The sequence below is a fragment of the Wenyingzhuangia sp. IMCC45533 genome (assembly GCF_054111225.1).
This window is the reverse complement of record NZ_CM134197.1, coordinates 1,961,715-2,019,385: the sequence shown is the minus strand read 5'-3', so window position 1 is coordinate 2,019,385 and position 57,671 is coordinate 1,961,715. Positions and strand designations below refer to the sequence as shown.

General features: G+C 33.8%; 50 protein-coding genes, 1 pseudogene and 1 riboswitch (2 of these 52 cut by a window edge). Of the genes and pseudogenes, 22 read left to right on the top strand and 29 right to left on the bottom strand.

Features of this window, described 5'->3' with window-relative positions; translation table 11 throughout:
- The 3 genes from ACXGQW_RS08985 to alaS all read right to left on the bottom strand — a co-directional run.
- Positions 1 to 867 carry the 5' portion of an AMP-binding protein gene (locus tag ACXGQW_RS08985; RefSeq protein WP_457822112.1) on the bottom strand. 231 nt of this gene lie to the left of the window's left edge, so the window shows 867 of its 1,098 coding nt (coding positions 1-867); its start codon is at positions 865 to 867; the stop codon falls past the left edge of the window.
- Positions 860 to 1,810, bottom strand: a complete 951-nt coding sequence (locus tag ACXGQW_RS08980) for a GSCFA domain-containing protein (RefSeq protein WP_457822110.1) — start codon at positions 1,808 to 1,810, stop codon at positions 860 to 862. The genes ACXGQW_RS08985 and ACXGQW_RS08980 overlap by 8 nt, the downstream gene beginning before the upstream one ends.
- A gap of 100 nt (positions 1,811 to 1,910) precedes the next feature.
- Entirely contained in the window at positions 1,911 to 4,520 is a 2,610-nt protein-coding gene (alaS, locus tag ACXGQW_RS08975; protein ID WP_457822108.1) for an alanine--tRNA ligase, read from the bottom strand.
- A gap of 124 nt (positions 4,521 to 4,644) precedes the next feature.
- Between alaS and ACXGQW_RS08970 the strand changes: the two genes are divergently transcribed.
- The 6 genes from ACXGQW_RS08970 (at position 4,645) to ACXGQW_RS08945 (ending at position 8,571) form a co-directional block, all read left to right on the top strand.
- Complete coding sequence (locus ACXGQW_RS08970) at positions 4,645 to 5,616, top strand: M23 family metallopeptidase (protein ID WP_457822106.1); 972 nt, start codon at positions 4,645 to 4,647, stop codon at positions 5,614 to 5,616.
- Complete coding sequence (locus ACXGQW_RS08965; protein WP_457822104.1) at positions 5,616 to 5,945, top strand: MerR family transcriptional regulator; 330 nt, start codon at positions 5,616 to 5,618, stop codon at positions 5,943 to 5,945. The genes ACXGQW_RS08970 and ACXGQW_RS08965 overlap by 1 nt, the downstream gene beginning before the upstream one ends.
- 75 nt (positions 5,946 to 6,020) lie before the next feature.
- Positions 6,021 to 6,599: a LemA family protein gene (locus ACXGQW_RS08960; protein ID WP_457822102.1), complete on the top strand. Its 579-nt coding sequence runs from the start codon at positions 6,021 to 6,023 to the stop codon at positions 6,597 to 6,599.
- 2 nt (positions 6,600 to 6,601) lie between these two features.
- A complete protein-coding gene (locus ACXGQW_RS08955; protein ID WP_457822100.1) occupies positions 6,602 to 7,039 on the top strand; it encodes a TPM domain-containing protein in 438 nt (145 codons plus the stop codon).
- Positions 7,040 to 7,051: 12 nt separating this feature from the next.
- Positions 7,052 to 7,768 carry a Bax inhibitor-1/YccA family protein gene (locus tag ACXGQW_RS08950; protein WP_457822098.1) on the top strand — a complete coding sequence of 239 codons (717 nt, stop codon included), beginning with the start codon at positions 7,052 to 7,054 and terminating at the stop codon, positions 7,766 to 7,768.
- Between the two features lie 5 nt (positions 7,769 to 7,773).
- Complete coding sequence (locus ACXGQW_RS08945; protein ID WP_457822096.1) at positions 7,774 to 8,571, top strand: TPM domain-containing protein; 798 nt, start codon at positions 7,774 to 7,776, stop codon at positions 8,569 to 8,571.
- A 67-nt stretch (positions 8,572 to 8,638) separates the two neighbouring features.
- Here ACXGQW_RS08945 and ACXGQW_RS08940 read toward each other — a convergent pair whose 3' ends face one another.
- Positions 8,639 to 8,926: a rhodanese-like domain-containing protein gene (locus ACXGQW_RS08940; RefSeq protein WP_457822094.1), complete on the bottom strand. Its 288-nt coding sequence runs from the start codon at positions 8,924 to 8,926 to the stop codon at positions 8,639 to 8,641.
- A 412-nt stretch (positions 8,927 to 9,338) separates the two neighbouring features.
- On the opposite strand from ACXGQW_RS08940, the gene ACXGQW_RS08935 reads away from it, so the two are divergent.
- Positions 9,339 to 10,016 (top strand): type 1 glutamine amidotransferase domain-containing protein, encoded by a 678-nt coding sequence (locus tag ACXGQW_RS08935; protein WP_457822092.1) that lies wholly within the window; start codon positions 9,339 to 9,341, stop codon positions 10,014 to 10,016.
- Positions 10,017 to 10,141: 125 nt separating this feature from the next.
- The gene (era, locus tag ACXGQW_RS08930; protein ID WP_457822090.1) at positions 10,142 to 11,023 is read left to right on the top strand and encodes a GTPase Era; all 882 of its coding nucleotides are present in this window, start codon (positions 10,142 to 10,144) and stop codon (positions 11,021 to 11,023) included.
- Between the two features lie 481 nt (positions 11,024 to 11,504).
- Here era and ACXGQW_RS08925 read toward each other — a convergent pair whose 3' ends face one another.
- The 10 genes from ACXGQW_RS08925 to ACXGQW_RS08880 form a co-directional block, all read right to left on the bottom strand.
- Complete coding sequence (locus tag ACXGQW_RS08925) at positions 11,505 to 13,217, bottom strand: gliding motility protein RemB (protein WP_457822088.1); 1,713 nt, start codon at positions 13,215 to 13,217, stop codon at positions 11,505 to 11,507.
- Positions 13,217 to 13,795 carry a DapH/DapD/GlmU-related protein gene (locus ACXGQW_RS08920; protein WP_457822086.1) on the bottom strand — a complete coding sequence of 193 codons (579 nt, stop codon included), beginning with the start codon at positions 13,793 to 13,795 and terminating at the stop codon, positions 13,217 to 13,219. The genes ACXGQW_RS08925 and ACXGQW_RS08920 overlap by 1 nt, the downstream gene beginning before the upstream one ends.
- A gap of 19 nt (positions 13,796 to 13,814) precedes the next feature.
- Positions 13,815 to 14,729 carry a CPBP family intramembrane glutamic endopeptidase gene (locus tag ACXGQW_RS08915; RefSeq protein ID WP_457822084.1) on the bottom strand — a complete coding sequence of 305 codons (915 nt, stop codon included), beginning with the start codon at positions 14,727 to 14,729 and terminating at the stop codon, positions 13,815 to 13,817.
- Positions 14,711 to 15,745: an o-succinylbenzoate synthase gene (locus ACXGQW_RS08910; protein WP_457822082.1), complete on the bottom strand. Its 1,035-nt coding sequence runs from the start codon at positions 15,743 to 15,745 to the stop codon at positions 14,711 to 14,713. The genes ACXGQW_RS08915 and ACXGQW_RS08910 overlap by 19 nt, the downstream gene beginning before the upstream one ends.
- Before the next feature lie 52 nt (positions 15,746 to 15,797).
- Positions 15,798 to 16,331 carry an SRPBCC family protein gene (locus tag ACXGQW_RS08905; RefSeq protein ID WP_457822080.1) on the bottom strand — a complete coding sequence of 178 codons (534 nt, stop codon included), beginning with the start codon at positions 16,329 to 16,331 and terminating at the stop codon, positions 15,798 to 15,800.
- Between the two features lie 77 nt (positions 16,332 to 16,408).
- The gene (gene menA / locus ACXGQW_RS08900; protein WP_457822078.1) at positions 16,409 to 17,314 is read right to left on the bottom strand and encodes a 1,4-dihydroxy-2-naphthoate octaprenyltransferase; all 906 of its coding nucleotides are present in this window, start codon (positions 17,312 to 17,314) and stop codon (positions 16,409 to 16,411) included.
- 66 nt (positions 17,315 to 17,380) lie between these two features.
- Positions 17,381 to 18,166: a (Fe-S)-binding protein gene (locus tag ACXGQW_RS08895; protein WP_457822076.1), complete on the bottom strand. Its 786-nt coding sequence runs from the start codon at positions 18,164 to 18,166 to the stop codon at positions 17,381 to 17,383.
- Positions 18,167 to 18,229: 63 nt separating this feature from the next.
- Positions 18,230 to 19,543 carry a 4Fe-4S dicluster domain-containing protein gene (locus ACXGQW_RS08890; RefSeq protein WP_457822074.1) on the bottom strand — a complete coding sequence of 438 codons (1,314 nt, stop codon included), beginning with the start codon at positions 19,541 to 19,543 and terminating at the stop codon, positions 18,230 to 18,232.
- Between the two features lie 3 nt (positions 19,544 to 19,546).
- Positions 19,547 to 20,494 carry an MlaD family protein gene (locus tag ACXGQW_RS08885; protein ID WP_457822072.1) on the bottom strand — a complete coding sequence of 316 codons (948 nt, stop codon included), beginning with the start codon at positions 20,492 to 20,494 and terminating at the stop codon, positions 19,547 to 19,549.
- A gap of 20 nt (positions 20,495 to 20,514) precedes the next feature.
- Entirely contained in the window at positions 20,515 to 21,954 is a 1,440-nt protein-coding gene (locus ACXGQW_RS08880; protein WP_457822070.1) for an N-acetylmuramoyl-L-alanine amidase family protein, read from the bottom strand.
- Between the two features lie 127 nt (positions 21,955 to 22,081).
- Between ACXGQW_RS08880 and ACXGQW_RS08875 the strand changes: the two genes are divergently transcribed.
- A complete protein-coding gene (locus ACXGQW_RS08875) occupies positions 22,082 to 24,682 on the top strand; it encodes a putative LPS assembly protein LptD (RefSeq protein WP_457822068.1) in 2,601 nt (866 codons plus the stop codon).
- On the opposite strand, the gene cdaA is transcribed toward ACXGQW_RS08875, so the two are convergent.
- Positions 24,683 to 25,456 carry a diadenylate cyclase CdaA gene (cdaA, locus tag ACXGQW_RS08870; RefSeq protein WP_457822066.1) on the bottom strand — a complete coding sequence of 258 codons (774 nt, stop codon included), beginning with the start codon at positions 25,454 to 25,456 and terminating at the stop codon, positions 24,683 to 24,685.
- A 105-nt stretch (positions 25,457 to 25,561) separates the two neighbouring features.
- On the opposite strand from cdaA, the gene ACXGQW_RS08865 reads away from it, so the two are divergent.
- Positions 25,562 to 26,077 (top strand): DUF7935 family protein, encoded by a 516-nt coding sequence (locus ACXGQW_RS08865; protein WP_457822064.1) that lies wholly within the window; start codon positions 25,562 to 25,564, stop codon positions 26,075 to 26,077.
- 82 nt (positions 26,078 to 26,159) lie between these two features.
- On the opposite strand, the gene ACXGQW_RS08860 is transcribed toward ACXGQW_RS08865, so the two are convergent.
- The 3 genes from ACXGQW_RS08860 to ACXGQW_RS08850 all read right to left on the bottom strand — a co-directional run bounded on the left by ACXGQW_RS08860 (position 26,160) and on the right by ACXGQW_RS08850 (position 30,548).
- Positions 26,160 to 27,284, bottom strand: coding sequence for a YncE family protein (locus tag ACXGQW_RS08860; protein ID WP_457822062.1), 1,125 nt, complete (start codon positions 27,282 to 27,284; stop codon positions 26,160 to 26,162).
- 5 nt (positions 27,285 to 27,289) lie between these two features.
- Complete coding sequence (locus ACXGQW_RS08855) at positions 27,290 to 29,131, bottom strand: TonB-dependent receptor plug domain-containing protein (RefSeq protein WP_457822060.1); 1,842 nt, start codon at positions 29,129 to 29,131, stop codon at positions 27,290 to 27,292.
- 99 nt (positions 29,132 to 29,230) lie between these two features.
- Positions 29,231 to 29,445: riboswitch (cobalamin riboswitch) on the bottom strand.
- Between the two features lie 185 nt (positions 29,446 to 29,630).
- Entirely contained in the window at positions 29,631 to 30,548 is a 918-nt protein-coding gene (locus ACXGQW_RS08850) for an ABC transporter substrate-binding protein (protein ID WP_457822058.1), read from the bottom strand.
- Between the two features lie 90 nt (positions 30,549 to 30,638).
- On the opposite strand from ACXGQW_RS08850, the gene ACXGQW_RS08845 reads away from it, so the two are divergent.
- The 5 genes from ACXGQW_RS08845 (at position 30,639) to ACXGQW_RS08825 (ending at position 34,734) form a co-directional block, all read left to right on the top strand.
- Positions 30,639 to 31,142, top strand: coding sequence for a bifunctional adenosylcobinamide kinase/adenosylcobinamide-phosphate guanylyltransferase (locus ACXGQW_RS08845; RefSeq protein ID WP_457822056.1), 504 nt, complete (start codon positions 30,639 to 30,641; stop codon positions 31,140 to 31,142).
- Positions 31,143 to 31,182: 40 nt separating this feature from the next.
- Positions 31,183 to 32,190, top strand: coding sequence for a nicotinate-nucleotide--dimethylbenzimidazole phosphoribosyltransferase (gene cobT, locus ACXGQW_RS08840; protein ID WP_457822054.1), 1,008 nt, complete (start codon positions 31,183 to 31,185; stop codon positions 32,188 to 32,190).
- A gap of 122 nt (positions 32,191 to 32,312) precedes the next feature.
- Positions 32,313 to 33,071 carry an adenosylcobinamide-GDP ribazoletransferase gene (locus ACXGQW_RS08835; RefSeq protein WP_457822052.1) on the top strand — a complete coding sequence of 253 codons (759 nt, stop codon included), beginning with the start codon at positions 32,313 to 32,315 and terminating at the stop codon, positions 33,069 to 33,071.
- A complete protein-coding gene (gene cobC, locus ACXGQW_RS08830; RefSeq protein WP_457822051.1) occupies positions 33,068 to 33,607 on the top strand; it encodes an alpha-ribazole phosphatase family protein in 540 nt (179 codons plus the stop codon). Before ACXGQW_RS08835 ends, cobC begins: the two co-directional genes overlap by 4 nt.
- A 2-nt stretch (positions 33,608 to 33,609) precedes the next feature.
- Entirely contained in the window at positions 33,610 to 34,734 is a 1,125-nt protein-coding gene (locus ACXGQW_RS08825) for an ABC transporter substrate-binding protein (protein ID WP_457822049.1), read from the top strand.
- Positions 34,735 to 34,929: 195 nt separating this feature from the next.
- Here the strand turns inward: ACXGQW_RS08825 and ACXGQW_RS08820 are convergent, their stop codons facing one another.
- The 6 genes from ACXGQW_RS08820 to ychF all read right to left on the bottom strand — a co-directional run bounded on the left by ACXGQW_RS08820 (position 34,930) and on the right by ychF (position 42,786).
- The gene (locus tag ACXGQW_RS08820; RefSeq protein WP_457822047.1) at positions 34,930 to 35,430 is read right to left on the bottom strand and encodes a hypothetical protein; all 501 of its coding nucleotides are present in this window, start codon (positions 35,428 to 35,430) and stop codon (positions 34,930 to 34,932) included.
- An 80-nt stretch (positions 35,431 to 35,510) separates the two neighbouring features.
- Positions 35,511 to 38,084 (bottom strand): DNA gyrase/topoisomerase IV subunit A, encoded by a 2,574-nt coding sequence (locus ACXGQW_RS08815; RefSeq protein WP_457822045.1) that lies wholly within the window; start codon positions 38,082 to 38,084, stop codon positions 35,511 to 35,513.
- Between the two features lie 41 nt (positions 38,085 to 38,125).
- A complete protein-coding gene (locus ACXGQW_RS08810) occupies positions 38,126 to 39,979 on the bottom strand; it encodes a DNA topoisomerase IV subunit B (RefSeq protein ID WP_457822043.1) in 1,854 nt (617 codons plus the stop codon).
- Positions 39,980 to 40,146: 167 nt separating this feature from the next.
- Positions 40,147 to 41,052 (bottom strand): DMT family transporter, encoded by a 906-nt coding sequence (locus ACXGQW_RS08805; protein WP_457822041.1) that lies wholly within the window; start codon positions 41,050 to 41,052, stop codon positions 40,147 to 40,149.
- 81 nt (positions 41,053 to 41,133) lie between these two features.
- On the bottom strand, positions 41,134 to 41,586 hold the full coding sequence (locus ACXGQW_RS08800) for a DUF1569 domain-containing protein (protein ID WP_457822039.1): 453 nt from the start codon (positions 41,584 to 41,586) through the stop codon (positions 41,134 to 41,136).
- A gap of 108 nt (positions 41,587 to 41,694) precedes the next feature.
- On the bottom strand, positions 41,695 to 42,786 hold the full coding sequence (gene ychF / locus ACXGQW_RS08795) for a redox-regulated ATPase YchF (RefSeq protein ID WP_457822038.1): 1,092 nt from the start codon (positions 42,784 to 42,786) through the stop codon (positions 41,695 to 41,697).
- Positions 42,787 to 42,880: 94 nt separating this feature from the next.
- On the opposite strand from ychF, the gene ACXGQW_RS08790 reads away from it, so the two are divergent.
- Positions 42,881 to 43,267, top strand: coding sequence for a DUF2721 domain-containing protein (locus ACXGQW_RS08790; RefSeq protein ID WP_457822036.1), 387 nt, complete (start codon positions 42,881 to 42,883; stop codon positions 43,265 to 43,267).
- A gap of 96 nt (positions 43,268 to 43,363) precedes the next feature.
- Here the strand turns inward: ACXGQW_RS08790 and ACXGQW_RS08785 are convergent, their stop codons facing one another.
- Both ACXGQW_RS08785 and ACXGQW_RS08780 read right to left on the bottom strand, forming a co-directional pair.
- A complete protein-coding gene (locus ACXGQW_RS08785) occupies positions 43,364 to 45,835 on the bottom strand; it encodes a GH116 family glycosyl-hydrolase (protein WP_457822034.1) in 2,472 nt (823 codons plus the stop codon).
- A gap of 41 nt (positions 45,836 to 45,876) precedes the next feature.
- Positions 45,877 to 48,063 (bottom strand): glycoside hydrolase family 2 TIM barrel-domain containing protein, encoded by a 2,187-nt coding sequence (locus ACXGQW_RS08780; RefSeq protein WP_457822032.1) that lies wholly within the window; start codon positions 48,061 to 48,063, stop codon positions 45,877 to 45,879.
- A 207-nt stretch (positions 48,064 to 48,270) separates the two neighbouring features.
- On the opposite strand from ACXGQW_RS08780, the gene ACXGQW_RS08775 reads away from it, so the two are divergent.
- The 6 genes from ACXGQW_RS08775 to ACXGQW_RS08750 all read left to right on the top strand — a co-directional run bounded on the left by ACXGQW_RS08775 (position 48,271) and on the right by ACXGQW_RS08750 (position 54,169).
- Positions 48,271 to 49,314: a substrate-binding domain-containing protein gene (locus ACXGQW_RS08775; protein WP_457822030.1), complete on the top strand. Its 1,044-nt coding sequence runs from the start codon at positions 48,271 to 48,273 to the stop codon at positions 49,312 to 49,314.
- Positions 49,315 to 49,388: 74 nt separating this feature from the next.
- A complete protein-coding gene (locus tag ACXGQW_RS08770) occupies positions 49,389 to 50,555 on the top strand; it encodes a tetrahydrodipicolinate N-succinyltransferase N-terminal domain-containing protein (protein ID WP_457822028.1) in 1,167 nt (388 codons plus the stop codon).
- A gap of 6 nt (positions 50,556 to 50,561) precedes the next feature.
- Entirely contained in the window at positions 50,562 to 50,879 is a 318-nt protein-coding gene (locus ACXGQW_RS08765; RefSeq protein ID WP_457822026.1) for a hypothetical protein, read from the top strand.
- A gap of 87 nt (positions 50,880 to 50,966) precedes the next feature.
- Positions 50,967 to 51,914, top strand: a complete 948-nt coding sequence (locus ACXGQW_RS08760; protein WP_457822024.1) for a tRNA dihydrouridine synthase — start codon at positions 50,967 to 50,969, stop codon at positions 51,912 to 51,914.
- 184 nt (positions 51,915 to 52,098) lie between these two features.
- Positions 52,099 to 52,545, top strand: coding sequence for a KTSC domain-containing protein (locus tag ACXGQW_RS08755; RefSeq protein ID WP_457822023.1), 447 nt, complete (start codon positions 52,099 to 52,101; stop codon positions 52,543 to 52,545).
- Between the two features lie 61 nt (positions 52,546 to 52,606).
- A complete protein-coding gene (locus ACXGQW_RS08750; RefSeq protein WP_457822021.1) occupies positions 52,607 to 54,169 on the top strand; it encodes an NAD(P)/FAD-dependent oxidoreductase in 1,563 nt (520 codons plus the stop codon).
- 204 nt (positions 54,170 to 54,373) lie between these two features.
- Here ACXGQW_RS08750 and ACXGQW_RS08745 read toward each other — a convergent pair.
- From ACXGQW_RS08745 to ACXGQW_RS08735, 3 genes and pseudogenes are all read right to left on the bottom strand, one after another.
- Positions 54,374 to 54,493: pseudogene (locus ACXGQW_RS08745) on the bottom strand (transposase); the annotation flags it as partial.
- Positions 54,494 to 55,239: 746 nt separating this feature from the next.
- Positions 55,240 to 56,208, bottom strand: coding sequence for a hypothetical protein (locus ACXGQW_RS08740; RefSeq protein ID WP_457822019.1), 969 nt, complete (start codon positions 56,206 to 56,208; stop codon positions 55,240 to 55,242).
- 12 nt (positions 56,209 to 56,220) lie between these two features.
- Positions 56,221 to 57,671 carry the end of an RHS repeat-associated core domain-containing protein gene (locus tag ACXGQW_RS08735; RefSeq protein ID WP_457822017.1) on the bottom strand. Its footprint extends 4,069 nt past the window's final position, so only the last 1,451 of its 5,520 coding nucleotides appear in the window; the start codon falls outside the window, past its right edge; it ends in the stop codon at positions 56,221 to 56,223.

The following is a 57,671-nucleotide window of genomic DNA, read 5'->3' as shown; positions in this document are numbered from 1 at the left end:
TTTAGAAATTTCTTTTTCTATTTGTTCTGGATGTAATTTAACACCTCCTGAATTGATAACGTTATCATATCTTCCCAACCACTCAAACTCGGAAGCCGAGTGCTGTTTTATCATATCATTCGTAATAACTTGTTTATCTGATAATAATGGAGCATTAACCACTAAACAACCCCTATCGTCTTGGGAAATAGAAATATTGGGTAGTACTTGGTAGTATTCTTCTGTTCTCGACTCCGCACGAACTCCACCTGACTTCTCGATACGATTTTCCCTTTTGTCTAAATCACTCGAAGTGACTTTATTCAACCTTTTAACGGCAATATGCGTTACGGTTTCAGTCATCCCGTAAGAAGCGAAACACTCAGTCTTTATATTCTGTAAAGCTGCTTGTAACCCCTGTGATACAACACCTCCACCAATCAACAACTTTTTAACCAAATGTAAATCCCACAAACTGGCTTTTACTTGCATGGGCACCATTGCACAAAAATCGTAAGTTTTAAAAGCATATTCCAAAGGGTTCGATACAGGTGCTGTAAAATCTAAATGCCATCCTAATTCTAAGGCTCTTACCACCATCATTTTACCAGCAATATAATTTACAGACAAACAACATAATGCCTTAGTTTCAGCTCCCAAATCAAAAAAAGCACCCGTGGCTTTTGCAGAGTTTTTCATAAACTCTTTTTTAATTTTTATAGGTTTGGGCTTACCTGTAGAACCCGATGTTTGAACAGTTAATGTTAAATTATCATCAAACCATTGCGATAAAAACGCACTTAATTCTTTAGAGATCGTTCCTGAAAAATCAATCAACTCTTCGACTGTTTCAAAATCCTGTCCATTGAGTTTAAAACTACTATGCATCAAATTTTATATTTAACTCGTTTTCTAACTCAATCTGTTTCACAGCTAAATTGCTTAAAAATAATTGGTGACTTTCAGAATCTTGATTAAATGGCCTATGTAGCTTACCTTGTTCTATGGAAGCGATTCTTTTAAAATAAACCTGTGCTTTTTCATCTACCCAAACTTTTACAAATTGCTTCCAAATATAGTCGATGGCTATTTGATTTGGATGAATCATATCTGCCTCATAAAATCTATAATCTCGTAAATCATCCATCATCATCTCATAACTTCCATAGTACGCACAATTTTGATTCTTGATAACTGCTCCAACGGCTGAAAGCAAATGTGCTTTACTTATCGAATTCTCTATCATTCCATCCTTGACATGTCTTACAGGACTAATGGTAAAAATTATTTGTACTGATGGGTTTACTTGTTGAATTAAGGTAATCATACGATTTAGTGATGCTACCACCTCATCAACCTCTAATATTTTTTTATCAAAGTTAGCTTGGGGAATTTTATGACAATTGGCAACAAATTCATTAGCCTTTTTATACTGATATACCCAACTAGTTCCTAAGGTAACGATAACATGAGTGGAATTTTTTAAAAATTCTAAACAACTTTTCTGCGCTTTGTGAATATTGTTGAGTACTTCGTTCGTAGACAAAGCCGACAAGGCTGAATGGTGATGTAACGAATGATAGACATCTGCCTGCTTAACAATATCGTTGGCATTATATTGCTTTTGATGAACGGTGTCAGTAATCACTTTTTCGATGGCTGTAGGACTAAACAAAGTTCCAAACGGATTGATACAAGTATCAAATTTAAAATAAGATAATTTCTGACCTATGTTGTCAGAAAAACAAGATCCCAACAAAAGAATCTTAGACGTATAATCTATTAGATTCTCTTGTTGGGATGGTAACTTTATTTCCGTTCTTAGTTTCAATGTTTAGCTTTTGGTTGATATCTTATGACTTCTAGAGCAAATTTAAAATATTTTTATACACTTGCCCTTCCAACAACCAGCAACTAACAACCGAAATTCACTATAAATACGTTTTTACCTTTTTAATGGCTTCAGAAATTCCTTCTGGGTTTTTACCTCCTGCAGTGGCGAAGAATTTTTGACCTCCTCCACCTCCTTGAATCAAACGACCCAATTCGCGAACAATTTTACCAGCATCGTATCCTTTTTCTTCTACTAAGTTTTTAGCGATGTAAGATGTTAAAGTAGCTTTACCTTCATTTTCTGCTCCTGCAAAAAAGAATAGATTTTCCACTTCTCCCCCTAATTCATGTGCTATATCTTTAATAGCCCCTGCATTCATATCAATTCTAGTCGCTAAAAAGTTAATTCCGTCAATATTTTGAATACTAGACTTTAAATTTCCTTTTACATTTTTAGCTTTCTCTTTTAATAAAGTCTCTATTTGCTTTTTTAAAGCTGCATTTTCATCTTGCAAACTTGCAATTGCTTTTACAGGTTCTTTAGCATTTTTTAAAGTGCTTTTAACAGCTGCTAACTCCTTATCTTGTTGCATAAAGAAATCTTTAGCTACATTCCCTGTAATAGCCTCAATACGTCTTACTCCTGCAGCAACTGCACTTTCTGACTTGATTTTAAAATGCCAAATATTTCCCGTATTTTCTACGTGCGTACCTCCACATAATTCTTTTGAATTACCAAACTGAATCATACGTACTGTATCTCCATACTTTTCCCCAAACAATGCCATAGCACCTTTTTCTATCGCATGTTCCATCGGAATATTTCTAAACTCTTGTAATGCTAATTTTTCACGAATACGAGCATTTACAAAATCTTCTATTTCTTGAATTTCTTCTGATGTTACTTTAGAGAAATGAGAAAAATCAAAACGTAGGTTTTTTGCATTTACCAGAGAACCTTTTTGTTCTACATGGATTCCTAAAACCGTTCTTAATGCCAAGTGTAATAAGTGCGTTGCAGAGTGGTTGTTGTTAGACAAATCTCTGTTTTTGGCATCTACTACTGCTTTGAAACTATCAGTAGGATTTGTTGGTAAATCTTTAGCGATATGAATAATTAAATTATTCTCTTTCTTAGTATCAATAATATGTAAAACATCACCGTTACTTGCTTCTAAAAAACCTCTATCTCCAACCTGTCCACCACCTTCTGGATAAAAAGGGGTTAAGTTAAAAACCAACTGATATAACTTTCCGTCTTTTTTAGATGTGACTTTACGATATCTTGTAATTTTAACATTCGTTTCTAAATAATCGTATCCTACAAACTCTTCTTCTGCATCTTCTTTTAACACCACCCAGTCGTCCATATCCATTTCTGCAGCAGCTCTAGATCTGTTTTTCTGTTTCTGCAAAGCAGCTTCAAATTCAGCCTCGTTTAAAGAATATCCTTTTTCACTCAATATTAGAGCTGTCAAATCAATTGGAAATCCAAAAGTATCGTATAATTCAAATGCTTTATCTCCAGAAACTTCTTTTCCTTTGGTTTCTGCAATTACGTTATCTAACAATCCTAATCCTTGTCCTAGCGTTCTTAAAAACGAAGCTTCTTCTTCTTTAATTACATTTTTAACCAACTGCTTTTGATTGACAATTTCTGGAAAATAATCTCCCATCTGATTGCTTAACACATCAACTAACTGATAAATAAATGGTTCTTTTTGATTTAGAAACGTGAATCCGTAACGAATGGCACGTCTTAAAATTCTTCTAATTACATACCCTGCTCCTGTGCTAGAAGGCAACTGCCCATCAGCAATAGCAAAAGCAACTGCTCTAACGTGATCTGAAATAACACGCAAAGCGATATCTATTTCTTCTGATTTTCCATAGATTACTCCAGCTTTAGACTCTAACTCTCCAATTAATGGTGTAAAAACATCCGTATCGTAATTAGATGTTACCCCTTGTAATGCCATACACAAACGCTCAAATCCCATTCCGGTATCAATGTGCGTATTAGGCAAGTTTTCTAAAGAACCATCAGCTTTTCTGTTGAATTGAATAAATACTAAGTTCCATATCTCCACTACTTGCGGATGATCCATATTAACCAATTCTTTACCATCTTGTTTGGCTTTTTCCTCCGCTGGGCGAATATCAACATGGATTTCTGAACAAGGTCCGCAGGGTCCTTGCGCTCCCATTTCCCAAAAGTTATCTTTTTTGTTTCCTAATAAAATTCTGTCTTCAGCAATGTGTTCCTTCCATAAATCATAGGCTTCTGTATCTCTTTCTAAGCCTTCGGAATCATCACCCTCAAAGATAGTAACATACAAATTATCTTTGTCCAGCTTGTACACCTCTGTCAGTAGTTCCCAAGCCCATGAAATTGCTTCTTTTTTAAAATAATCTCCAAAAGACCAATTTCCCAACATTTCAAATAACGTATGATGATAAGTATCAATCCCTACTTCTTCTAAATCATTGTGCTTTCCAGAAACTCTTAAACATTTTTGAGAATCGGCAACTCTAGAATTCACCACTTTACGCTGTCCTAAGAAGTATTCTTTAAAAGGGACCATCCCTGCGTTTACAAACATCAAAGTTGGATCGTCTTTTAATATCATAGAGGCAGAAGGCACTACCTTGTGTTGCTTGGATTCGAAAAACGCTAAAAACTTCTTTCTAATATCTTGAGATTTCATATACTGTGTTGGGTTAAGTAATTTACCAAAGCTAGTTTAACAAAACATTTTGTAGTTTTGTTAAACTAGAAATCCGTTAAATCACTTCTATTTAATTGGTCACAAAAATAGTTAAATTAGTTTCATGGCGAAAGCAAAATTTTATTACGATTCAGACACCTTATCTTATCAGCAAATTGAAAGAAACCGTAAGCGAATTTTAAGAAATAGCTTATTGTATTTTGTGGCTGTTATACTGATTGGATTATTGGGCTTTGTGGTATTTAGTATCTTTTTAAAATCACCCTCAGAAATTGAAACTGTAAGAGAACTAAACAATTTAAAGTTTAATTACGACCTACTGAACAAAAGGATGGAGGAGTCTAATGCCATTTTAGAAGAACTACAACAGCGTGACGATGGAGTTTATAGGGTGATTTTTGAAGCCAAGCCTATATCTAAAGAAGAAAGAAACGCAGGATTTGGAGGAGTAAACAGATATAAAGATTTAGAAGGTTACAAAAACAGTGAGTTGATTAAAGAAACCACCAAGAAAATGGATATTCTAGCCAAACGATTGGTAGTGCAATCCAAATCGTTGGATGAAATTGTAAAACTTGCAAAAAACAAATCGGAAATGTTAGCTTCTATTCCAGCTATACAGCCTGTGGCAAATAACGATTTAAAGAGGATGGCTTCTGGTTATGGAATGAGAATTCATCCTATATACAAAACACGTAGAATGCATTGGGGAATGGATTTTTCTGCTCCGCAAGGTTCTAATATTTATGCTACAGGGAATGGAGTTGTGAAAAGTGCAAAAAAATCTAGAAAAGGTTTTGGGAACCATATTGTGATTGACCACGGATTTGGTTATGAAACTCTGTATGCGCACATGAATAAATTCTTTGTGAGAAGAGGACAAAAAGTAAAACGTGGCGATTTAATTGGTTTGGTAGGTTCTACAGGTTCTTCTACCGCACCTCACTTGCATTACGAAGTAAAAAAAGGGAACAAGAAATTGAATCCCGTTTACTTTTATCATAATGACTTAACTCCTGAGGAGTATGAAACTATGTTGATTCTTTCTTCTCAAGAAAACCAATCTCTTGACTAATGCACATAGACTTACCTAAAAAACGATACTACAAAATTGGAGAGGTGGCCAATGCTTTTGGGGTACCTAGAAGTATGATTCGTTATTGGGAGCAAGAGTTTGAAATGATTAAACCTAAAAAAAACAGCAAGGGAGACAGAATGTTTACCTCTGTGGATATTGAAAAACTAAAATTGGTTTATCATTTGGCTAAAGAGCAAGGCTATTCTTTGGAAGGAGTAAGGAAAAAATTAAGAGAGCAACCTAAAAAAACAGCTCATAAAATGGCAACCATTAATAGATTGGAAGCTATTAAAGTAGAATTGATTAAAATCAAGAATCAATTGTAGAAAAAAGTCATTCTGTCATACATTCACATTGGTATACTTTATGTAATTTAGTCTCTGTAATTATTAAATTATATCATGAAAAAAATTGTAAAAATCTTAGTTATTCTTGTCGCATCTATTTCATTGTCATCTTGTGGATACAATGGTTTGGTAACTGCTCAAGAGGCAGCTACGGGTCAGTGGGCCAATGTAGAAAGTTCTTATCAACGAAGAGCTGACTTAATTCCAAATTTAGTAGCTACTGTAAAAGGATATGCGAGTCACGAACAAGAAACTTTAACAGGAGTAATAGAAGCTCGTGCCAAAGCAACTTCTGTAAATATTGATGCCAGCAAATTGGATGCGCAAAGCATCGCTAAATTCCAGCAAGCGCAACAAGGCTTAACTGGAGCTTTAAATAAATTGATGGTGGTAGCAGAAAGATATCCTGATTTGAAAGCAAGCCAGCAGTTTACTGGATTACAATCTCAATTAGAGGGCACAGAAAATAGAATTAATGTAGAACGTAATAGGTTTAACAACTTGGTAAAAAACTACAATACGATGATTAGAAAATTTCCTAAAAACATTACTGCTAGTTTATTTTCTTTTGAAAAGCTAGATTATTTTAAAGCGGATCCTTCTAGTAGTAAAGCCCCTGAAGTAAAATTTTAATCATGAACAAAACCGATGATTTTTTTACCAAAGAACAAGAGGCTTTAATTGTTAAGGCAATACAAGAGGCTGAAAAAAACACTTCCGGTGAAATTAGAGTTCACGTAGAAGCTAGTTTTGAAGGAGACCCTATGGACAGAGCTATCGATGTTTTTAACAACTTAGAAATGTTTAAAACTCAGGCTAGAAATGGAGTGCTATTTTATATTGCTACAGCATCTAAACAATTTGTAATTTTAGGAGACGATGGTATTAATAACGTAGTACCCAAAGACTTTTGGGAAAGTACCAAAGACAAAGTCATCAATCAGTTTAAATTAGGAGAATACAGCAAGGGTATTATCGAGGGTATTCAAGAAGCAGGTAACCAACTTAAAACCTATTTTGAGTATCAAAGTGATGATACCAACGAATTATCCGATGAAATATCTAAAGGTTAAAAATTAAAGAATATGAATCCATTTTCAGTTGAATCAAGTTCAGTCAAAGAGGCTGCATTTATGAACAAAGTTTACGCTTGGATGAGCGGGGCTTTATTAATTACAGGTTTTGTTGCGTGGTGGGCAGCATCTACTCCTGCATTTTTAAATTTATTATATCACACAGATGCCTATGGTAATGTAGTAGGAATCAATAAAATTGTTTTTTACGGAAGTTTGTTTGCCGAGTTTGGATTGGTCATGTGGATTTCTGCAAGAATCCAACAAATGACCTCTGAAAGAGCTAGTTTGCTTTTTGTTATTTATTCCATCTTAAACGGAATTACACTATCTACGATATTTATTATTTATACTTCTGCATCTATATATACTACCTTTTTTATCACAGCAGGTACCTTTGGTGCTATGAGTTTTTATGGTTACACTACCAAAAAAGATTTAACTAGCTGGGGAAACATTTTGTTTATGGCATTGATTGGAGTGGTAATTGCTTCTTTGGTAAATCTATTCCTACAATCTGCCATGTTATATTGGATTGTTAGTTATATTGGGGTAGCAGTATTTGTAGGTTTAACAGCTTACGACACACAAAAATTAAAGAGGATGGCTTCTCAGCTAAACTCTGAGGAAGATGCTAAAAAAGGAGCTGTTTTAGGAGCTTTAACCTTATATTTAGATTTTATCAATCTATTCTTATTATTACTTCGTTTATTTGGAGACAGAAAATAAAATTTATGAATAAATTTATATCAAAGCTGGTCATAGGACTGGCTTTTTTTTCAGCTTTAGTATTAAAAGCTCAAGATCCGCTTGCTAAAAAAGAAACTCAGTTTAAAGGAGTATACGACTACGCTAATATGTTGAGTGATGGCGAGCAAAACGCTTTGTCTCAAAAACTAATCCGCTATGCAGACACTACTTCTACACAAGTAGCCATTGCAACCATTACTAGTTTAAACGGCAATGATATTGCCATGTTGGCTACCGAAAAGGCACATGAGTGGGGAATTGGTCAAAAAGGCAAAGACAATGGTGTTTTTATTCTAGTGTCTAAAACCGACAGAAAAATACACATTGCTACAGGTTATGGTGTAGAGCATCTTTTAACTGATTATTTGAGTAAGCAGATTATTGATAACATCATCACTCCTAGCTTTAAAAAGCAGCAGTACTATGATGGTCTCAACAATGCTACTAGTACTATTTTTAAAGTATTGGCTGGGGAATATAAAGCAGACAAAAAAAAGGGTAAAACCAAGAAAAAAGGAAATATCCTAGTCATCATTTTGATTGTGGCGATTGTTATTTTTATCATGAGTAGAGGCAACAGTTCCGGCAAAGGTGGCAGAGGATCAGGTGGTAGAAAAAAAGGGCTGGACTCTTCTGATATTTTAACTGCTATGATACTTGGTAGCCTAGGAAGCGGACGTGGATACAGAGGCTCTTCTGGAGGTTTTGGTGGCGGAAGCTTTGGCGGTGGTAGTTTTGGTGGCGGTGGCTTTGGTGGTGGAGGTGCCAGCGGTGGTTGGTAGTTTTGCTAAAAAATAAAAAGTGCGCATTTCAAACTCTTAAAATGCGCACTTTTTTTATAACAATATCTTACATATACTGATCAACGTTCTCCCACGGCCCTCCGTTAATAACGTCTAACCCTTGTTGCTTTAAAAAATCTGTAGCTTGTTGGCTTCTTGCTCCACTTCTACAAACAGCAATTACAGGTTTTCCATAGTCTTTAACTTCATTCACTTTACCAGGCAAAGTCTGTAAAACAATATGTTTAGAACCTGCCACATGTCCCTCCGCATATTCTTCATTAGTTCTTACATCTAACACAACAGCTCCGCTCTTTAAATACTCTTGTATTTTTTTATTGTCAAATTCGCTCATAATTTATTTTTATTTCTAACAAATTTAATAATTGTTTTAGGATTAGAGCCTCTCAACTCTCAATATTCTTCTTTGGCAAAATATTAAGAGTTAATCATATCTAATATAAATTCAATTTAAAAAAACCATCAATTTGAGCTAAATAACGTAGTAATCTTCGTGCCGACAGTGTCGAACTCACGTTATTCAACTAGGATGCTTAACTTTTAAAATAAACTATTAAGACATGTAACTTTTACCTGAAAAAGAAGACAATTAGAAACTACATCACTATTGTTTTAGTGATATTTGATATACGTAAAGAGCGTTGGCAGAAAGATGATAAACAATTTAAATGTTGTCGTTCATCAATTTTATAAAAGAACAAGCAGCCTAACTTTACTGCTAGTTTAATTACAAAAATAAATCACAGATGAAAAAAGTATTATTTGTTTTAACAAGTCACGATACACTAGGAGATACAGGAGAAAAGACAGGGTTTTGGATAGAAGAATTTGCTAGTCCATATTATTTATTAAAGGATAATGGCATAGCGATTACCATTGCTTCTCCAAAAGGTGGTCAGCCACCAATTGATCCTAAAAGTGCTACCGAAGAATTTGAAACAGAAGCTACCGTTAGATTTAATAAAGATAAAGAGACTCAAGAAATTTTAGCTCAGACCTTAAAACTTGAAGAGGTAGATCATCGAGATTATGATGCTATCTTTTTTCCTGGAGGACACGGTCCTTTGTGGGATTTAGCAAACAACCAACACGCTATTAAATTGATAGAGAATTTTTATAGTCACCAAAAATATGTGAGTGCAGTTTGCCATGCTCCTGCCGTTTTTAAGTATCCTAAAAATTATGAGGGTATTCCATTAATAAAAGGTAAAATGGCTAGTGGCTTTACCAACGGTGAAGAGGAAGGAGTAGGATTAACTGATGTTGTACCTTTTTTAGTAGAAGACATGCTAAAAGAAAATGGGGCAAACTATCAAAAAGGTAAGGATTGGGAACCTTTTGCAGTTGAAGACGGACTGATAATTACAGGTCAAAATCCAGCATCATCTGAGCTAGTCGCAAAAAAACTATTAGCAAAGTTATAAACATACAAGCCTCTAACTTTTTAAAATGGTTGACTGACAAACGTCAACCATTTTTATTTAAAACAAATTTGCTAGTTGGCTATGTTAATATTGGTTTGCGTAACTTTGCGTTTTAATCTACACGCATGACACATAAAGCAGGTTTTGTTAATATTATAGGAAATCCTAATGTTGGTAAATCAACATTGATGAATGCCTTCGTTGGTGAAAAACTTTCAATCATCACCTCTAAAGCGCAAACGACTAGACATCGAATTTTGGGAATTGTAAACGGAGACGATTATCAGATTATGTTTTCTGACACTCCAGGAATCATCAAACCTGCTTACGAAATGCAAACTTCTATGATGGACTTTGTAAAGTCTGCCTTTGAGGATGCTGATGTATTAATCTACATGGTTGAAATTGGAGAAAAAGAACTTAAAGATGAGTCGTTCTTTAATAAAATCACCAATTCTAAAGTTCCTGTAATGCTGTTAATCAACAAAATTGACACCTCTAATCAGGAACAAATTGAGGAGAAATTAGCTTACTGGGAGGCTAAAGTTCCCAATGCTAATGTTTATTTAATTTCTGCTCTAGAAAACTTTAATATAGAACCTGTGTTCGAAAAAATTAAAGAACTCTTGCCTGCTTCTCCTGCATTTTATCCAAAAGATCAATTAACAGATAAGCCTGAACGCTTTTTTGTAAACGAAGCTATTAGAGAAAAAATACTCTTAAACTACAAAAAAGAAATCCCTTATGCTGTAGAAATTGAGACCGAAGAGTTTTTTGAAGAAGAAAATATCATTAAAATTCGTTCTATTATCATGGTAGAAAGAGAAACTCAAAAAGGAATTATTATTGGACACAAAGGTGCTGCTTTAAAAAAAGTAGGAATGCAAGCCAGAAAAGATTTGGAAGTTTTTTTTGATAAAAAGGTATTTTTAGACCTATATGTAAAAGTCAATAAAAACTGGCGTTCTAACGACAAACAGTTAAAGCGATTTGGTTATAAAGATTAAAGAAAGGTCTTATCAAAAGTTCTGAATGACTATTCCGTGCCATGCACGGAATCTACCGCTAGTATCATCAATAATTACGTAATTCAAAAAATAAGTTCAGGATAACCATAGTGTGATGGTTGAGTCCGCTTTTTTTATACGAATGTTCTTTTGGAAAAGCTCTTACTTACTTTGGGGGGCTTAGAGTTTTAACGTAATAATGGTTGCTCTTTTTATATTTACAGGCTCAGTATTATTTCTCTTGTACAGCAAATATTTTTATCCATTGCTGGCAGTAGTTTTATTTTTTCTAAGGTTTAGAAGAGATGAAAACACCATTTTTAAATGCGTATCATGGTATAAGACCTTTGTGCAAACCAATAGTTTAAACTCTTTCTCAATCCTTCGTTAAATATTGATTTAGAATAAATCTCTTAGGATAATTGTTTCGACATTTGTTGATTTGATTAATTTATTTTAGATTTTTTCTCTAATCTATCATTTAATAATCTTTGTAAAAATTAAATAAATCAGCTTTTACTCCCATCACAAACCACTGCGTGTTTTCCGTATTAAAGGTTGTATTTAAAGACTCTTGTTTCAATCTTGGAACAATTCCTACTCTGGTGATATCTGCTTCTGCATCAAAATTTCTGAGATAAGCACCCGCATATATTTTAAAATTATTTGATGGATTAATCAAGTAGCTTACCTCAAGATCTATATTCGTTATACTTGCCAAATTTCCTTGTTGATCTTCATTTCCAAAATCGCTAGCTCTCTTTCCTGAATTGATAAAAATGTTTCCTCCATTAGATATATCATCACCAAAAAAATCGAATCCTTTTTTACCAAAAGAGAATTTTGTATTGATTCCCCATCTGTTTCTATTGTATCTAGCTATAAAAATAGCTTCCCAAAAATTGGCTCCCCACAAATGTGCTAAAGGTTGTCCAAAGTGTGCATAATTGTGTTGCTCCTCGTGCGAGTAAGTAAATGGTTTGGCTTTGTTAAATTCTGCTTGCAACAATAAGCCTTTAACGTTAAATAAATCAAAAGACTTAACCCCTAACTGAAAAGCATATTTATTTGCCCAATACCCATTGGACTTAAAAAATTTATCCGCCGAAAATTCGTCTAGAAGAAACTGAGCATAAAGGTAGTTTTGCTTCCAAACTCTGTATTTAATATCCAACCCAACGGCTCCGCTTCCTCCGTCTTCTCCGTTGGCAAATTCTACATTTTTATAGAAAATAACAGGATTAAAATATTCTGCTTGCAAAGATCCAGAAGTTCCAGAGTTGTCAGAAATAATCCCTTCAAAAAAACCTAAATTCAATCTACGATTTACATTCCAACTTAAGTGATGAAAAATTCCATACTTTCTTTTGTGAGTTGCGTTATTCTCAAAATCAACATTTTCATCGGTGTCAATTGTAAAGTTAAAATCTCTTAGCCATGTCCATATGTTTGTGTACTCTAACTTACCTATTTTGGTGGTTAACTTGGCATAAGTTCGAGGTGCAGCTACGTCTGATAACAGTAAAGACCTATATCCATCTCCAATAAAATTTTGTCCATGTCCAAACTGAATATTAAAAAATTTGTTAGGTGTATAAGAAACATACCCTGTAGAAATTCCATAATCAAAACCTGTTTCTCCAAAACTTTTTGCTTTTCCTCTTCCAGGTATCAATCCTCCAGCATCCTCCGGTTGATTAATCAGAATATACTCTCGTATGAACTGAGGAAATTTAGCTTGGGTTTCCGTTCCTGTAAAAGAAAAGGATATTTTATTCCCTAATTGACCCTCCAATTTTAAAATTCTAGTGTTTTCTATAGTAGTCCCAGCATCGCCATTTTCCCTACCTACATTACCATCTAATAAAAAATCGAGATTCAGCCAATAATCTTTACCTCTTACCTCTAGCAAATGTTCGTTCCAAAGTTTTCTCCCCCCCCACGTACTTTTATTCTTCAATAACGATGACTTTATTTGAGTCAAGTTAGCAGACTCACTCACAACGTTATATACGTAGGGTTTTACGGACGTGTGTATATCATCAGCATTATAAATTCCCTTTTCAAAAACACTATAACTAGCATGATTGAAAGGAATTCTCAATTGACTTTGGTGCTCAGGGAACAAGTCTTTATTTCTTTGAGCATGAACCAAATTTATACTCAACAATAGGATAGATAATATTCTTTTCATCAACTAATTCTTGTAACGTTATTGTTCTCTAATTTATATTGCTGGTTGGTTTCTGGGCAAACAGCTATCCCATTTTTATCAAAGTTTAATTTATGACCGTACTCACTAACCCACCCTATTTGCTGAGAAGGATTACCTACGACTAAAGCATAATTTAGCACTTTTTTGGTAACCACAGCTCCGGCTCCAACTAACGCAAAATTACCAATAGTATTGCCACAAACAATGGTAGCATTGGCACCTATACTCGCTCCTTTTTTTACCAATGTTTTTTGATAAGCGTTTTTACGCACTACCGCACTTCTCGGATTTAAAATATTGGTAAACACCATGGAGGGTCCTAAAAAAACATCATCCTCACATTCTACTCCTGTGTATACAGAAACGTTATTTTGAATTTTTACGTTTCTACCCAATTTTACATTTGGAGAAATGACTACATTTTGTCCAATATTACACCCCTCACCTATTACAGCATTAGGCATGATATGGCTAAAATGCCAAATTTTGGTTCCTTGGGCAATCTCACAACCTTCATCAATTACAGCTGTTTCGTGTGCAAAATACTTTTGATTCATAAAGAACAATTTTTCATCATTATAACAATTTTTCTCCCCAATTTTTCCATTGATATTTTTTAGCAAAAATCCAAAGTAATGATGGGTACAAAATGGCGATCAACACCAATTCCAATACTAAGTTCGGTGTACCAAAATCTTTAAAAACAGCATAGGTCTGAAAAGCAGTCCAATCAGTAGTAACCAAAAGCGCTGTAATTAAATTATTAGCTGCATGAAATCCTAACGACAATTCTAAACCTTCATCCATTATTGTTATAACTCCTAACAACAACCCCGTTCCAATATAAAAAATCATAATTCCATACCCTAATTTTTCTATCTCGGGATTTGCCAAATGCATTAAACCAAAGCTTATAGAAGTTACTACTAAAGGAAACCATTGGGTTTTAGAGAGCAAACCCAATCCTTGCATTAAATACCCTCTAAACACATATTCTTCAAAACTGGTTTGAATGGGTATCATACTCACGGCAATCACAAGCAATATTAAGAATTTTGAGGAATCAAAGTTGAGAACAACTTCTTGAGGATTTAACAGGACTCCACTTAAAATGATAACAGCACTAATACCCCCCCACAAAGAAAAAGAAAACCCTACTCTTTTAAAATCTATTTTTTGTCTACTCGTGTTAAAATTGATCCAAGATAGTTTGTGTAGCTTGGTAATTACAAAATAGACAGCCAATAGCCCCCCCACAAAAGACAACATCATATAAAATAATGTGGTGTTAGCATCCATTAAGGTCATCAAGTAATTTAAGTCACTAATTCTATCTCCATCAGCATTACCCGACATTACTAAAGAATTGATTTTTGCACTATAAGGATAAGAGAACAGACCACTAATAAGTATAATAATGACAATCCCCACCATATATCTCCAGACATCAGTATTACCTTTTGCAGCTTGATTTATATATTGATTGCCCATGTTAACTGCTGATTGTAATAGATTTTTCCGTTTTCTACTTGCAAAGGAGAGGTTATGTTATTACTGAACAAACTTCCAGTACCCAAGCCTTGTGGCATAGTAACTCCTAAATTATAAGTGTATTGAGCAATAGCATTTAGACCAATATTACTCTCCAAAGCAGAGGTAATCCAATAAGGGATATTTTGTTGGTTGGCCAAAGAAATCCATTCATCGCTACCTTTAATCCCTCCTACTAAACTAGGTTTTAAAATAATAAATTGCGGTTGTATAGTCTCTAACAAGGCTCGTTTGTCTTCATAATTAAAAACACCTATCAGTTCTTCATCCAACGCAATTGGCACAGGTGTTTTTTCGCACAACTTTTTCATTGCTAAAACTTGTCCTTGTTTAATAGGTTGCTCTATAGAATGTATCTCTAATTCTTTTAATCTCTCTAGTTTTTCTAGAGCATTTTGTGGCGTAAAAGCCCCGTTAGCATCTACTCTTAAGGTAATTTCATTAGATGAGTATTTTTTTCTGATGGAAGTCAGTAGTTTGATTTCTGTATCAAAATCAATAGCACCAATTTTCATTTTAATGGTATCAAAACCCGATGCTAGCTTGGTGTTTATTTGATCTTGCATAAAAGCTTCATCTCCCATCCACACCAAACCGTTGATAGGAATTCCTTGATAGCTTTGAGTGAATTCCGATGGAAACAAATGAAAACCATCTGTGCTTTGCAAGGATAAAAAAGCTTGCTCTAAGCCAAATTGAATAGATGGAAACTCAATTAACTCATTCAACAATGTGTTCAATCCTAACTGAATATGATTACAAACCCATTGTAATTTTTCTTCGTAATCGGGTTTATCGTCTGCACTCAATCCCCTAAATAAACCTGTTTCTCCATAACCCAACTTACCGTTTTTATTTATTATGATAAAAAAAGTTTCTTTAGTTTTTAAAACACCTCTAGAGGTTCCAGAAGCTTGTTTAAAATTTAAAATATATTTTTTATAAGTTGCTTTCATACACTAAAAAACCTTTTGGTATAAGCCAAAAGGTTGGTGTTTTTTTATCCTATTATAATTTCTCCAAAATTGTTTTAGCCTTATCTAAGCCTTGTTTAAAATCATCTCCTATCTCTCTTTCCATATCCATGAACAGCATGACAATACTCTCTATAAAACTAAAACTTCCATAGTAGCCCCACGTTACTTTAGTTCCACTCTCAACCTCATCAAATTTAAAATAGCCTTCTGATGTAGATTCAAACGGCTCTTCAAATCTCAGTTCTGAGACAATTTTTTTATTAAGTGAAATAGACTTAATTTCTTGTTCACCAACTCCAACGTCTTTATGACTTGATTCCCATCGATGGATAGAACCAACAGTATTTCCTACTCCAATATATTTGTGAATCGCATTGGGATCTTTTGCTTGCCAAGGTGAGTAAAGGTTCATGTTTTGTAAAAAAGAGAAAAAACGAAAAACGTCTCCTATCGGTTTTTCTATGACAACCGAACGCTCTACAGTTGCGCTTTTAGGAGCTATAAAACCCAAAGCTACAACGGCTAGTATAATTACCAAAGTTCCATAAAGAAAAAACTTTTTCATTGTTTACAATTTGTTTGAAACTTAAATATACTAAAGTTATCTGTTTTTACCCACACGAATTGATATGCTCCACGCTATTATAGCACATTAGATAGCAACAAACCTAAACCGAATAAAACGGAAAATACAAAAGTACTCAACGCTACTTTTTTAAGTTCAGCATCTAGTTTGGCCAACTCTTTATTCTTGTAAACTGTCATCATATTGTTAATTAGAGGTAAAAAAGCTATCAAGTAAATGAAATTTATAACCTGTGTGTAAGTAATTGCGGTGTAGGTAATTGCCGAGGTTATTCCAACAACCACAACAAAGTAATGGTATATTTTTACTTTTTTTGCTCCAAACTTAACTGCCAAGGTGTTTTTACGTGCAGTAATATCAGAATCCCTATCTCTCATATTATTTAAATTTAGTACCGCAACACTAAATAAACCAATACTAATTGCTGGCAAAAAAGATAAATAATCCATCTGTTGCGTGTACAAAAATTCTGAACCTACAACGCCCAACAAACCAAAGAATAAAAAAACGAACAGGTCTCCAAAACCAGAATAACCATATGCTTTTGCTCCCATTGTATACTTTATCGCAGCAGCTATAGATGCTAATCCTAAAAAGAAGAATACCAATGACAATACAAAATTATCTTGCCCAAAAGACACATAAATTAATGCAATGGCTATAAGTAACGTAATGGCTATAGTTAAGTAAATAGCTCTAAGCATTTGCTTGGGTGTGATAGCTCCGCTTTGCAAAGCTCTTTGAGGCCCCACTCTATCATCATTATCAGTTCCTTTTACACCATCTCCATAATCATTCGCAAAATTAGAGAGTACCTGAAAACCAATAGTAGTCAGTAATGCAAATACACAAATATCCCATCTAAAAAAACCTTTACTGGCTGCCAAAAAACTACCGGTAATAATTCCTGAAAGAGATAAGGGTAACGTTCTTAACCTAGCTGCTTGAATCCAATGTTTCATAATTTGTGCATAAAAAAAGTGACTACTGCTTATGAGGAATAGTCACTTTATATAGATTCTATGATTTTATAAGCCCAAAGACTCCGCCAACAACTCTGCCACGTCTTTTACTTGTACGCTGTCTTCTTTTCCTTTATTCTTGATTCCGTCAGTCATCATAGTATTACAATAAGGGCAACCTGTAGCTATAATATTTGGATTGGTTTCTAAAGCATCTTGCGTGCGCAAATCGTTCACATCCATCGTTCCTTTTTCTGGTTCTTTAAACATTTGAGCTCCTCCAGCACCACAGCATAAAGAGTTGTTTTTAGCTCTTTTCATCTCTACCAATTTAGCTCCTGCCATGGCTTTGATGATTGCCCTTGGTGAGTTGTATTCGTCGTTAGCTCTCCCCAAATAACAAGGATCGTGAAACGTGATAGTACTCGCTTTCAAACCAGCATTAGAAACGTCTAATTGCTTGGTATTAATTAACTCTTGTATAAATTGAGTGTGATGTAACACCTCATACTTTCCTCCTAATTCTGGATACTCATTTTTAATGGTATTGTAAGAATGTGGACAAGCAGTCACTATTTTTTTTACGTTATACATGTTCATGACCTCTATATTGGTCATTGCTTGCATCTGAAACAAGAATTCGTTTCCAGCTCTTTTCGCCGCATCTCCACTAGAGCTTTCTTCTGTACCTAAAACTGCAAAATTGACATTCGCTTTATTTAATATTTTAACGAATGCTCTAGTTATTTTCTTAGCTCTATCATCAAAACTTCCTGCAGATCCTACCCAAAATAAGATATCTGGTTCTTTTCCTTCGGCAAACAAATCTGCCATTACTGGTACTGTTATCATTGTTACGAATTGTATAGTTTACGAGTGCAGCAATCGTAATTGTTTATGATTGAAATGATTAGCCTATTCTTCGTTTACCCAATTTAAACGATCCATTTGGCTGTATTGCCAAGGAGCTCCATTATTTTCTACATTCTGCATCATTGCATTTAATTCTTGGGGAGCTGCAGACTCTTCCATCACCAAATATTGTCTCATATCCATAATAATAGACAACGGATCTATATTTACTGGGCATTCCTCTACACAGGCATTACAGCTAGTACAAGCCCATATTTCTTCTTGAGTGATATAACCTTCTCCTAGTAACTGCTTACCATCCTCTTTAAAAGTTCCTTTGTTGGCATCTATATTTTTACCTACCTTTTCTAACCTATCACGAGTTTTCATCATAATAGCCCTTGGAGACAATTCTTTACCCGTTAAATTTGCTGGACATACAGAACTACATCTTCCACATTCCGTACAGGTGTAAGCATTCATTAGTTGTACCCAGTTTAAATCTGTAACATCGCTAACTCCAAATTTTTCTGGCTCCGCTTCATTTTCGGCAGGAGCAGCATAAGGATCAGCGTTAGGGTCCATCATCATTTGAACTTCCTTGGTCACTGTTTCGTTATTTGGAAATTTTCCTTTTGGGTTTAAATTGGCATAAAAAGTATTTGGGAAAGCCAATAATATATGTAAGTGCTTAGAATAGTACAAATAGTTTAAGAATACGAGTATACCCACAATATGTATCCACCAAGAGACCCTCTCAACAATGTGTAAACTTTCTGGAGAAAAATTTGAAAACCATGGGGCAATAAACTGACTTACTGGATTTCCTATTCCTGCTTGCTGCAAATTAAAATCCGTAGCATTCATCAGCAAGAACAATGACATTAACACCATTTCAAAATACAAAATAAGATTTCCATCCTGTTTTGGCCATCCTTTTAAATCTTTACTTAGGAAACGTTTGATGTTCATTACGTTTCGTCTTGTCCAAAATACAACAACCGCGATGAAAACTAGCAGCGCTAAAATTTCAAAAGTCCCAATTAGAAAGCCGTAGACACTTTCTCCCAACAAGGGTAAAAACAATCTATGTGTGCCTAACAATCCATCTAAAATAATTTCTAAAACTTCTATGTTGATGATGATAAAACCTACATAAACAACAACGTGTAAAAATCCAGAAACGGGTCTTTTAACCATTTTGGATTGCCCTAAAGCAATATGAATCATGTTAGACCATCTTTCTGATTTGTTATCGGAACGGTTAACCTCTTTTCCTAACTTTATATTGCGAAGGAGTTTTTTAATATTATTAGCAAAATAATAGCCCCCTGCTCCTAATAAAATGGCAAAAATTATGTTTGGAATAAATTGCATAAATTACTTTTTATCTTGACTTTCTTCGTACGACTCTGCTTTTTTTCCGAATAAAGAAAAATGCACAAATCGTTTTGGATGTTCTTTTACATCTCGTAATAACTCCTCTAATTCTTTGCTGGCTGATTCTAAATTATTGTAAAGTTTTTCATCTTTAATTAACTTCCCAGCAGTACCGTTACCTTGGTTGATATTGGTTGTTATATCATCTAAATTAGCTAGTGTATGGTTCAATTTTTTTGAGATAGATAACAGCTTCACTTTTGCCAAGGAATCGGATACTACCTTTAAATTTTGAGAAGTAGCTTCAACGCTTGATAAAGTTCTACTTAACTTTTGATCATTGTTCTTCACAATAACATCGATGCTTTGTGAGGTGGATTCTAAGGAAGATAAAATTGTGTTTATTTTTCTAAAACTCGATTGCAGTTCAGAGATAGCATCATCATTTAACAACTGATCTAAATCTTTTGCTACGGCATCAATACTCACTAAAACACTTTCTACTTTACTTTGAACAGGTTCTAACTTAGAAATCATATCTGCTCCCACCTCTCCTTTTAAAAAATCTCCCGAAGAAGCAATTTCACCACCTTTCCTTTTGATAATTGCCAAGGATTTTCCACTCATAATACCACCCGAGTAAATACGAGCAATGCTATTTTTAGAAAATTGCACGTCTTCATTTATCGTGAATTTAACTACTAAATTCCCTTTAATCGCAGGGTCATCATTAAAATAAATATCGATTACGCTCCCCACGGTATAACCGTCGATGGTTACCGGACTAGATTTTTTTAACCCACTAATATTTTGGTAAGTAGTATAGTAGGTATCTGCACCCGCTACAAACAAATTTCTGCCTTTTAGGTAGCTAAATCCCCAGTAAAATAATAATAAAACTAGTAGAACTGCTATCCCTGCTTTTAACTCTCTTGATATCTTAATCATAAAGCGAAAATAAGAAATATTTAATTTGTTTGCTGTTTAAGTGCTTCTTTTAAAGTGATTCTTTTATTATTTAGAAAGGCTACAATAAAAGCACTTTTATATTCTTTTGATTTGGCAGATTGTAAAAAGTTTTTTGCCTCCGTATAGCTCGCTGTCTTACCCAAATAATATTTATAATAATTCCCAACCTTGACAGCATCTATCTGCTGTAATCCTTTAAAATTAGATGGGCTGGTACTAATTTTTTTTGAAGACGATGCTATTTGTACTTTGTAATACACTTTTGAATTTACAGTACCAGCTTCTTCAACAATTTCTTTACTTGTATGATTGGCTTCTTTTTTTGCCTCATTAGTATTAAAACTAGCTACAAAGGCACTTTTAAAACCTTTGTTTTTTACGGTACTCAAAGCCTTACTAGCATCCGATATATTGTGGAATTTTCCGTAATAATATTTGTAGTACTTACCTACTTTAACTCTCTCTATACCTTTTAAACCCTTAAAATTGTACGATGAAGTGCTAATGCGACTTTTACCAGAGGCAACCTGAACTTTATAAAACAATTGTTGTTGATTTGCCTCATGCTGATGAGAATCTTCTTTTGACTTCTCTGAATTCAATTCAATATTTGGCATAAAATCTCTATCAGCAACATTTAACTGTTGTCTTTTGTAATAATCTGTGATAGAATTTGCAATAGCTTTGGACATTTGTAACTGACCAGCTTTGGAGTATAAATATTTCCCCTCAATTTTATTAGTTAAAAAACCTGTTTCAATTAATACACTGGGCATATATGTTTGATATAACACCACAAACCCTGCTTGTTTTACACCTCTATTCACTCTTTTGAGTTTTTTCTCGAACTCTTCTTGGATTAAACTCGCTAACAACAAACTCTGGTCTAAATATTCTTCTTGCTCTAGAGACAAGCCTATAACAGAGGTTGGAGATTTGGGATCAAAACCTTGATACCTTTCTTTATGATTATCTTCTTGTAAAATTACTTCGTTCTCTGCTTTAGCCACTCTAAAATTTCTTTCGTTGGCGTGTAATCCCAACACCCAAGTTTCGGCACCAATGGCTTGACTCGTGTGTGCATTACAATGTACCGATACAAATAAATCTGCATCGGCATCGTTAGCAATATTTCCTCTTTTCCATAAATCCACAAAAACATCAGACTTACGCGTGTACATTACTTTTACATTGGGCAAACCTTGTAGTATTTTACCTGTTTTTAAGACTATGCTCAACGCCACATCTTTCTCCTTAGCTCCTCTGTAACCTACTTTACCAGGATCTTTACCTCCGTGTCCCGCATCCAAAACCACCACGAAAGGTTTTTTATTTTGCGCAGTAATATGATTGAAACCTATACTAAAAGTTAACAAAAACAAGAGTTTCAAAACCATTGAAGAAAACTTATGATATTTAAATAGGGGATTCAATTTCATCTGTAAAATTTAATTATTTTTGAACTCGTAAAATGGCATCTGTTTTGTTGCCTATACTGACCATACAAAAATAGGACTAAAAGCATTGCAAACAAATAGACTTTATATTCTTTTCATTGTTTTAACAATGAGTTTAAGCAATTTAATTGCATATGCTCAAGACAACAAAACAAAAATCAACGATACTTTAGTCGCCAACGATTCTATACCTAAAAATGACAGCATCCCCGCTGTTAAAACTAAGGAAGCTATAGAAAACATTATCGAACATAGTGCCGAAGATTATATTTTGGAGGATGTAATCAATAAAAAAATTACGCTTTACAATCAAGCTCATGTTATTTACGATGTTTATGATATTAAATCTGGAGAAATATTAATTGATTACAACACTAATATTGTTAAAGCCAAAGGTATCCCAGATGAAAAAGGAAAGTATTCTCAGTTGCCAGTTTTTAAAACTACGGGAAATGAAACTACGCAGGATTCTTTAATTTTTAATTACAAAACCAAAAAGGCCATTATCTACGGTTTAGAAACCGAACAAGACGGTATTAATACCTTGGGACAAAAAACCAAAAGGGTTAATGATTCAACCATTTTTGTAAGGAACATTATTTTTACCACTTCGGATCCTAGAAATCCAGATTACTATCTAAAAACAACTAAGGCTAAAATAGTCCCTGGGAAAAAAATTATTACAGGTCCTACCAATTTAGTATTGGCAGATGTCCCTACTCCATTCATATTTCCTTTTGCTTATTTTCCATTAACCAAAAATAAAACCTCAGGAATTATTTTACCCACGTACGGAGAATCCTTTGATCAAGGTTTCTTTCTTCAAAATGGAGGATACTATTTTGCTGGTAACGATTATTTTGATTTAAGTTTAAAAGGAGATATTTACTCTAATAGTAGTTGGGGGATTGATATGTCTACTAATTATAAAGTAAAATATAAATTCAACGGAAATTTTAGTTTTGATTTTGAAAACTTAATTACTGGTTTTCAAGGATCTTCTGATTTTGAAACTCGTAGAAATTTCAATGTCCGATGGTCGCACAGTCAAGACTCTAAATCTTCTCCCAACAGTAGATTCAATACTTCTGTAAACATAGGTAGTAGCCAATACTTTAGGCAATCTGTTAACGAAACCAATCAATCTCTTGGTTTGCAAAACACTTTAAGCTCTTCAATCTCCTATTATAAAAAGTTTATAGGTACTCCGTTTAATATGAATATCTCTGCCAATCACAGGCAAAACACCAACACCCAAGTAGTTTCAGCCACCTTGCCTTCTTTACAATTAAATATGGACAGGCTATATCCTTTTGCTCCTAAAAGCGGAGCTAAAAAAAATGCCTTGCAAAACATAGGTCTTACTTATTCTTTGAGAGCTGAAAACAGAATACAAACAACCGAGGATAAGTTTTTCTCTGAACAAATTTTTGATGATGCCAGAGATGGGGCTCAACATAATATCAGCCTTAGTACCAATATGAAGGTGATGAAATATTTTTCTTTATCTCCGAGTATTAGCTATCGTGAGGTTTGGTATACTGAAAAAGTACGAACTGAATTTGACCCTACGAGTACTGAAACCGTACAAATTGCTAGAGACACTATTTCTGGTTTTAGTGCTTTTAGAGATTATAGCACATCCGCCTCTTTGAGTACCACGGTTTATGGTATGTTCAACTTTAAAAACAGTAATCTAAAAGCTATTAGACACACTATGAGACCCTCTATTAGTTACAGTTACAGACCTGATTTTAGTTTTTACTTTGACGAGATACAAGTAAATAACGTAGGTGATACGAGACTGTTCTCTGAGTTTGATGGAGGAATCTATGGAGCTCCTTCTAGAGGAGAGTCTAACACCATTGGTTTTAGTCTTGCCAATTCCTTAGAAGCCAAGGTAAAAGATAAAAAGAGTTTGAATGGAGAGGACAAAAAAATCAATCTCTTAAATTCCTTAAATTTTAGTACCAATTATAATTTTACAGCCGATAGTTTTAAGTTATCTCCTGTAAGCGTAACGGGGGGTACTACCTTATTCAAAAAAATGAATATCAACTTTGGAGCTTCTTTAGACCCTTATGCCCTTGTAACCAATAGTAGTGGTAACAAACAAAGAGTTAACGCTTTGAGTTATAAGAATGGTGGACCGTTATTTAGGTTAACTTCAGCCAGATTTAGCACCGGTTATTCTTTTTCTAGCAAGGACTTTAACAAAAAAGAAAAAGCCAACGAAACCGAAAAGACTGAGGAAACAGCGCACGATCAAGATTTATTTGGAGAAGGTCTAGCCAATACAAACGATAGACAATTGAATAACGGTGAAGAATCCTCAAAAGTAAATAGAGATGAGGACTTAACCTTACCACAGTATCTTTCTAGTATGCCTTGGAATCTTCGTATTTCTTACTCTTCTGTCTATTCTAACAATGTAGGCCAAAGTGAAATAACTTCTAACTCTTTGGTCTTTTCTGGAGATATTCAATTAAGTCCTGGTTGGAAAGTAGGAGCTTCCTCTGGATACGATTTTGTAAATCAAGGATTTACGTACACTAACTTTAGATTCACGAGAGACTTAAGAAGTTGGACGATGAATTTTAACTGGACACCTCTGGGAATTAATAGTTCTTATTACTTTTTTATTGGTGTAAAATCTTCTGTGTTGAGTGATTTAAAATGGGATAAACGAGCTGTAAATAGAGATTTTTAATTAGCTTAAATACATTCTTACTTTTTCTATAAGTTCGTTACTCGAACTATACAATTCAAAAGCCCCATCTACTACAAAAGAAATTTCGCCAGTTTCTTCGGAAACAGCAATACAAATAGCATCTGTTTTCTCAGACACTCCTACCGCTGCTCTATGTCTCAAACCAAATCTGCTGGGTAAACTTTTGTCAGAAAGTGGCAAAACTACTCTAGTTGCAACAATGTAATTCCCTTTGATAATAATGGCCCCATCATGCAATGGACTATTTTTATAAAAGATACTTTCTAATATAGGTGCGTTTACCTCAATATTCATTGTATCCCCTCTTTCTCGCAAAAACTCCAAATTGCTGTTTCTTTCTATCACAATTAATGCTCCTGTTCTAGAGTCTTTAAATTTCTCGCACACTTGTATAATGGTTTCTACATCTAAATCAATAGAAATTTCTGCTTTTAAAAACTTTAACTGTTTGATGAAATTTCTTTTGGTTTTTAGATTTGCAGATCCTAACATCAACAAAAACTTTCTCATTTCTGGATGAAAAATAATAATCAAGGCAATAGCTCCTCCACTAATTAAATTACCTAGCAGAGAGCTAAACATTTCCATATTTAAAGCTTCAGTGACTTTGTATATCAAAAATACAATCGCAATTCCTATAAAAATATTAATAGCCACCGTACCCTTTAATAACTTGTATACGTTATATAGCAAGAAGGCTACTAATAGAATATCTAAAACATCAATAAAACTAAATTCTAAAAACTCAAACACAGACAGGTATTTTACGAAAGTTAGTTAAAAGTAATCATTTTTAAAGAAACTGATATTTTGACAGCCAAAAACTAACTTTTATATTCGCTAAAAATATTTTGATAGATGGAAGACATTATAGAAATTTTAAAATACACCGTACCTTCTTTAATTACTGGGGGAATTGCTGCTTATTTTCTAAAACAATTTATTGCTGAGGAACACAGCAAACGTAAATTTGAGATGTTTTCTGAAAAGAAAAAAGAAGGTTTACCTATAAGACTGCAAGCGTATGAAAGAATGACTTTGTTTTTAGAGCGTATTGATATTCCTAATTTAACTGGTAGAATACAATCCTTGGAGTTTAATAAAATAGAGTATGCTCAATTATTAATTCACCACATCAATACAGAATTTGAACACAATTTGGTACAACAAATTTACGTGAGTAGTGAATGTTGGAATTTGATAAAAACTGCTAAGCAAACCACTCAAAATATGATTACTGCGCAGAGTATGAAAGAACACGTTGATACTGGAGCAGACCTAACCAAGGAACTATTAAGCGAGATAAAAGATAAAGAAACTCCTTGTTTTATTGCCCAACAATTTTTGCAACAAGAAGTTCACAAGCTTTTTTAAAAAAACAAAAACCCAATCTAAAATTAGATTGGGTTTTCTCTTCTTCACAGTAACTTTTTTAAAAATAAAAAAGTGCAATTAATTATCTGGTAAAATATATTTTTGAAGCTCCTAAACCTACAGCTGTTTCAAATTGTACATTTTTAGTTTCAATGTCATAGATAGATAATTTGCTTAATGATTTAAAGGCAAAACTTACTGCAAATAATTTACCATCAAAAACATTCATTCCATATAAATTACCTGTACTAATGGAATCTGTCCCTAAAGTAGTTGAATTCTCTAGTATCGTAAAAACTTCACCATTTTCGTGATAAAATATTTCTCCGTTCTCATAAACCATTAAATCAGCTCCTTCGTTTTCGTCAAACAAAACTTCATTTTTAATTGTATTTGTATTTATGTCAATTGTTTGTATTGCAGACTGCGATCTCTTTAGTACTTCAAAAAACGGAGGACCAGCAAATTCAGTCGGATTACCTTCAGAAAGCACTATTAAATCTCCATTATCAGAAAACACCATTTCATCTGGATTGTCTTTAACCATTATTTCTGATACTGATTTATCATTTAAGTCAACCACAGAGATAATATTATTCGTGCTAAACGCACCTTTGTGAGACACATATAATTTATTGTCTTTGTTTAAAATTTGCTCAACTCCATTGTCTAGATCAATCTTTTCATCTACCAAAGTAGTATTGCTATTTAAATCTATTACAGCAACATAGTCATCAGTTTTATCTGATCCATCTCCCCAATTCGTTACGTAAGCTCTATTTCCTATAATAGTCATGTATCTAGGATTGCCCAAACCTGTTGTGATAATATCTTTCTTTTTTAGTGTAATCCTATCTACAACTACAATTGTATTAACATCATTTAAGATGATATAAGCATTTTCCTCTCCAAAAGTTATAGATTGAATAAGCCCCCCTAATATTTGCTTATTTATTTGATTGTAAATAAAATTCGATGTCATTTTAAAATCGTTAGCTACAAAAGACAAAGAACCATCTCTAGAACCAAAATTACCTTCTGCACTAATTAAAAAAGCATTTTTAAATTCTTGATCTTTTCCTACCTCGACTTCAACAATTTTTTCTACCTCTACCTCTTTTTCAATTTCTTTTATTATTTCATCCTCACATGAAACAAAAACCAAACTCAATAAGAATAGTTTGGAAATTAACTTAGTTACATTCATTTTTCTTAAAATTTATAATTGATATTTATGTTATAATTTCTTCCTGGATTTGGTCTTAGCGTTGTAAAATAATAAAGCTTGTTAAAAACATTACTAACCTTACCTCCCAGAGTTAATTGTGTCTTTTTTTTCTTTAATAAATCCACCGTAAAACCAACATGTGTGATTTGAACAGGGTCCAACGAGAAAAAATCAATTTCATCTGGAATAGTATACACCTTACCTTGACTTAAATATTGTATGTAAATTTGATACGATTTATAGTGATAAGATAGGTTTGTATTAAATAAATATTTAGGCACAAATTCTAATATTTTCTTTGTCCTTTGATTTATTGCTTGAGTGTAAATAAAGTTCCCAGAAACTTTAACCTTACTATTACCGTTAATCTCCCATCGATAATCTGCAGACGTTTCTAGACCATTGTGCAAAACGTCATCTTCTATATTTACGGGTCTCCAGAGTCCACTTCCTCCAATGGGTCTCCAAATAATTTTATCTTTAAGATTTATTAAAAAATAGGTGGTCTCTACATTAAACCCTTTATATTCAAATCTTAAACCAGCATCAAACTGTTTAGACGTTTCAGGTACGAGTTCATTATTTCCCAATCTTGGATAAAAAAGCTCATTAAAAGTAGGAGTTCTAAAATTGTTAGAAAGGTTGGTTTTTAGAGCCAAAAATGAAAAAGGATGATAGCGAAGGGACCATGATCCTGAAAATAAAGATTTGAACAAGTTAAAATCAGCATATCTGATACCTATCGAGGTTTCTAAATTCGATAATGGCTTAGCATACATCTTAATGACATAAGCATTACTGTTTTGTACTTCTTTTATCTCTCCCGTGCTTTCTTCCAAAAAAATTTCTCCACTGATATTATCAATTTCAAAACCTACTTCTATTTTGTATTGTCTATTAAGCTTGTAATTGGCATAATAGTGAAATAACTTTCTATGTGAATTTGCAAAAGAAGGGTTCGTAACTTTATTATTAGAAAAATACTCAAAATTCTGGAACTGATACGCAAGCCTTAATTCATTTGAAAATTTACCGTATCTACCAACCCATTTCAATAAGTTCCTTTGATATTGGTCTTTTATTCTTTCTGTGGATGACAATGGGTTTGGCAAGCCTGCCGAAAACCCCCTCTCGTTATAGTAATATGTGCTATAAAGTAATATTTTTTGCGAATTATTAATCTTATAGCCCACGTCTAGGTCAAGATGATAATTTTGATAGTCACCATTTTCATTTTTTAATTTATCACCATCTTCGTTTCTAAAACTATCATCTATCAACTTAAAATCATTATCCGATTTATTAAAAGTTCCTGCGAGCTTAAGAGACCAATTACCAAAACTTTGTTTATGCTTTAAAAAAGAATTGGTTGTATTAAAACTACCTTGTGAAGTGTAGATTTGAGTACTTCTCTTATTATTAAATTTTAATAAATCGTTTAATATCACAACACCGCCAATAGCTCCGCTTCCGTAGTCTACACTTCCCCCTCCACTAATAACAATAATCTCATCCACAGTGTTGCTCGCTAATGCATTAAAATCAGTTTGGCCGTTAGCTACTGAGTTAATCGTAATCCCATTCCAAAGCACTTGTGTATTTGTAGAAGATGTGCCTCTAAAACTAGCTGTACTTGTCCCTCCAAATCCAAAATCCTTAAAAACAATAGGAGTATTATATCTTAATTTCTCTGTTAGATTAACAGGGTTTTGTAAGATTTTTTCGACTGAAATTTTTGTTTTTTTCTGACCTATTTGTAACTGCTCATGCCTTTTAACGTAATTAAGACGTACAGCATTTAAAGACCGAATACTATCAGTTTTCATTTTTTGACTGTAGGATTTAATTGTGCATAACCAAATTGCACTCCCTAAAAAGAATGTTTTACATAGTTTCATAATAAATTTCCTTTGCTCCCGAAAGAATTTATAATTATGACTATGGCAGGTCTCCTGACTTACGTCTTATTACTACCTTCCCATTTTTACTATTATTCAAAACAGTGGCTTAAGAATGTAATAAGCACCTTGCGGCTAAGTTTACAGTTGCGGGTACAGTTCTTGATTTTAACAAGATTCCCTTTTAATGTAACGCTCTTTACTACTAAAGTAGCGTTAAAACCAAAATCGCCACAAAACTACAACCTTATTTTAGATAAATGATACAGCAGGAGGATAAATATTGCATTTCTACTTTAATCGACGAAGTTCCCGTCTTTTATTTTGATTGATTGATCTGATTCAAATACAAAATCTGAACTTTCTTAAAATCATCTCCACAAACTATTTGATGATGATGTAATTGAACTTGAAATGAGTAGTTTCACTAAAGATAACAGCAATATCTTTTGGTTAATTCTGATGGTAATTCATACAATTCTGGATGAAATATTTTAGCTAAAACTTTAATTCCATCCACCAAAGTGCCAGCAGAAGACTGCGTAAATAAATCAAAATCTGCAATATATACTTGTTTGTTTCTTACAGCCCTTAAAGTTTTCCATTCGGGTTTTTCTTCTAAAAAAACCATATCCTGTTTTGTTCGTTCAATAGTATATCCGCAAGGAGCAATCACTAGAATTTCTGGATTGTATTTTACTATTTTCTCCCAGTCCATCACAATACTGTCTCCAGAGGGATGTGACAACAAATCAACCCCACCTGCGTAACCAATTTGATGAGGAATCCAATGGCCGCAATTAAACAAAGGATCAATCCATTCCAATAACATTACGCTTTTAGGCATTACCATGGCCGCTCTTTGTTTATCAATCAATTTTTTAATTTCCTCTTTTAAGCTCGTTACATAAGCAATTCCTTTTTCTGGAAAACCCATTTCTGTGGCAATAGTCATCGCATCTTTAAATACATCCTCTAAAGATTGTGGTGTAATAGAAACGGTTTTAGGAATTTCTGCTAATTTGGAGAGAGATTTTTCAGCACACTCAGTATCAATTTGGCAAACATCACAGACATCTTGCGTAAACACTAAGTTTGGAGCTACTTTGTGCATAATTTCTTCGTTCACATAATACAAACTTTTGCCTGTTCTTTTACTCTCGGAAAACAATGTATTTATTTCTGCGCTTGTATACTCTTTATCTTCTAAAACACACCTAACCAATACTTCCTTTTCTGCCAAAGCTTGTTTGGGACACTCAAAAGTAATTCCGTTTAACATATTTTGTAAACCCATATCATATATCATTTGGGTTACGGCTGGCATCATAGAGGAAACTGTCATTACTAAATTTGTTTTAAACAAAACTAGTCTTTTTTGATGTTCTATTTTTTTTGTAATTAAAACTTAACAATCTTTGTCAAAAAATAATGCATGATTTATTACATCACAGGAGGAGAAAGATCTGGTAAAAGCAGCCATGCTCAAAAGTTAGCCGAAGATTTATCTGAGAATCCATATTACTTAGCTACTTCCAGAATTTGGGATAATGATTTTAAACATCGAGTGGAGAGGCACGTGAATGACCGTGATGAGCGATGGACCACTATTGAAGAAGAAAAATATTTAAGTGAGGTTATCCCAAAAAAAAGTGTTGTGGTAATTGATTGTGTAACACTTTGGTTAACCAATTTTTATGCTGATCACAAATACGATGTAGAAAAATGCTTGACAACTGTAAGAGCAGAAATAAACAAACTAAAATCTACGGATGCAACCCTCATTATCATCTCTAACGAAATAGGAATGGGAGTTCATGCAGACACTCAAATAGGAAGAAAATTTACCGAACTACAAGGCTGGGTAAACCAAGAAATTGCTCAAATAAGTGATAAAGCTACTTTTATGGTTTCCGGAATTCCTATGATTTTAAAATAGAAAATTCCTTATTTTTCACTCCTACACGATTACACAAAAAATGAATACATTACAAGAACAATTACATCATAAAATAAATACCAAAACCAAGCCTTTGGGCTCTTTAGGAATACTAGAGCAAATTGCCTTAAAGATTGGTAACATCCAAAACACCACTGCTCCCAAATTATCCAAACCTACAATTTTGGTATTTGCAGGAGACCATGGTGTTGTAAAGAATCACCCCGTAAGTCCTTTTCCCCAAGAAGTGACTTCGCAAATGGTTTTTAATTTTTTACAGGGAGGAGCCGCAATTAATGTGTTTTGCAAACAAAATAACATCAAGCTAAAAGTAGTTGATGCAGGGGTAAATTTTGATTTTGATGATACTCCTAATTTAGTTGATGCTAAAATAAATAAGGGGACAGAAGATTACACTACTACTCAAGCCATGACCATTAAAGACTGTAACGTAGCCATTGAAAAAGGTAAAGAGTTAGTGACCAAACAATTTACAGAAGGAACTAATATTATCGGTTTTGGTGAAATGGGAATTGGAAACACCTCTTCTGCTGCTTTGTTAATGAGTGCTTATACCAAAACTTCTCTCGAAAATTGTGTGGGCAAAGGAACTGGACTTGATGAAAATGGGGTAAATACCAAATTAGAAATTTTAAAAAAAGCACAACTAAAACACTCCAAAGTAAACACTCCTTTGGATATTTTAGCTACTTATGGAGGTTATGAAATAGCCATGATGACAGGAGCTTTTTTACAAGCCGCCAAATTAAACATGACCGTTATAGTAGATGGTTTTATTGTAACTGCTGCCTTATTGGCTGCACACGCTATGAATCCATCAGTCGTTAACAACTGTATTTTTTCTCATTGTTCGGACGAATTGGGTCATCAAAAAATGTTAGCCTTTTTAAACGCAGACGCTATTCTAAAATTAGGATTAAGATTGGGAGAAGGTACAGGTGCAGCCTTGGCTTATCCTTTAGTTTTATCGGCTGTTAATTTTCTAAATGAAATGGCTAGTTTTGAAAGTGCTGGGGTAAGTAATTAATAAGTTCACCAAGTTTAAAGTTAAATGCTTTGAGTAATTTGTAAAAACTCACATAGAATTACCGTTACCCTGAACTTGTTTCAGATTCGCATATCATTTCTAATCCCTTAACTAAAATCCTTATGCTCCTAAAAAAAGAACTTCATATTTTTCTAACTGCCATTATGTTCTTCACAAGAATACCTTGTCCGAAAAACATAGATCATTCATCCGAAATTTTAACCAAAAGTAGTAGATATTTTTCTTTAGTGGGAATTATTGTAGGGAGTTTTGGAGCTTTGGTTTATTACGTTTTAGAATTCTTTTTTAACGACAGTATTTCAATGCTACTTAGTATGGCAAGTACTATTTGGTTGACTGGTGCTTTTCACGAAGATGGCTTTGCTGATGTTTGTGATGGCTTTGGAGGAGGTTGGACCAAAGAAAAAATATTAACAATTATGAAAGATTCTAGAGTAGGAACTTATGGAATTGTAGGTCTGGGAATTTTACTAGCTGTCAAACATCAAACTTTGGTAGAATACAATCTAAAATATTGCATATTAGCCATAATCAGCGGACATGCCGTGAGTCGTTTTGCTGCTACTACGCTTATTTATACTGAACCTTATGTACAAGATATAGACAAGAGCAAAGTAAAACCTTCTGCTGTGGGCATCAATTTAAAAGATGTAGTTATCAATGGTGTTTTTATGATATTGCCTTTGTTTTTATTCTTAAACCCATGGGTATTCTTAACCATCATCCCAGTAATAATAGTCAAATATTTACTAGCACGATACTTTAAAAAATGGATAGGTGGCCATACTGGAGATTGCGCAGGAGCCACACAACAATTAACCGAAGTTGTTTTTTACCTAAGCTTATTATTGATATTATGATTGTTTACCTGATTAGACATACTACACCCAATATAGAAAAAGGTATTTGTTACGGACAAGCCGATATTGATGTTGCTGATAATTTTGAAGATGAATCTAACTTTATTCTCAACAAACTCAAATACGTGGATACTGAAACTGTCATTAGTAGTCCATTACTTAGATGCGTTACTTTAGCAAAAAAAATAAATTCCACATTCCATACTAATACCAACATAAAGGAGTTAGATTTTGGAGATTGGGAGCTGATGCCTTGGAACGATATTCCTACGACAGAAATTGACCCTTGGATGATTGATTTTGTAAATACTCCCGTAACTAACGGAGAAAGTTACATGGATTTATACCAAAGAAGTATCGATTTTTATAAAACCATTAGCAACAATAATAGCATTATTGTGACCCATGCAGGAGTGATTAGAAGTATTTTAGCTCATATAACCAATACAGCACTAAAAGACTCTTTTGATTTTAAAATCCCCTATAGTACCATTGTAAAAATTGATACTGAAACCAACGAGTATAACTTACTATAACTATGAAAAAGTATCTTTTTTTATTTTTGATGATTACCATTTTGGCTTGTAAACAAGAAGCCAAACAGCCCGTTAAAAAATTATCAGATAACCAACTTAAATATGCAAAAGGATTTACTTATCAATCTTTTGAAAAATACACCTCTATAAAAGTTTTAAGACCTTTTAAAAATGCAAAAACTACTTTTGAATATATTTTAATTACTGGAGATACCATTATCAAACCTACTCATAAAAATCAAATTGTAGTTAAAACTCCTATCCATAAAATTATAGCAACCTCAACAACTCAAATTCCTGTTTTAGAATCTTTAAACGCTGAACATCTTTTAAAAGGATTTCCTAATACCAAGTTTGTTTCCTCTACAAAAACTAGAAAATTAATTGACAATCAAAAAATTATAGAAGTAGGTCACCAAGAACATATTGATACTGAATTGGTTTTATCTATTCAACCGGATGCGATGTTTGCTTTTGCAGTAAACAACTTAAACAAAAGTCATATCACCCTAAAAAAAGCAGGAATTCCTATCGTTATTGATGCTAGTTGGCTAGAAGAATCTCCGTTAGGAAGAGCTGAATGGATTAAGTTTTTTGGTCTCTTTTTAAACAAAGAAAAGGAGGCTAATGATGTGTTTCAAAAAATAGAAGCTAACTATCTAAAAGCAGTAAACGTTGTTCACAAACAAGTAAACAAACCCACCATACTTTATGGTTCTATGTATAGCGATGTTTGGTATGCCCCAGCAGGAGACAGCTACATTGCTAAAATTATGAAGGATGCTCAAACTGATTATCTTTGGAAAAATACTACTGGAACGGGTAGTTTATCTCTTCAATTCGAAAACGTTTTTATCAAAGGTAAAGAAGCTGATTTTTGGTTTGCACCTGGATACGCTGCTAACGAGCAAATATTAGATTCTAAAAACAAACATTATCAGCAGTTTAAACCCTATCAGCAAAACAAAGTTTATACATATACTAATACTGTAGGAGCTACAGGAGGTTTATTGTTTTTTGAGTTAGGAGCTCTAAGACCCGATTTAATTTTGAATGATATCGTAAAAATCTGTCATCCCGAACTATTACCAGAGTACCGTACTACTTTTTTCAAGAGGCTGGAATAGAGTATATAATTGTTTGAATCTGTTCTCGAATCCGCTCGAACACCTTGTATACCAAAGCAGCTCAATTCAAATAAATCAGATTTGTTTGGGTGGGATTTTATGAAGCATTTATGATTTTAATATAAACGTAAAATTTATCTACACAACTTTAAGACTTGATAGTTTTTGATTAAAGCTGTACTTGCTTTTAAACGATTATCTAAGCTTCCAATCTTTTAGTACCAAAGTTATTATCAGATCTGGCCAAGTTTCATACGAAGAAATCCCTGCTTTAACAGGTAAAACGTTCGTATTAATCCATTTTTTCACTCCAAAAATGGCCATTATGGCATTATAATCTAAATCTCTATTAAGAGGGTTTTTTACCACTAGCGTGGTTCGTTTATGAACTCTATTCTTTACAGTTTGTTTGAGTTCTAACTCAATTGTTTTTTCTGGATTTGAGTTTTCATCTACAACTATCATTGATTTGATGAGTCCTTTTTCAATCTCAACTTCTACAAAAATCTTTTCTCCAGAAAATATTTGAAGTTCTTTTTCTTTAACAAAATAAAAAGATTCTTTAATATCTTGTTTGTAAAACTTATTTTCATCAATAAAAAGTTTGAGCTGATATGCTTCTCGTTTTAATTTTTGCGTTTGAGAAAAAAGCATACTTGAAGTCAGTAAAATAAAAGTTTGGATAATCAATTTCATATACGTCAATTTTAATGAAAGTTAATCTTTTTTATTAATTAACTTCTATTAAACAATCAATCGGTATCAAAAATCAATTTTCAAAACAATGTTGGAGAATTTTCTCCTTCAATACTAGTTTCTTGTTCCTTGATTATTTCCTCTTTAGACTCTTCGTACGGTAAAGGATCTAACCTATTTACCATTTTAATTCTATCTTCGGTTAACTGATTTCCTAGAGCTTTTATTCCTTTAACAGCTATAAAATCTTCCAAATCAATTACTATGTTTTCTAAATTTCTTTTACTAAAAACAACCTCCACGTTAGGTCTATAATCTGTTAAAATAATTTCTAGTTTTGTTTTATCGTGATCGCTCACAAAAGTCTCCTCTTTATCTGGCTGATCTATAACAAAACGCTTTACGTAGTATCTGCTTTTTTCCCCCTCATAATAAATAGCAGAGATTGGCTTATTAGAAATCCATTTCTCAAGCACTACCATATCATCTTCAAAATGAGTAGTTAGTTCAGGAGTCATGGTTTTAATTTTACCAGATTGTGTTGCTATTAACAATTTATCATTGGAGGTAAATTCTCCTAAAAGCTCCCCTCTTCCATCAACATTCAAGCGTTGTACGGTATCGTCAAACCAAATTTTGCGAGGCTTTAAGGTAGAAGTACCTGCTGATTTGAATTCTATTTTTTTAACAGGATATTTGGTAATCAAATTTCCTTTTACAGACCTCCCTTTAATTAACAAATCGGCAAAATCAACATCCCACTTGGTCTTTTTTAGGCCTGGCAACCTTTTCAACTCAATGGATACTTGCTCAGCCTCCCCATTGGGGTTGGCAGAAAAATACCAAACCACCGAACCTTTAGTTCCCGCAGTTAAATCGTATTCTCTATCTCTTGTGACAGAAGTTACGTTAAAGCGTTTCATATAGCTAGGTCCACTTCTACCATCTCTATACATCATATTGTAAATAGTACGTTTATCTCCTTTCTTAAAAATGGCTACATGTAAAATATCTTTCCCGAAAAACGTTTTTTGTGCTACTTTAGACACCATCATAGTTCCGTTTTTTCGGAATACGATCACATCATCAATATCCGCACAATCTGCAACAAATTCGTCTCTTTTTAGAGAAGTTCCTACAAAACCTTCTTCTCTGTTAACGTATAACTTTTCGTTACGCATCACTACTTTAGTGGCTACAATATCATCAAAAGTTCTAATTTCGGTTAATCTTGTTTTTTCTTTACCGTATTTACTTTTTAAATTTTTGAAGTAGTCAATCGCAAAATCAATTAAATTATCTAAATGATTTTTAACCTCAGCTATTTTATCTTCTAAACTCTCTATTAACTGTTTGGCTTTGTCAATATCAAATTTGGAAATACGCTTGATTCTTATTTCCGTTAAGCGAGTAATATCTTCTTCGGTAACGGCTCGTTTTAAATGGGTAGTATGTGGTTTTAATCCTTTATCAATAGCAGCGATAACTCCTTCCCAGGTACTCTCTTCTTCAATATCGCGATAAATTCTATTCTCGATAAAAATCCTTTCTAAAGAAGCAAAATGCCATTGTTCCTCTAACTCTCCTAATTGAATTTCTAATTCTCTTTTTAGAAGATGAAGGGTATTATTCGTAGATATTTTTAAAATATCTGATACTCCAACAAACACTGGTTTGTGATCTTGAATTACACAACACAGGGGAGATATTGAAATTTCGCAATTGGTAAATGCATATAAAGCATCTATGGTTTTATCAGGAGAAATTCCCGTAGGCAAGTGAATTAAAATCTCAACATTTCTAGCCGTATTATCTTCTATTTTCTTAATCTTAATTTTCCCTTTGTCATTGGCCTTAATGATAGATTCAATTAACGAAGAAGTAGTTGTTCCGTATGGTATTTCAGTAACAACCAAAGTCTTTTTGTCTTGTTGAGATACTTTGGCTCTCACTCTTACCTTACCTCCACGTCTACCATCATTATAATTAGTTACATCTGCAATTCCACCAGTCAAAAAATCTGGATATAACGTAAAACTTCTCCCTTTTAAAATTTTAATAGAAGCATCAATTAACTCGTTAAAGTTGTGAGGCAAAATTTTGGTAGACAACCCAACTGCAATTCCTTCTCCTCCTTGGGCTAATAACATTGGAAACTTTACTGGAAGATGAATGGGTTCTTTTCTTCTACCATCATAAGAAGCTTGCCAATTTGTGGTTTTAGGATTAAAAACAACCTCTAGAGCAAATTTAGACAAACGTGCTTCAATGTATCTGGCCGCAGCTGCACGGTCTCCGGTAAGTATGTTCCCCCAGTTCCCTTGCATGTCAATCAGCAATTCTTTCTGACCAATCTGTACCATGGCATCAGAAATAGAAGCATCACCGTGGGGGTGATACTGCATACAATGACCTACCAAGTTGGCCACCTTATTGTAACGACCGTCATCCAAATCTTTCATAGACTGCATGATACGTCTTTGCACGGGTTTAAAACCATCAGCAATAGCAGGTACAGCACGTTCTAAAATTACATAAGAAGCATAATCTAAAAACCACTCCTTATACATACCTGTTACCTTGGTAATGGTTTCTTGAGGCTCTTCGTGATGATCAAATTCGTTTTCTTCTGGATGATTGTTGTCGTTTTGCATATTTTAGGTAAAATGCTTTTTATAGATAGATGATAATCGTTTTACTCTTCGATAACGTCTAGTTCGTACTTTAAATTTTCTATGATAAATTCTTGTCTATCTGGGGTGTTTTTTCCCATATAAAACTCTAACATAGACTCTATAGATTGTTCTTTATCTAGCATTACAGGATCTAAACGAATGTTGTCTCCAATAAAATGTTGGAATTCATCGGGAGAAATTTCTCCTAAACCTTTAAATCGAGTAATCTCTGGCTTTCCTTTTAACTTATTGATGGCTGTTTGTTTCTCCTCTTCCGAATAACAATAAAAAGTTTCTTTTTTATTACGCACTCTAAATAGAGGAGTTTCTAAAATATATAAATGCCCTTCTTTTATTACCTCCGGAAAAAATTGCAAAAAGAAAGTGATCAACAACAGACGTATATGCATACCATCTACATCTGCATCGGTGGCAATAATTACGTTATTGTATCTTAAATTTTCTATACCATCCTCAATATTTAAAGCGGCCTGTAATAAGTTAAATTCTTCGTTTTCGTAAACTATTTTTTTTGTTAAACCATAACAATTTAACGGCTTTCCTTTCAAGCTAAATACGGCTTGCGTATTTACATTTCTAGATTTTGTGATAGAACCACTTGCAGAATCTCCCTCAGTAATGAATAACGAAGTTTCTAAATGTCCTTCTTTTTTGGCATCTGCTAAGTGAATTCTACAATCGCGCAATTTTTTGTTGTGTAAACTTGCTTTCTTCGCTCGCTCTCTCGCTATTTTTCGTATTCCAGACAATTCTTTACGTTCCTTCTCAGCCTGCATTACCTTACGTTGGATAGCTTCGGCAGTTGTTGGATTTTTATGTAAAAAATTATCGAGATTGGTTTTTATAAAATCGTTGATATAAGTTCTTACGGTGGGTAACTCTCCTCCCATTTCAGTAGACCCCAATTTGGTTTTAGTCTGACTCTCAAAAACTGGTTCCATCACTTTGATAGAAATAGCTCCAACAATAGATTTTCGAACATCAGAAGCTTCGTAATTCTTCCCAAAAAACTCTCTCACTGTTTTTACTACTGCTTCTCTAAACGCATTTTGATGCGTTCCCCCTTGCGTAGTGTTCTGCCCATTTACAAAAGAATGGTATTCTTCGCTATATTGTGTTTTACTATGTGTAATCGCAATTTCTATATCGTCACCCTTTAAATGAATAATAGGGTAAGACATGGTATCTTCGTGTATATTCTCTTCTAATAAATCTTTTAATCCGTTCTCTGAGTAATATTTTTCTCCATTAAAAACAATCGTTAAACCTGGATTTAGATACACGTAGTTTTTAATCATTTTCACTACGTATTCACTACGGTATTTGTAGTTTACAAAAATAGCTGGATCAGGATTAAAGAGAACTCTTGTTCCTCTTCTCGCAGTAGTCTCTTCTAAATCTGTTTTATTGATGAGCTCACCTTTTTCAAACTCAGCCGTAATCGTTTGTCCATCTCTGATGGACTGAATGGAGAAGTGACTAGACAATGCGTTTACTGCTTTTGTACCAACTCCGTTTAAACCTACCGATTTTTTAAAGGCCCTAGAATCGTACTTCCCCCCTGTGTTCATTTTAGAGACTACATCTACCAATTTCCCTAGAGGAACCCCGCGTCCGTAATCTCTAATTTTTACAAGATCGTCTTTGACTGATATCTCTATTTTTTTTCCAGCTCCCATCACAAACTCATCAATAGAGTTGTCAATCACTTCTTTAATTAAAATATAAATACCATCGTCTTGCGAAGTACCATCACCTAACTTACCAATATACATACCAGGTCGCATACGAATATGCTCTTTCCAGTCTAAAGATTTAATATTGTCTTCTGTATACTTGGTTTCTTGGCTCATAAAAGGATTAGGTTGTTTTGGTTCAGTTAAATTTAAAGCTTTATGCAACGAATACAAGCAGCAAAGTTAACTAATTATCAACATGTTTTAAACGGGTTTTCGCAGTTTTTGGACTAAAGAAAAACACCCAAAAGAAGCTTTTAAAAGCGTTCGTTAAATTGTGATAATTACGACTCGTTTTTTTCTTTTTTCGATACAATTCTAACTCCTACAATTACAATGACAACCCCAATAGATTGAACTAAAGTAATGCGCTCCCCCAATACAATAAAAGCTAATAAAATAGTAAAAACAGGTCCTATGCTTCCAATAATAGAAAATTTTGAAGCTCCCAACTTTTGAATAGCAAATGACACCAAGTAAGAGGGTAGTACTGTACAGAAAAAAGCCATGGTCATACAGTACAAATACACTTCTTTAGGATAGGTTAAAACGGAAGTTCTATCGGTAATCATATAATGTAAAAACACCGAAGTACAGGCTACCACCATGGCCAAAGAAGTAAATCTCAAAGATCCAAATTTAGGGATTAACCAACCGCTCCCTACTAAGTAACAAGCATAAGTTAGCGCACTCATAAAAATAAGTCCTGCTCCTAAAAACAAGTATTGATCTTGATTGATTTGTAATTCTGATGCAAACGTTAAAAACACTCCTAAATAAGTAATTACAATTGCCCACAACTGCTTTTTTGTTACTTTAGTTTTTAGAAATATAGCCCCAATCACTACCACCAAAGTTGGGTATACAAATAAAATGATACGCTCCAAGCTGGCCGATAAATATTTTAATCCATAAAAGTCGAAAAAGCTAGCTACATAATAGCCCATGACTCCAAACAGCACAAGCCAACCGTAGTCTCTTTTAGTCACTTTTGATGCTTTCCTGTCGTTTCTAAAAATCAGCATTCCTATATAAAAAGGAATAGCAAATGACATTCTTAAAAGTAATATATGTATCGTTGGGACCTCAAACTCATAGACCAATTTTACAATAATAGCTTTGGATGAAAACAAAAAAACGGCTAGCAGAGCTATGAAAACTCCTAAAGTGTTTTGGGATATTTTTTTCATGAGAATAGATTACAAAGGCAATCTGATAGTTTATTGTTTTCGAATCTTAAGAGAGCTTATTATCTGGCAAATACGCTAGTTTTAAACGTTGAACTGTGTTAAATGATGGTCTAAATGTTTAACAAACATATTATTCCATTCCGTTTTTGTCAGCACACCAAAAGAATGAGATTCTTTTCCATCAAAATAGGCTTCTCCTAACTCCTGAGTTTTGTTGATATAGCTAATTAATCTTTGCTTTTCATCTTCAAAATTTCGGGAATCTCCTATGATAAATTCTGGTGCAGTTTGCCCATTTTTCTTGTAAGGTTTATCGCTGACCACCGCTTTTTTCACCAATGTTTTCAGGAGCCATTTCTTAATCCCCTTAGGTTTGGCATGTTTATCTTCATAACAAAACTCGTAAGTAACATTGCAATGAGCTAACATTTGCGTTGCGTTCATTTTCCCCCAAATTGGTTGACTATTGGGTGTTAACTGGTCGATACGATTGATGATTTCAGTTGTATCAGAAATATTAAAAGCACTTTTCATCTTAAATAATTGGTTTTAAATTTGTTTTAAATTTGTTTTAAAGATACATTATAAATAAAAAAGAGAGTCATGGCTGACTCTCTTTAAAAAAAATTATGGTAATCATTATTACACATTAAATCTAAAGTTCATCATATCTCCGTCTTGTACAATATATTCTTTACCTTCAACGGATAACTTACCGGCTTCCTTTACTTTGGCCTCGCTTCCTAAAGCTACGTAGTCATCATATTTAATTACCTCAGCTCGTATAAATCCTTTTTCAAAATCTGTGTGAATCACGCCCGCAGCTTGTGGGGCAGTATCTCCAATGTTAATAGTCCAAGCTCTAACTTCTTTTACACCTGCGGTAAAGTAAGTTTGTAGGTTTAATAATTTATAGGCAGCGCGAATTAATTTGGCAGCTCCTGGCTCATCTAATCCTGCATCTGCCAAAAATTCTTGACGTTCTTCGTAATCTTCCAGTTCATTAATATCTGCTTCTGTTCCAACTGCCAATACCAATACTTGAGCATCTTCGTGTGCAACAGCTTCTTTAACTTTTTCTACAAAATCATTTCCAGTAACTGCAGCCTCTTCATCCACATTACAAACATATAATACTGGTTTGATGGTAATAAACTGTAAAGGTTTTACAAAAACAATTTCTTTTTCAGAAAACTCAAGAGAACGTATAGACTTTCCTGCTTCAAGAGTTTCTTTAACATTGTTTAAAACTTCTAACTCTGCTTGCGCTTCTTTATCTCCTGTTCTTGCTGCTTTTTTAACTCTCTCTAAACGTTTTTCAACTGTCTCTAAATCTTTTAATTGTAATTCTATATCAATGGTCTCTTTGTCTCTAATCGGATCCACAGAACCATCAACGTGTACAATATTATCATCTTCAAAACAACGCAGTACGTGTAAAATGGCATCAGTCTCACGAATGTTGGCTAAAAATTGATTTCCTAGCCCCTCTCCTTTACTTGCTCCTTTTACCAATCCAGCAATATCAACAATTTCTACGGTAGCAGGCACTACTTTTTCAGGATTTACCAATTCTTCTAACTTCTCTAACCTTTGATCTGGTACATTGACCACCCCAATATTAGGTTCGATAGTACAGAACGGAAAGTTGGCACTTTGCGCTTTGGCATTAGACAAACAATTAAATAAGGTTGATTTTCCAACATTTGGCAATCCTACAATACCTGCTTTCATGAGTTATTTGTTTTAAGAAGTGGCAAAGATAAATAATAATCTCTATTGAGCATTTTAAAATTAAGTAACTTTAGGGTGTTTAAAATCTTTGAATATGACTCTTGCTTTAAATATTCCAGCCTTGTTATTTCCTGCTATTTCTTTAACCATGTTGGCCTACAACGCGAGGTATCTTGCCATTGCTTCTTTAATTAGAAATTTGCATGAAGAATACCAATCTTCTCACCAAAAAGATGTTGCCATAGAAATACGTGTATTAAGCAGACGTTTGTACTTAATCATTGCAACGCAAGGCTTAGCAATTCTTAGTTTTATTGGTTGTATTATTACCATGTTTTTTATTTACTTGGAAATGAACAATACCGCCAATACTTTATTTATTGTTAGTTTGCTTAGTATGACCTCTTCTTTGGTAATTTTATTTATCGAAATTTTGGTATCGATGAACGCTTTAAAAATTAGATTGGGCAACTTAAAATAACTCCTTAGAATTATTATATAACGCAGAAAAACACAGTCTAAATTATAAATAATTTTGACTGTGTTTTTTAATTAAAACTGGTATTTCAGAGAAATTCTATCCTCTATCCAGTATTAATTCGTCTCCTTTTTTTAGCGAAACTCCTTCAGTTAAAATCTGACCATTGACCATAATCCTTTCCAGTTTTAACTCTCCTGAGGTTAATTTTAGTAATAGTGGCTCTCCCTCAACTGCATCCAACACACCACTTGCGTGAGGTGTGAAAAATGGCAATCTATATGGTGGTTTCATTTTTGGTAAAAAGGACAAAACTCCTTCATTGGCATCATATTGTTGACCACTCAATGCCAATGGCAGCCCCCATAACATCAATTGTCTTCCGTAATGAGAATTTGTGTGAGGATAACCGTCTGACGTCGTGGTTAAATCGGCATAATCCCACTGATCGTTAATGTTAGAACTCCAGTGTGTAATTACTTTTTTGGCTTGTTCCAAACTCTCGTTAGGGTTCATTTCTAAATACAAATTTAAAATAGACCAGTGAATGCTTCCTGCCTGCCATACCGTATTGGTAACATCAGAACCCGTTGGATCTCTATTTTCTTTGGTATTTGATAACACGCGAAGTCCATAAGGAGTATCGGCTATTTTCACCTCTGTTTCTAAATGTTGTTTCATTAGTTCAAGCTCCATTAAATTACCCAAACCTAATAAATAACTCCAAACCTGACCATATTGCGTATCTGCATGCAGGTCTCCATTTTCTGGTTGATTTACATTCCACCAGTTTCTAAAATAAGTACCGGTCCACAACTTGTCTTTTAACGTTTTTCTTGCTGTCATTATAATTTGCTCACATGTTTTTACAAACTCGGCATCTTTGTATGCTTTACCCAATTCTAATGCTGCTTTTAATGCAGCCAAATGCATAAAACCATTGTAAGAAACCAAATCTTTCCTTCCAAACCCAGATAAATCATAAGTTGCTGCCAAACGATTTGGCAAACCATACTTTTCACTACGGTTAATTTGCCATAGTGTAGCATTTTTTACACGCGGCCACATATCATCAACAAAAGATTTGTCTTGATCCCATTTGTAACTACTGTATACACTCAAAATAAATGAAGGACTACAATCCCCTAAAATACGTCCAGGACTTGGTATGTCTAATTTATCTTTAGTTCTTCTTGTCCATAGTTTTTCTGGAATGTATCCATTCTCTCTTTGTGCTCTACCGTGAGCTCCCATAATACTCTTCTTAAATTCTGGATAAAACAAATCGTAAGGCAGCGTTCTAGAAAAATCGATGTGAATAGGATTGATGTTAGGACATGCGAAAGATTCCCATTGTCTAAATCTATTATCTTTTGTCCAAATAGCTGTTTTTGTGATGGTTGCTAAACTATTAACCATGGCATCTTGCAACCAATCAGGTAAGGTATTGTCAAAACAGGTAGCATTCCAATCTAAAATATCTTCCCATATAGTGGGTAAGTTTGCAAAGGTAGTCTCAATAACATCACTACTGCTTTTGTACGCATTTGTGTAATAATTACCAACTGTTTCAAAAGCTATAGGTCTGTTAGGTAAGTACCATGCAAGCGCTATGGTTACTGTTCTTGTTTCTCCTGGATTTAAAGAAGCCTTAGCACTGATAGCTCCGTATTTAGCGTTTTCACTAGCATTATCTTTAAACTCACCTGTTTCATCAAATTCTTTCCAAATGGTATTCAAACTATTATTTGAAGTATAGAATACCTCATCCGCTCCATTTGCTGCAACTTTTATATTTCCACTAGTAGGTTCAGTCCCTTCTTTAGTAATTACCAAACCATTATCAACTCCAAACTTTCCTTTGGTGTGATTCGGTAAGTTGAATAAAAACGAAGTTTCAATAACTTCATCGCTTGGATTTGTCAGTTCCAAACTAAACAAAGCACATGGAGCAGCTGCTTTCTCTGCATTTCTCATATTAAATACCGAGTACGCATACAATTTTGCGTTTACACCTAGTTTTGAATCTTCAAACGCTAACTTAGAAACAGGAAAAGATCCTGAGTATTCAATTTTATCTACAGCAGGTAAGTTCTTAGGTGGATGTGTTCTTAAAGTAGTTGTGACTCTTTCTCCATTTTTTTGAACTTGCAAGGCCAAAAAAGCATCGTTTAATTGTACTTTTTTATTTCCTGTAGCTGGGGAATTGTTGTAAATATCCCAATTCTTAAAACTACCATCTGCCCGTAACTCTACCGAACCCGCACCAAAACCTCCGAGCGGTATAGAAGAACGCATTCCCGAGGGAGCTTCCTTAGCAATAGTATCTTCCATTTTAAATAGGTAATTGGGACCTTTGTAGAGTTTGTATTTATCCTCGGACTCAATATACAAGCCTTTCTTACGGATTTTTTTAAAGACCATATCTTTAGAAACAATTCCCTGATTTTTAAACACCAATTTATCTGTTTGTTTCTTAAAAGAAAATCTTTCAATTTTTTCTTGGCAAGAGGTAATTGCCAACCCTAGGGCTAACAAGCCAATGTAAATCCTACTTTTGTTTACCTTCATTTTAAGTTGTTTTGTTGCTATATACTAGAAAACACGAAGTATTACTGTCCAAACCCACCATCTCCTTTAATTCGCTCTTTTACTGTTTCTTGTGGCTTCAGCGTTCTGGCATTTGGATTCAATTCCCAAACAACCTTATTCTTAATAGTTTTGCCCTCTTTTTTTACCGAAACCTCTATATTGTTTTTTCCTTTTTTAAGGACAACATCTTTCCACACAACAGTTTTGTAAGCATCCACTTTTAAAACACTAATTGTTTTCCCATTGACTTTTAATTTTACTTCATCAGCAATGTTGCAAAATACCTTAACAGGTGTGTTAGCATTTGTTCTTACTTTATGTCGTTTACTTGTGATATACAACACTGGCTCTTTAGACCAATTGGCTTTGTAAAAGTAAAAAGCATCTTTTTTTGTTTTTCTATCAAAAGTGATTAAACCTTTGTCGTTGATCCCTTCTTTGCCACCTTCCCTACGTTTCGCAGCACTAAAATCAAACATATTCCAAACAAATGACCCCCATATATAAGGTGTTTGGCTATAGCGTTTCCAAGCTGCTTCGTGTACAATAGTTTGCCACTCCTCTGGATGCCAAAAACTTCTGGGCACAGGTTGAGATGGATTTTGCTCGTGATGCAAAATATTTGCTCCTGCTCCATATTCACTAAAGCAAAAACCTCCGTGCTGGCTAGTGGGTTTGTACTTGTCCCATTGTTTAGGATTATACAAATCTTCAATTGGGTCATACCACCCTGGATACCTGTTCCATCCCAAAATATCTGGAATCCTGTTCATTGTTGGCGAAGCATAATGGCTAGTGGCTGCTACTGTTGGTCTTGTAGGATCTTCAACAGATGCCAAATTTTCTAAATCTACAAAACTTCTGTGCGGGTCTTCTTTAGAAACATGAACCTCATTAAACAACCCCCACGCAAATACGCTCGGATGATTGATCTGCTGTCTTATCAATTCCAACCATTGATTTCTGGAATTCTCTATAAATACTTTCGCTTCTTTTATACCTCCCACCTGAGGAATTTCTGACCATACCAAAATCCCGTATTGATCACATAAATCCATCAAGTAATCACTATGTTGATAATGCGCACAACGCAAGGCATTAGCTCCCATTTCTGTAATTAGGGCCATATCTTCCTCTAAATCCGTATTGGTAACTGCCCAACCTTTTCCCTTTCTATCTTGATGTTTGGAAACACCTTTAAGTCGATAAGGTTTTTCATTTAGAAAAAAACCTTTGTCAGGATCAATTTTAAAAGACCTCAATCCTATTTTTTGATGAACTTCATCTATAACTTCATCACCTTTTTTAATAGAAATTACAGCATTGTATAAATAAGGATCGAAAGTTCCATTCCACAAATGCGGATTCTTAATATTTAATTTGAGTTTATGTGGTATAACCAAATTAGGAGATATATTAATTTGTTTTTTTACCGTATTTACCAATGCACCTTGATGATTATAAACGGAAGCTTCTATATCGTATAAACCTTCTTTTATCACTTCACTAAGTTCCTGAGGATAATGATTAAAGGGCAACCCTTCTTTTGATCCGTTATCAATCCATGTACTAATATCCAGCAAGGCATTTTCTTTTGTAACCTTGGTCTGAAGCCATTTTACCCCCGAACTTGCATAATCTGTAAGTGCAAAACACACTTTGGCTGTTTCTATCAAATGTACTGAACGATAGATACCCCCATAAATATTGAAGTCACCACCCAAAGGAGCGATACTTTTATCTATTTTATTAGAGGCTTTAACCGCTAATATGTCGTTCCCAGAGCTAAGATATTCTGTAATCTCAAAACAAAAGGCTCCAAAACCACCCGAATGATTCCCTACTAATTTTCCGTTTAAGTAGACTTCTGCCTTGTAACCCACAGCTTCAAAGCGCAAAAAATATCTCTTATTTGGATTGGGGTTTGCCTTAAGTACTTTTCTATACCAGCCTGGCCCTCTGTAATATTTTTTATCTCCTTTTTCTGCAGTTTCCCATCCCCAGTTGTGAGGAACGTTTACTTTCTGCCAACTAGAGTCATCAAAATCTTTACGAATGGCTTCTGGAAAGTCACCTTTTTTAAATATCCAATTCTGATTGATAATAGAATCAACTCTTACTTCATTTCTACTATTTTTAGACAAACCATTAGATGCCATCAAAAGAGGACTCAAAGTCAGTGCTAATAGTATTATATATTTCTTCATCTTAAAAAGTCTTTATCTTAAAAATTTATGATACGTCAGTTTATCACACTCTTATTAAAAGTTCCAATGGAAACCTTTTAAATGACAAACCCATTACTTATTCTTTTGTGCTAATATTTTTTTCGTGTGCGCACACGAAGTTAATGAAATATTCATTTTATCCTCAAAAATTTAGTTTATTTTTGAAAGAATTAAAACTTATTTCCATTGCGCAGCATTAAAGACATCGCCATTAAAGCAAACGTTTCTACAGGAACCGTGGACAGAGTTATCCATAAGAGATCTGGTGTTTCTGAAACAACTAGAAAAAAAGTCTTGAAGATTATTGAGGAGAGCAATTACACCGTAAATGCGGTTGCCAGTATTTTAGCTTCTAAAAAAACATTTGTAATAGCCACCTTGTTACCTCAGACTAAGAGCAACACTGAGTTTTGGGAAACTCCAAAATCTGGGATTAAAGATGCTTTGGAAGAGATTAAAGATTTAGGAATTCAAATTCAGAATTTTGAATACGATCAGTTTGATGCCGATTCTTACGTACGTTCTTTTAAAAAGCTGGTAGATAGTACACCTAGTGCTGCGCTTATTGCTCCTGCTTTTAACAAAGAGACTATTGAATATAGCCCTTTACTCGATAACCATCAAATCCCCTATCTTTTTATCAATACAAAAATTAAGGGTTTAAAAAATTTAGCTTACGTGGGAGAAAAATCAGAGCAAGCTGGTTTTTTAGCTGGAAAATTGTTTAACTGGGTGTTGCCAGAAAATTCTGAAATACTCATTATAGAAATCAGAAAAAACATTATTAATTACACGGCTATCAACAATAGAATTGAAGGACTTAAAAGTTTTATCAATCAATCAGAAAAACTAATTCATATCAAACGTGTGAGTGTACTAGACATTGATAACTCGCAAGAATTAAACAAGCAATTAACATCATACTTGGATAATAATCCCAAGGTAAACGCAATTTTTGTTCCTTCTAGTAAAATAAGTGCTATCGCCAGAAGTATAGTTACTATCAATCGACAAGATATCAAGCTAGGTGGATTTGATACTATACCTGAAAATGTAAAATACTTGAAAACCGATGTTGTAGATTTTCTAATTAGCCAAAAATCGTATCAACAAGGATATAAAGGTGTTAAACTTCTTTTCAATTACCTAGTTCATAAAAATCAACCTAAAAAAAACTACCATTTACCTATAGAAATAGTCTTGAAAGAAAATGTAGATTATTTGTTGTAACAAGGTTTATCTTGACTTTTATGGCGATATGAAATCCCCTATATTTGCCTCATTATTTTTTGAAAACAAATATCATGAATACTATAGAAAATTTTAAAGCTTACGTAGCTAAAGTTGAAGCTACAGAAGGATATACAAGGCCTTTGGCATTTGGATTAGGAGTCCGTAGATCTAAGGGAGACAAAGTTTTGGATGTAAACTTTCCGTCAATTAACTGGAATACTGCTTTTGGTACCGCTGCATTATTACAAGATGTGGTAGATTTTAAAGGAGGTAAAAACGGATTTGTTACTGTTTCTAAAGAGCAATTACAAAAGGCTTTTGACAACTTTGCTGCTTTTCATGGAGAAATAGAAAAACACCCAAATATTGTTTTAATTCAACAATTATTAGAAAACATTGCAGCTCCAACCAACACTTACCAAGAGGTAGATGTGGTTGCTTATTTCTTATTTGATAAAGACCAAGCAGTTGACGATGCTGTAGAAGGATACTTTAAACTACAGTGTTTGTCTCAATTACACGTTTTACCACACGGTTTATCTTTGGAAAGTGTATTTGGAAAATTAAACAATATTGCTTGGACCAATCACGGACCCATTTTACCAGAAGATTTATCTGCTGAAAGAATTAAGGCCACGTTTAGAGGAGAAAACATTATTGTTTCTCATGTTGATAAATTTCCTTACATGGTAAATTATCATGTACCAAATGGAGTACGTATTGCTAGCGGATCTCAGGTTCGTTTGGGAGCGCACTGTGCCGTAGGTACTACAGTGATGCCTGCTGGATACATTAACTTTAACGCAGGAACAAAAGGTAATGCGATGATTGAAGGTAGAGTTTCTGCTGGAGTTGTGGTAGGTCATGATTCTGATTTAGGTGGAGGAGTTTCTATTATGGGAACCCTATCCGGGGGTAATAAAAACGTAATTTCTATTGGAGATAAATGTTTGTTAGGTGCTAACTCTGGTACTGGTATTTCTTTAGGATTTGGATGTACTATTGCAGCGGGTGTTTATGTAACTGCTGCGGCTAAAGTTTGGCTCTATAATGCAGACAAACAGCCCGTAGATATCAACGGAAATATTGTTTCTGAAGGAGATAACATTGTAAAGGGTGCTGAATTGAATGGTAAGGATAAATTATTATTCTTGTTAGATTCTACCAACGGACACTTAACTTGTAGACCCAACCCTAAAACGATTGAGTTAAACGAAGCCCTGCACGTTAAAAATTAAGTTTGAATGCTCGGAATACTTCTACTTTATTTTATCGGTAAAAAGTTTTATACACTAGCCGAGGACTACGATAAGCAAAAATGGAAATACACCATTTTTGGTATTCTTTCTTATTACGGAGGTGTCATGGTAGGAGGGTTTCTTTTGGGAATTATAGATGGATTATTCTTAACAACACTAACTACTACAAGCAACGTAGCTGGAATTCTTTTTATTCCTTTTGGAATAACTAGTTGCTATCTATTATATAGATATTGCGATAAAAAGTTTAATGAAGAAGCAAACAATCAAGACTCCATCAACGATATAGGTAACGGTGACTAAACCTATTTCGTTATAATTTACTAAACCACCTATTCTTTTTAGAATGGGTGGTTTTTATTTTCAGTACTTTTGCACAAAATTTCATCAATGTCTATCACACTATTATCATCACCCTTGCAAGGCTTTACAGATTTTAGATTTCGTAATGCTTTTCATCAATATTTTGGAGGAATTGATACTTTTTACGCTCCCTACATTAAGATGAACGGGAAGCTAGTCATTAAAAATAATTATCAAAGGGACTTAAATCCCGATAATAATGATGTTCCCAACTTGATTCCGCAAGTGATGACTAATAATCCTGATGAGTTTTTATTTGCCCTAAACTACATCAAATCTCTTGGATACAAGGAGTTAAATTGGAATTTGGGATGCCCCTACCCTATGGTTACTAAACAGGGAATGGGTTCTGGAATGATCTGTAATCCTCAAAAAATAGATGAGGTATTATACAAAGCACATCACGAAAGTGATGTGACGATTTCTATGAAAATGAGAATGGGCTATCATGAACCTACGGAAATTTTAGATGTTTTCCCTATTCTAGAAAAATATCCTTTAAAAAATATAGCTATTCACGCTCGTGTAGGTAAACAATTATACAAAGGTGGAACAGATTTGGAGGCTTTTCAAAAATGTGTAGAAAACAGTCCTCACAAGCTATATTACAATGGAGATATTACAAGTGTAGAAGCATTTAGAGAATTGCAAAATCGATTTCCAAGCATAGATCATTGGATGATTGGTAGAGGCTTAATTTCTGACCCATTTCTTCCTGGTATGATTAAAAATGATACAACCGAATATCCCCAAAACAGATGGCAAATTTTTAAAGAATTTCATGATACCATTTACCAGCAATATGATGAAGCGCTGTCTGGCCCTACACCCATCAAAATGAAAATGTTAGGTTTTTGGGAATACTTTGCTCAGTCTTTCGATAATCCTCAAAAAACGTATAAAGCAATTAAAAAGGCAGGGAGCCAATTTAAATACAAAAACGCTGTAAACGAAATTTTTGCTAATCAGTCATGATTTTTTCTTTAATAGATACTACAATACTGAAATGAATTCAGCATGGAGAGAATTACTGAGCAACATCACCTTAGACTTATTTTGGAGTTACACGAAAAACAAATAGGAGTATAAATAAAACTAAAACATCGTATTTCATATTATATTAAATAGCTTTGCACATCAAACCTGAAAAAAACAAAACATGAAGCGTATTAACGAATATAAAAAGCTTTTTAATGTTGAGGGAGCTATTTCTCTTAAAGAACTAAAAACTACTTATAGAGGATTGGTGAAGCAATGGCACCCTGACAAATTTCAGGAAGAAGATCAAAAAGTAGAAGCTGAAAAACAGAGTCTAAAAATTATAGATGGATATCACTTTTTAGTAAGCATTGCTCCGGAAACCAAGGAAGCCAATTTGGAAGCCTACACCAAAACTATTAAGGAATCTCAAGTTGCAGATTATCATCACAAGAGCATGTTGTTAGAAGTAACCTTTACAGATGGTAATACTTATGAGTACTTTGGAGTTAACCATAAATTATTCTTGAAATTCGTAAACAGCAAGTCTATCAACAATTTTGGAAGACGTAATATTTTTCAATCGTTTACATACAGAAAATCTAAAAAGGGAACAGTAGAAGCTTAAATTATTAGCTTTGTTTGTGCTTAGTTTATGGTTCTAGCGAAAAACAAACTACTTTTGTATTATGGTAAAAGAGATTCAATTACGTGTTAAATTACAGGAGGAAAGTAAAGCCGATATTTTAAAAATAAAAGCTGCTCAATGGTTAAGTATTCCTGCGAGTAAAGTATCTTCTGTAAAAGTTTTGCGTAAGTCTATAGATGCTAGAAAACCGCAAATTTATTTCAACTACAAAGTTGCTGTTTATGTAAATGAACCCGCACCAGAACAGTCAGCATATCAATTTAACTATCAAGACGTTTCCAACAAGCCAGAAATACACATTGTGGGTTTTGGTCCTGCCGGAATGTATGCAGCCTTGCGTTGCATAGAATTGGGGTACAAACCCGTAGTTCTAGAACGTGGAAAAAATGTACAGGATAGACGTAGAGATTTACGTCAAATTAATCAGTTTCACAAGGTAAACGAAGACTCCAACTATTGTTTTGGAGAGGGGGGTGCTGGTACTTATTCTGATGGAAAATTATACACGCGTAGTTTAAAACGCGGAGACGTTCGTAGAATATTTGAAAACCTAGTATATCATGGTGCTACCGAACAAATTTTAATTGATGCGCATCCGCATATCGGAACGAATAAATTACCTAAGATTATCGCTCATATTCGTGAAAATATCATCAAATACGGTGGAGAAATTCACTTTGAGAGCAGAGTTGTAGATATTATCACAAAAAATAGCAAACTGCAAGCCATCCAATTACAAGATGGTAGAGAGATGACTGCCAACGCTTTGATATTAGCAACTGGTCATTCGGCACGAGATATTTATGAATTGTTGCATAAAAAGGAGATTGCATTACAAGCAAAATCTTTCGCCATGGGAGTTCGTGTAGAACATCCTCAAGAAATTATAGATGGGATTCAATACCATTGCGAAGGAAAAAGACATGAATTATTACCAGCTGCTGCTTATGGATGGGTAGAGCAAGTACGCGAACGCGGAGTTTATTCTTTTTGCATGTGTCCTGGCGGTTTTATTGTACCTGCAGCTACTGCAAACGGAGAAGTAGTTGTGAATGGAATGTCTCCTTCTAAAAGAAATAATGTTTTTGCCAATTCTGGAATTGTAGTAGAAATTAATGCTCAAAAAGATTTACAAAAATACGAGCAATACGGAGCTTTGAAAGGCTTGCAATATCAAAAAGATTTGGAGCGTTTGGCTTTTACCTCTGGAGGAAGGAATCAAACTGCCCCTGCACAAAGATTAACCGATTTTATTGATGGAAAATTATCTCCTGAGTTAAATCCAACGTCTTATCAGCCAGGTTTAAAATCATCACCATTGCACTCTTTACTTCCGAAAGCTATAGGAGGTAGATTGCGTAAAGGTTTTGCGCAAATTGGTGCTAAAATGCATGGATACAATACCAACGAAGCCAATATTATTGGAGTAGAATCTAGAACCTCATCTCCAGTAAATATTCCTCGTAAGGATAATTTAGAGCATCCAGAAATAGATGGTTTGTATCCTTGTGGAGAAGGTGGCGGTTACGCTGGTGGAATTATTTCCGCGGCTATGGACGGAGAACGGTGTGCCGAGGCCGCTATACAGAATTTGAGAGGGTAGAGAGTAATTTTTAGGTAATGTAAACATTATTCTGTGCCTGACACAGAATCTAATCCTTATCTTCTTAAAAGTTGTATTACCTGCCAATAAATTATTCTTGACGATTTAACAACAAAAAAACAAACTGCAATTAAACAAATTGGTTTCACCAGCTAGCGCTAGTATTTACTAGTGCTAAGTATAGCAAACTTAAAAGATTAAACCTACGCTGTCTGCTAAAACATCTAAATATACTTGTCTGGTAAATACATCTATCCAATGGACAGTAGCAAAACTTACAAAGTATAAACCGTTTTTGTTGTGAAATTTGTATTTCCTACTCATAGCAAACACAAAATACAAAAACTACTCTAAAGAAATAAAGTAGTTTTTATTATTGGTATCTCAGTAGCTAATCGTACTAGTTAAAAACTAGCACTAGCAAACATTTTATAAACTAGGACTAGCGGGGAGCATAAAACAATAGCAATACAATTACATCCCTTTTTCTTTTCGGCAATAAACAACGCTGTCTGATAAAACATCTAAATACACTTGTCTAATAAATACATATATCCAATGGACAGTAGCAAAACTTACAAAGTATAAACCGTTTTTGTTATGAAATTTGTATTTCCTACTCATAGCAAACACAAAATACAAAAACCACTCTAAAGAAATAAAGTAGTTTTTATTATTGGCATCTCAGTAGCTAACCGTACTAGTTAAAACTAGCACTAGCAAACATTTTATAAACTAGGACTAGCGGGGAATCCATAAAAAATGCCAACTCTTAAAAGTTGGCATTTTTGCTATTATTTAACCGCCATTGCAAATGGCAAGTAACTTTTCTATTCTATTTAGCTTTTTTTAACGTAGCTACGCATAAGTTGCCTTTGCAAAAGACAACTTGCACTACTCATATGGCAATGTGCTAGTTTTTCTGTATTTCTATAATGCTATTGTAAATGATAAAGATATTTTCATTTAGCTCTTTTTAAAGTAGCTACGTATATATTGCCATTACGCTTACGCTAAATGTCAATCTGCGGATTTTACCATAGAATACAATGTGCTGATGATACAAAACTCTACAAATCAAATTTTAGAATCTGGTACAGAATTAATTCTTGCTTTATATTTAGAGCTAAAACATAATACGAATCTCCTTTATCAATTATATATAAATTAGGTAGCCCTTCTTCATTTTGAATTATTTCTTGTAGTAGTTTTAGTTCTGAACTTAGAAATACTTTTTTAACCACTTTATAATTAGATTTATCAATGAAGTAAATGTAGCTCCTATCTATATAATCAAAACCTATAATATAATTATCCGTTATCAATCCAATATAAAAATCATCAATACTTGGAACTCCAATGATATTTTTTAAAGGCTTTATCTGTTCTTTTTTAATTTTTCCATTTGAAACGAAAAAACTCATCATAGAATTAGAAGGGTTATCAAAATATGTAAAACCAGAGTTTGAATCTATAAATAAGTTATCATAGAATTTAAAATTTAAAGAATCAACCAATGCAAGGCCTTCATTTAAAAGTTTGACTCCATTGTAATCACATACTAGATTATAGTCATTACCTAAAAAACTATACAAGATCTTTTTTTGCTTGAAAAAATTCGTAATAGATTTTCTTTTATCATTATAAATAGAAACAGAATTAAAATTCCTATATATATATTCATTTTGATCAATCTTTTTAAAATCAAAAATATAATTTAAGTTAATCTCTCCATCAGATTTGAAAATAGCACCGTTATAAATTGACTTTATATATGTATTATTAATGCATAACTTTAGTAAGTTATTTTTATTAACCATGTAAAGAGTATCAGCGTCTAATTCAAAACCATTCAAATATTTTAGGTCAATATTACTATCATCAACTTTAAGCTTATAAAGCTCTTTACTAGATATTCTATCAGGCGAATTATTAATCTTATCTGACTTTTCTGCGCTCAATAAATCTTTTTTCTCTTGAGCTACTTCCTTTTTACAACTTAAAAGAAAGATTAATATTACAAACTTTAATATTTTCATAAATAAATTGATTTATCTTCTTCCAACACCAACAAATGGCTGATAAAAATATGGTATTTCTCCGTTTTGCTTTAAAGTTTTAATTTGTATTGAACCAGGTTCATGATTATAGACTTGCGCTTGAATAACTATTATATTTCTTATTCCATCAGCGGATGTCGATACTTCTAAAACCATACCTGTGTGATACGCCTTGACACCTCTCTGCCAAAATATATGATCACCTGCTTGTGCATCAGATAGCCTGTTAGACCAAGTACCATTATTTTGATACCATTGAGCCTGATCGTATGCAACTCTAGGAATTGTATAACCAGCTATTTCAGCTACTTCTTTAGTAAATCTAGAACAATCTACTGTACCACAATCATTTGACATAGAGTACCTTCTTTGATCCCCTTCAAAAGTAGAAGCAATTTCACTTTCTATACTCTCTAAACGAAAATTACCTCTAGTTAATGGCGTCTCAAACTTAAGACTAAAACCTTTATAGCGAAAAGGTAAATTAGCGACATCCTTATCACTAACAACAGTACCAGCTAACTCACGGTAACGAGGTAACCCTGGAATATCTTGGTCATATACAATCGCTCCATCTGATGGATCCCCATCTATACCACCATCAGGGTCAATTCTCCTAATAGGATTATTTCCCATCCCTAAATACGGACTATAATGTTGCCCTGCAGGATCCGTCGTCAACCACCTCCCAATACGGCTATCCCATAATCTTAACTCAAAAGCTTCTTTACCTGTTTCTTCGTCTTTTTCTTGTCCTTGGTAAGCATAACGATATTGGTTTTTAATACTGTTTCTATCGGGTAATGGCATACCAAAAGGAAAGTAGTCTGCAAAACCTTTACTAACAACATTACCGTTATCTTTATGAACAGTATTTCTTACGTTTCCCAAATGGTCTGTTAGTTCGTAAGTATAGCTATATTTACTGGTATTGTTTTCTGTAGTTATTGTATTTGTTTTCGCTATTCCTACTCTACCTGATCCGTAAATAGATAGTTCTTCTTGTGTTGTATTTCCGTTGCCATCTACACTGTATATACTCATCACACTTCCACTTGCATCTCTAACATACAGAGTCTTTCCTACAGTAGTATTACTTTTTATGTGTTCTTTATACAACCTTTGACCTAAATCGTCATATGCTATATTTATTTCCTCTTTTAGTGTTACATTGCTCACTTTGGTTACCAATCCTGCTGCATTGTAAGTATACTCGGTTATTCCTTGGTCTGTCGAAGTTTCTGTAATTAACTGACCTATATCATTATATTCGTAGGTTGTTTCTCCTCCAAAATCCAATTTTTCATAAACGGGACTTCCATTACCTATACCGTCTGTTACTTTAATTAACTGATTGGGCTTTGATGGATTGTATTCATAAGCCAAATGGTCCATTTCAGCAGTTTTAGAGTTTCCATGGTTAAAACCATTTCTTTGTAAAC

Coding starts and splice junctions, on each gene's coding strand:
- ACXGQW_RS08750 (WP_457822021.1), top strand. CDS start 52,607: ATGGTAAAAGAGATTCAATTACGTGTTAAATTACAGGAGGAAAGTAAA.
- ACXGQW_RS08895 (WP_457822076.1), bottom strand. CDS start 18,166: ATGATAACAGTACCAGTAATGGCAGATTTGTTTGCCGAAGGAAAAGAA.
- ACXGQW_RS08915 (WP_457822084.1), bottom strand. CDS start 14,729: ATGGGCAATCAATATATAAATCAAGCTGCAAAAGGTAATACTGATGTC.
- ACXGQW_RS08755 (WP_457822023.1), top strand. CDS start 52,099: ATGAAGCGTATTAACGAATATAAAAAGCTTTTTAATGTTGAGGGAGCT.
- ACXGQW_RS08845 (WP_457822056.1), top strand. CDS start 30,639: ATGATTTATTACATCACAGGAGGAGAAAGATCTGGTAAAAGCAGCCAT.
- ACXGQW_RS08965 (WP_457822104.1), top strand. CDS start 5,616: ATGCACATAGACTTACCTAAAAAACGATACTACAAAATTGGAGAGGTG.
- ACXGQW_RS08940 (WP_457822094.1), bottom strand. CDS start 8,926: ATGAGCGAATTTGACAATAAAAAAATACAAGAGTATTTAAAGAGCGGA.
- ACXGQW_RS08820 (WP_457822047.1), bottom strand. CDS start 35,430: ATGAAATTGATTATCCAAACTTTTATTTTACTGACTTCAAGTATGCTT.
- ACXGQW_RS08810 (WP_457822043.1), bottom strand. CDS start 39,979: ATGAGCCAAGAAACCAAGTATACAGAAGACAATATTAAATCTTTAGAC.
- cobT (WP_457822054.1), top strand. CDS start 31,183: ATGAATACATTACAAGAACAATTACATCATAAAATAAATACCAAAACC.
- ACXGQW_RS08880 (WP_457822070.1), bottom strand. CDS start 21,954: ATGAAATTGAATCCCCTATTTAAATATCATAAGTTTTCTTCAATGGTT.
- era (WP_457822090.1), top strand. CDS start 10,142: ATGACACATAAAGCAGGTTTTGTTAATATTATAGGAAATCCTAATGTT.
- ACXGQW_RS08815 (WP_457822045.1), bottom strand. CDS start 38,084: ATGCAAAACGACAACAATCATCCAGAAGAAAACGAATTTGATCATCAC.
- ACXGQW_RS08785 (WP_457822034.1), bottom strand. CDS start 45,835: ATGAAGGTAAACAAAAGTAGGATTTACATTGGCTTGTTAGCCCTAGGG.
- ACXGQW_RS08825 (WP_457822049.1), top strand. CDS start 33,610: ATGAAAAAGTATCTTTTTTTATTTTTGATGATTACCATTTTGGCTTGT.
- ACXGQW_RS08950 (WP_457822098.1), top strand. CDS start 7,052: ATGAATCCATTTTCAGTTGAATCAAGTTCAGTCAAAGAGGCTGCATTT.
- ACXGQW_RS08770 (WP_457822028.1), top strand. CDS start 49,389: ATGAATACTATAGAAAATTTTAAAGCTTACGTAGCTAAAGTTGAAGCT.
- ACXGQW_RS08835 (WP_457822052.1), top strand. CDS start 32,313: ATGCTCCTAAAAAAAGAACTTCATATTTTTCTAACTGCCATTATGTTC.
- ACXGQW_RS08955 (WP_457822100.1), top strand. CDS start 6,602: ATGAACAAAACCGATGATTTTTTTACCAAAGAACAAGAGGCTTTAATT.
- alaS (WP_457822108.1), bottom strand. CDS start 4,520: ATGAAATCTCAAGATATTAGAAAGAAGTTTTTAGCGTTTTTCGAATCC.
- ACXGQW_RS08970 (WP_457822106.1), top strand. CDS start 4,645: ATGGCGAAAGCAAAATTTTATTACGATTCAGACACCTTATCTTATCAG.
- cobC (WP_457822051.1), top strand. CDS start 33,068: ATGATTGTTTACCTGATTAGACATACTACACCCAATATAGAAAAAGGT.
- ACXGQW_RS08780 (WP_457822032.1), bottom strand. CDS start 48,063: ATGAAGAAATATATAATACTATTAGCACTGACTTTGAGTCCTCTTTTG.
- ACXGQW_RS08860 (WP_457822062.1), bottom strand. CDS start 27,284: ATGAATGTAACTAAGTTAATTTCCAAACTATTCTTATTGAGTTTGGTT.
- ACXGQW_RS08890 (WP_457822074.1), bottom strand. CDS start 19,543: ATGCAATTTATTCCAAACATAATTTTTGCCATTTTATTAGGAGCAGGG.
- menA (WP_457822078.1), bottom strand. CDS start 17,314: ATGAAACATTGGATTCAAGCAGCTAGGTTAAGAACGTTACCCTTATCT.
- ACXGQW_RS08910 (WP_457822082.1), bottom strand. CDS start 15,745: ATGAAAGCAACTTATAAAAAATATATTTTAAATTTTAAACAAGCTTCT.
- ACXGQW_RS08805 (WP_457822041.1), bottom strand. CDS start 41,052: ATGAAAAAAATATCCCAAAACACTTTAGGAGTTTTCATAGCTCTGCTA.
- ACXGQW_RS08740 (WP_457822019.1), bottom strand. CDS start 56,208: ATGAAAATATTAAAGTTTGTAATATTAATCTTTCTTTTAAGTTGTAAA.
- ACXGQW_RS08855 (WP_457822060.1), bottom strand. CDS start 29,131: ATGAAAACTGATAGTATTCGGTCTTTAAATGCTGTACGTCTTAATTAC.
- ACXGQW_RS08865 (WP_457822064.1), top strand. CDS start 25,562: ATGGAAGACATTATAGAAATTTTAAAATACACCGTACCTTCTTTAATT.
- ACXGQW_RS08790 (WP_457822036.1), top strand. CDS start 42,881: ATGACTCTTGCTTTAAATATTCCAGCCTTGTTATTTCCTGCTATTTCT.
- ACXGQW_RS08850 (WP_457822058.1), bottom strand. CDS start 30,548: ATGACAGTTTCCTCTATGATGCCAGCCGTAACCCAAATGATATATGAT.
- ACXGQW_RS08905 (WP_457822080.1), bottom strand. CDS start 16,331: ATGAAAAAGTTTTTTCTTTATGGAACTTTGGTAATTATACTAGCCGTT.
- ACXGQW_RS08945 (WP_457822096.1), top strand. CDS start 7,774: ATGAATAAATTTATATCAAAGCTGGTCATAGGACTGGCTTTTTTTTCA.
- ACXGQW_RS08925 (WP_457822088.1), bottom strand. CDS start 13,217: ATGAAAAGAATATTATCTATCCTATTGTTGAGTATAAATTTGGTTCAT.
- ACXGQW_RS08920 (WP_457822086.1), bottom strand. CDS start 13,795: ATGAATCAAAAGTATTTTGCACACGAAACAGCTGTAATTGATGAAGGT.
- ACXGQW_RS08875 (WP_457822068.1), top strand. CDS start 22,082: ATGAGTTTAAGCAATTTAATTGCATATGCTCAAGACAACAAAACAAAA.
- ACXGQW_RS08935 (WP_457822092.1), top strand. CDS start 9,339: ATGAAAAAAGTATTATTTGTTTTAACAAGTCACGATACACTAGGAGAT.
- ACXGQW_RS08800 (WP_457822039.1), bottom strand. CDS start 41,586: ATGAAAAGTGCTTTTAATATTTCTGATACAACTGAAATCATCAATCGT.
- ychF (WP_457822038.1), bottom strand. CDS start 42,786: ATGAAAGCAGGTATTGTAGGATTGCCAAATGTTGGAAAATCAACCTTA.
- ACXGQW_RS08885 (WP_457822072.1), bottom strand. CDS start 20,494: ATGATTAAGATATCAAGAGAGTTAAAAGCAGGGATAGCAGTTCTACTA.
- ACXGQW_RS08765 (WP_457822026.1), top strand. CDS start 50,562: ATGCTCGGAATACTTCTACTTTATTTTATCGGTAAAAAGTTTTATACA.
- ACXGQW_RS08760 (WP_457822024.1), top strand. CDS start 50,967: ATGTCTATCACACTATTATCATCACCCTTGCAAGGCTTTACAGATTTT.
- ACXGQW_RS08960 (WP_457822102.1), top strand. CDS start 6,021: ATGAAAAAAATTGTAAAAATCTTAGTTATTCTTGTCGCATCTATTTCA.